The organism is uncultured Veillonella sp. (assembly GCF_963543145.1).
Lineage (GTDB): Bacteria > Bacillota > Negativicutes > Veillonellales > Veillonellaceae > Veillonella.
The window spans coordinates 1-57,671 of the sequence record NZ_CAUTZP010000013.1 but is presented as its reverse complement, the minus strand read 5'-3'; the positions used below and the strand labels follow the sequence as shown (position 1 = coordinate 57,671).

Genomic DNA, 57,671 nt, shown 5'->3' with positions numbered 1-57,671 from the left:
TGTTCGCCCATAAACATTAAAATCATGACAATCGTTACACATATGGCTGCAAACATGGTAGCATAGCGCAACAACTTATCGAGGCGTATGGCACTTACAATGCGCCGATTGACTGCACTCATAATCATTACACCAATAATATTAAGGGAGAATAAATAGCCAAAATACTCTGTAGGCACTCCAAATACATCGATGTATACATAAGGTGAACCAGTTAAAAAAGCATAGATAGCAATATAGAAAGAGCTTACACAAAGCGTGTATTTCATAAATTCTTTATTGCGCAACAATATCCAGTAATTGATATAAGTATGACTCATAGACTTTCGGCTACGCTTTTCTTTGGGGTGTGTTTCAGGTAGCAATAGGACGGCTAATAGCATAAAAACCCCAATCAAAGCTAATAGCCAGAATATGGCATGCCACGTATACCACACTAGCAAATGACCGGCAAACAAAGGACCTGCTATGGGTGCTATAGCCATTACGATAGCCAGTGTAGACAACATCTTTGCCGCCTCAGTCCGTCCATAGAGATCGCGAATGATGGCTCGCGATAACATGGGACCCACACAAGCTCCAAAAGCTTGGAATACACGCCATGCTAATAGTTCGATCATGGACGTACTCAACGCACAGCCTACAGAGCCTATAATAAATAAAATCAACCCTATTATGAGAGGTTTCTTCCGTCCAATCTTATCACTGACGGCACCCCAAAAGAGCTGAGCCAAGGAAAACCCGATTAAGAACCCTGTAATCGTAAGCTCTGCATCACCATTTAGATCGCGCCCCATGGCAGGCATGGCGGGCAAATAAATATCCGTTGACAGCGACGTAAAGGCCATCAAGGCACTTAATATAGAAACAAAAAGCCAACTTTTATTGCTAACCGTATGCATACAGTCACCACTTCCATATTCAACTATATGAACTCTCATATAAACCGAACTTATATAAATATATATTCATTATATCAAAAATATACATAAGGATATATAAATTTCTAATATAATTTCTTTTTCAGCATTCTATAGAAAATCCTTGCGTCATTGTTCTCTATAATTTACTATATATAGAGAAATCTAATTATAAAAAGGAGTCATCATGGCTAATATTAATGAAAACTATTTAAACCTACAAGGTTCTTATTTATTTGCTAACATTGCTAAAAAAGTAGCGGATTATCAAGCAGCTCATCCAGATGCAGATATTATTCGTCTTGGTATTGGCGATGTTACATTACCGCTTGTTCCCGCAATTATCGATGCAATGAGCAAAGCGGTTCAAGAGATGGGTAAAGCAGAAACATTCCGCGGTTACGGCCCTGAACAAGGTTATGACTTCTTGCGCCAAGCTATTGTTGATGGCGATTACAAACCATTAGGTGTAGATATTGCAATCGACGAAGTATTCGTATCTGACGGTGCAAAATCTGACGTTGGCAACATCCAAGAATTATTCAGCGAAGATAATATCATCGCTATTACAGATCCAGTGTATCCAGTATATCTAGATTCCAATGTTATGGGCGGTCGTACTGGCGAAGCTATAGACGGTATCTTCCAAAAAGTTGTATACCTCCCTACTTATGCAGAAAACAACTTCTCTCCAGAATTTCCTTCTGAAAGAGTAGATATCGTATATCTTTGCTCCCCTAACAATCCTACTGGTACTGTTTTGAGCCGTGCTCGTTTAGCAGAATGGATCAAATGGTGTAAAGATAATGATGCGATCTTGATGTTTGACTCTGCTTACGAAGCTTTCATCAGTACAGAAGACACTGTAAAATCCATTTATGAAATTGAAGGCGCTCGTGAAGTAGCAATCGAGTTCCGTTCCTTCTCCAAAACTGCAGGTTTTACTGGTACACGTTGTGCTTATGCAGTTGTACCAAAAGAAGTAACAGGTAAAACTAAATCTGGCGAGCGTCAACCTTTGAACCCTATGTGGAATCGTCGTCAATGCACTAAATTCAACGGTGTACCTTACATCATTCAACGCGGTGCTGAAGCAGTATACACTAAAGAAGGTCGCGAACAAACTCGTGCTAACATTGCATACTACAAAGAAAATGCCCGCATCATCAAAGAAGGTCTTGAGTCTATCGGCCTTACTGTATACGGCGGTGTTGACGCACCATACATTTGGCTTAAAACACCAGGCAACATGACTAGCTGGGAATTATTCGATATCTTACTTGAAAAGGTACAAATCGTATCTACACCAGGTTCTGGCTTTGGCCCTCACGGCGAAGGTTACCTTCGTTTAACAGCTTTTGGTAGCCGCGAAAATACAATTCGTGCCGTTGACAGAATCAAAACATTAAAATTCTAAAAGAGTATTTTTATCTAAAACAAGTTTGATATAAATATCTATTAAGACAAAAGACCGATTACACTCCTTTATTGGGACGGTAATCGGTCTTTTCTATGCCTTAATATATATGATTATTTAGGTTTTTCTTGTAACAATCCGAGATGTATCGATAGGGTCAAAGGCAAACTTATTTTCAAATGTATGGTCATATTGATAGATATATTACTTTTACAATCTAGATCGGTAAGCTCTATAGAAAAATATAAAAAGACATGATTTTGTGCTATAATAAAAGTGTTGATTATTAAATTTATCGATTTACATAGGAGGCTAATATGAGCAACATTCGTATTGGTATCGTAGGCTATGGCAACTTAGGCCGTGGTGTAGAAGCATCTGTTAAATTGCAACCAGATATGGAACTCGTTGGCGTATTTTCTCGTCGTAAAGGTTTAGAAACGGTTTCCGGTGTTGCTACATACACTATGGAGGATTTACCAAACTTCAAAGGTAAAATCGATGTTATGGTTCTTTGCGGCGGTTCTGCAACAGACCTTATCGAACAAACTCCAATGGTAACAAAATACTTTAACTGTATCGATTCCTTCGATACACATGCACGTATCCCTGAACATTTCGCAAACGTAGACAAAGTAGCTAAAGAAGCTAAAACTGCTACATTGATTTCCTGCGGTTGGGACCCAGGCATGTTCTCTTTACAACGTGTATATGCCGAAAGCATCTTGCCTCAAGGCAAATCTTATACATTCTGGGGTCGTGGCGTTTCTCAAGGTCACTCCGATGCTATCCGTCGTATTGATGGCGTTCTTGACGCTCGTCAATACACTGTTCCAAAAGAACAATACCTTGAAGCAATCCGTAATGGTGAAACTCCGGACGTTGACGGCTACAAAGGTCATCTTCGTGAGTGCTATGTAGTAGCTGCTCCTGATGCAGACAAAGCTAAAATTGAAAACGAAATCAAAACTATGGAAAACTACTTCGTAGGTTATGAAACTGTAGTAAACTTTATTTCCCAAGAAGAACTTGATCGTAACCACAAAGGCATTCCGCATGGTGGCTTCGTGCTTCGTTCTGGTGAAAGCACAGACGGCACTCGTCATGTTGTTGAATACTCCTTGAAACTTGATTCTAACCCTGAATTCACAGGCTCTGCACTAGTTGCTTACGCTCGTGGTATCTACCGTCTTGCTAAACACGGTGGTACTGGTTGCTACACAGTATTCGATATTCCACCAGCTTGGATTTCCACACATTCTGCTGAAGAATTGCGGGCTCACTCTCTATAATTCAAAAAATACTAAAGAGGATAACTCCGGTTATCCTCTTTTTACATTAACAATATCGTATGACGACACACAAAAAGGACCGTCTTATAAACTGCACCTAAAAATTGTATCCAATTTTTGGGTACAGTCCATTAAGACGGTCCTTTTTGTATTAAAATCTATCTATTAATACCAACGTGTCAATGGCAACTCATTGTTAACACCTTTTGTCATAAGGATTTGGTGTAAATCCATATTGCCAATATAGAAACCTGCTGCACAACCACAGAGGTATAAGTCCCACATGCGAACGAATTCAGTACCGCGAGCTTTTTCTACTTGGTCACGTACACCTTGGAAGTTATTGTACCAATGCATCAATGTTTTATAGTAGTGCAAGCGCAAGCTTTCAACATCGATAACATTAAAATCATAGTCATAGGCAATGGAAACCATTTCACGAAGAGATGGTAAGCATCCACCTGGGAAGATATATTTACGAATCCATGCGCTAGTTTCTTTTTCTGATGGATCACTAATGTAATGGAGTAAGAATAGACCACCATCATTTAACATAGTGGATGCAGCTTCCATATACAATGGGAAATTAGGACGACCTACATGTTCCAACATACCAACGCTGACGATACGGTCAAATGTACGACCAGATGCAGCTACATCACGATAGTCAATAAGTTCGATTTCGACTTGACCTTCAAGACCGAATTCTTTAATCCGTTCTTGGCCTTTCTTCCATTGTTCTTCAGACAATGTACAACCATAGCCTTTAACGCCGTACTTACGGGCTGCTTCGATTAAAAGGAATCCCCAACCACAACCGATATCGAGTAATGTCATACCTTCTTTTAAATATAGCTTATCAAGAATATGATGAACCTTTTGGTATTGTGCATCTTCTAAGCTATCATCTTCATGTTTAAAGTATGCACAAGAATAGCTCATTGTCTTATCAAGCCACAAGCTATAAAAATCATTACCAAGGTCGTAATGAGAAGATACTTGTTGTTTTTGATCTTTCTTTTTAAGACCTACATTAAAGAGAGAGCTAAGTACCTTTTTATTGATAGAATCCTTATTGACATGACCTAGTACAACACAAAGTGCTTTGAATAAATCGCCCTCTATTTCAATATCCTTACGCATATACGCTTCGCCAAGAGCAAGTTCGGCCGATACCAATACATCTGTCTTAGGTATATCCCTATTTACAATAATCGTAAATTCAGGATTACCTTCACCAATCGTATACTCGTTATCACCAACTTTTACAATAAAGCAATGATCATTGAATCGTTCCAAATAGTGTACTAAAAAACTATCAAATAACTTAGAAAACATACTTAACTTCCTTTCCTAGCAGCGTCACATGACGATTACGTTCAATCAAAATGACACGTCCGTCTGTACACTGACATAGTTATATCTACTCATCAAAATTTTCTATAAAGCAAACAATAAAGTTATAATTTTATTATAATCACATCTACTAATCATTATTTTTTATATGAAACTTCAACTTTCTATCTAATATTATAGCACTTCTTGATAAACAATCTAGACCAATTCTATAGAAATGTATATATCTGTTAGAATGTGATATAATATGTGTTTGATAAGGCTTTTATAAGAAACAATATTTCTAGTGAAAGCTTTCACAATGAACGAAATGACTGAATTAATAAAAGGTGGTACCATGAGCACAAATTTAGAAGTAGGCATTGTAGGCCTTCCAAATGTTGGTAAAAGTACATTATTCAACGCTATCACAAAGGCTGGCGCTGAGGCTGCCAACTATCCATTCTGTACAATTGAGCCAAACGTAGGTGTTGTTGATGTTCCAGACAATCGTCTAGCTGTATTAGCGGAAATGTTCGGTTCTAAACGCATCCTCCCTGCTGCTATGCGATTTGTAGATATTGCGGGCCTCGTAGAAGGCGCATCTAAAGGCGAAGGTTTAGGTAACAAATTCCTTAGCCATATTCGTCAAGTAGATGCGATTGCCCAAGTTATTCGTTGTTTCGATGATCCTAATATCACTCACGTAGCAGGTTCTATTGATCCAATCCGAGACATCGAAATCATCAACACTGAACTCTGCCTTGCTGACCTTGAATCCGTAGAAAAGCGGAAACAACGCATCGAAAAGATTGCAAAATCCGGCGATAAAGATGCTCGTGCTGAGTTGCCTTTGCTAGAACGCATTATCGAAGGTTTAGGGGAAGCTAAACCAGTTCGAGCACAAGGTTTAGACGAAGAAGAGTTAGAAATGATCAAAGAGTTGACATTACTTACAGCAAAACCTTCTCTTTATGTTGCTAACATTTCTGAAGATGAAGTATCTGATTACTCTGCTAACGAACACGTAAAACGCGTAGAAGAATATGCAAAAAATGAAGGTGCTGGTATCGTTGTTGTTTCTGCCCGCATCGAATCTGAAATCGCTGAGTTATCTGATGAAGAATCCGCTGCATTCCTTGAAGACCTCGGTCTTGAAGAATCTGGCTTAACTAAACTTATCAAGGCAAGTTATGCACTTCTAGGTCTTATTAACTACTTCACAGCTGGTGAAATGGAAGCTCGTGCATGGACAATCGTAAACGGTACAAAAGCTCCTCAGGCAGCTGGTAAAATCCACTCTGATATCGAAAAAGGCTTTATTCGTGCTGAAATCGTATCCTTCGATGACTTACAGACTTGCGGTAGCCAAAATGCGGCTAAAGAAAAAGGCCTTGTACGCCTAGAAGGTAAAGACTACGTTATGAAAGACGGCGATGTAACACACTTCCGCTTCAACGTATAAACAAATTTATATAACTTATATAACAAAAACCAGTAAATCCTAAGATTTACTGGTTTTTATTGCTAATGATAGCCTGTTATTTAAAATTATTTATCGTCTTTATGGAAAACATTTTTGACGCCACTAATCGCACCATCTACAGCATCTTTAACATCTTCAGCTGTTTTTTTGAGATCTTCAGCAACATCATGTGCAACGTCTTTAACTTTTGCAGCTGTATTTTCTACAACACCTTCTACTTCCAATTTTTTGTCACCAGTTAATTTACCTACATTTTCTTTTACTGCACCTTTAACTTGGTTTAATTTATCTTCTAATGCCATTATAATAGCTCCTTTCATGTAAAATCTTTTTAGCTATTTAGCTATATTTACAAATAAATTGCTATCATTTCTTTCCGAAGAAAAACGAAACAACAGCAACAACAATTACTGCACCTAATACAGATGGAATTAAGGACATCCCTGCTAAGCTAGGACCCCATGTACCAAATAGAGACTGACCTACGGACGAGCCAATTAAACCAGCCACAACTTTAGCGATAACGCCCATTGCACTGCCTTTGTTAGTGATGGCACCTGCTAGGAACCCGATAAAACCACCAACGATAATTGACCATAACATACAATCACTCCTTCCTATTCAATCAAAATATTCATAACCCCATCAAATAACACAGAATTTATAAATATTTTAGAATTTTTGTATATTTATAATATAGCATTCAATTCTAAAGATTGAATGAAGAATTTCGATTTAGATCTACATATAACGATTTACTCAACTACTGTTACAATTTCATCTAAGGTACGACGTGTTTTGTTACGATGCGGTTCTTCATCTCGGTAGCCGAAAGCAGCCATTACAGCAATGCCAAAGTGTTTAGTATCGAACAGTCCAAGTTCATCACCTAAGAGTGCTGTCATGTCATCTTGATTGAATCCTTCTAATGGACAAGAATCTAAGCCTTCATAAGCAGCCATTGTCATCATGTTCGCCATAACGATATACGCTTGTTTTGAAGCCCAGTCAAAGGCAGCCCGATCAGATTCAAAAGTTTTATAGTCACTTGTAGTGAATTGAGCATATTTTTCGCGATATGCTGCATCTACTTCTGCAGGTAATTGCTTAACGGTCTCTTGAATGTAACGTACATAAGAGGAGTCAAAATCTAAGTCCACTTTTTTACGTGCTAAGAATGCCACAAAATGACTTGCTTCAAGGCCCGCATGAATGCCCCAGCCATGAGCTTTCATTTTTTCTCGGATTTCTGGGTTTTGGATAACTAGCAATTCAAAAGGCTCAAAACCAAGGGATGTAGGAGACAAACGTGCCGCCTGCAAGATAGCATTCCAGTCTTCATCACTAATCTTTTTAGTGCTATCAAATTTCTTACATGCATAACGATATGTCATAGCATATTCTAAATCTTTACGATCTAATTTAGGGGCTGTTAATTTTACATTTTCTATTTCATACTTGCTCATATATACCTCCATAATGATAAAAAATATCATATATCTATAATACCATAGTCGGCCTGTAAATTATATAATAATCAAAACCTTAATAAAAAAGGAATAAGAAAAAGCCTAGACGTTTGTTGTGCCCCCAAAAAGTTAGACTTTTGGGGACACAACAAACTAAACCGACCTCCTTAATGTTAAGATTTTTGGTCTAACATTAAGGGGTCGGTTCAGTTGTCTAGGCTTTATATGGTACAGCTAGCTCACCTTTTTCATACCAAAAAAGGCCAGATATACTAATCTTATGTTCTTTTAAAATAGTCTGAACCTGCTCTACAATACTTGGATTTATTTGCACAGATAACCCACACATATCATAAAGCTCAGGAGGTGTAGCCATCAATTGATGAGGCACCTCTAATTCTGTTAATACCTTGTCTGCTTTATCGCCAAAATAATAGGACGTAAAGACGACTAGCAATTTTTTATTTTCCAATGCCTCACCTCCTACCATGATATCTGATATTGCATCACTGTAACGTTGACTATCCGTCTAGTCTAAAACAGTAAATCAAAAATAGAATACTAAAAATTATAACTTAACTATATTGTCCCCAAGAATAGCATCTGTAATAGCGTACATATTTGTAATACTACCTACGCCAAGCTCTTCTTTTACCCCATAGTAATCGAGACAAATGCCGCACGCTGCAATTTCAACACCAAGATCAGCTAGTTTTTTAATATTTTCTAAATGAACAGAACCATTGACAACCATCTTAACGCTGCTGTTGATGAAATAGATTTTAGATGGTTTTACATCGGCTTCAAGCATACATACCCAGAACGTTTTCATTAAATTACGGCCTAACTCTTCACTGCCTTCACCAAGATAGTCCTTTGTCATCAAAATGACACGGTTGCCATAGCTCATGGGTTCACAACCACCGTCTGGTACTGGATTTGCATTAGGGGTCATAGTGAGGTAAAAATCCTTACCATCTTGTCGGATGTCCACCCCATAACCGCGAGATTTACCAAACTTTTCTACATTATCGCGGCTTACTTCATTATCTACGATAGTTATAATAACAGCATCTGGATTCGTGTCACTTACCTTTTTGGTTTCGATCACAGGTTTTGGGCACAAACTACCACGTACATCTACAGTTAATTCCTTTGTATTACTCATTATACACCTCTATTAATATACATTATATGTTTTGTAAAAGTATCAGCTATCAGCTATCAGCTATCAGCTATCAGCTAATGATATTTAATGTAACACCTTAAGCGCTATATTATATTGTTCCTAATGTCATTCTGTTACGCGTACAGCCAATCCAGAGAAACTTTCAACAGTACCTACTATAGCCGCACAGTCTATACCAGCCTTATGTAAGGCCTCTACGAGTTGTTCACTTTCATTAGCAGGAACAGAGAATAACAACCCACCCGAGGTTTGCGGATCAAAGAGGATATCAGTCCACACAGTGTCCAACGCCTCATCTACTTGTACATCGATTATAGCCTTGCGGTTACCATAAGACGCAGCTGGTACTAATCCCATTTGAGCCGCTTCGATAACATCATCAAAGAGAGGAATGTCGTAAGCCTTAATGTGTATTGTCACATCAGAGGCACTAGCCATTTCTACAGAGTGCCCCATAAGGCTAAAACCAGTCACATCAGTACAAGCATGGACAGTAAAGTTGTGAGCTACCTCTGCACCTACTCGATTTAAAGTACTCATACTAGTGATAGCTTGCTCTGTACCTACAGGGAACAAATCTGCTTTCAGCGCATTATTCATGATACCTGTTCCAATACGTTTTGTTAGCACCAATATATCCCCTACCTGGGCCCCTTTGTTTTTCCAAATACAATGGGGATTCACTTGTCCAGTCACAGACATACCAAAGATAGGTTCTTTATTTTCTATGCTATGGCCTCCTACGATAGCCGCACCAGATTCAGCTACCATTGAGCCTGCGCCATTTAACACGTCTGTTAAGACTCCTTGCTCCACAAGAGGTACCGGGAAACCTACGATGTTCATGGCAGTCAACGGAGTTCCACCCATAGCATACACATCACTTAATGCATTGGCAGCAGCAATCTTACCAAACAAAATAGGATCATTAACCATAGGTGTAAAAAAGTCTAAGGTTTGAACCAATGCCAATGTATCAGAAATTTTATATACACCAGCATCATCAGAACCAGTCATATCTGCTAAGACCTGGTCATTTGTAACTGGTGTCACGGCTTTCAAAACATGATTTAATATATGAGGACCAATCTTACACGCACATCCCCCATTTGTCACATAGTCCGTAAGTCGTACCATAGGACCTCCTTACCCATTCTCTGGCAATCGAGATACTATTTTCTTAACTGCCTTTTCAAATTTAGGGCGCGGCATCAGCAGTTGATGACCACAGCCGTTACATACGATGAGAAAATCCGTGCCAATACGCTTTACTTCCCACTCGTCACTACCGCAAGGATGTGATTTTTTCATCTTCACCACATCGCCTACATAATATCTAACAAATGCCATAGCGCCTCCTTTATCGTCAGTCAGTATTTATATACTTATTATACATAAAATGGTGTGTTCTATAAATATATCTTAAATCTATAGTTGTAAGTATGCATTTTACGAGGAATTATTAGTACATCTAAAGAAAATACTCTCAACAACTAATCAATAATGATTTTTCATATAGTTATCATTCTCAATATCAAAATCAGCTAATTTTATAAACCCTATACTATTCAGTCTTTAAGAAACCGCATTTTTACTACATTGATAATATTTATCATTTAGAAAATTTTCGAAATAAATTTTATAAAAACACTTGCATTTCTCATTTAGTATGTTACAATATAGTCAACAATGATTATTCGTTAAGTATACGGATAGCACATTGTATATAAAACTGTTAAGACGGCAAGTGCCGAAAAGCACAAATAAGTAAGTACTATTTTAAAAATTTAGACAAGTGTCTATTTGATCTAAGAATAAGTTTTCTTACTAAGGCGAAGTCGCCCACGAAATTGCAGAATAAGTATTCTATTATTTGAATTCACAACCAAGTGGTTATGAATATATAAGTTAAGTAACAAATTTTGAAATTATCGTAAGTACAAAGGAGTATTAAAATGGCAGAATTAAAAGGTTCTAACACAGAAAAAAATCTACAAGCAGCATTTGCTGGCGAATCCCAAGCATTCCAAAAATATACATTCTACGCAGCAGCAGCTCGTAAAGCTGGCATGAACGAAATCGCTGATTACTTCGAAGAAACAGCTCACAACGAATCTGCACATGCTAAAATGTGGTTCAAAGCTCTTCATGGTGGCGATGTATCTTCCGATATCGAAGCTAACCTTCGTGATGCAGCTGCTGGTGAAAACTACGAACACACTATAATGTACAAAGAATTCGCTGAAGAAGCTGAAAAAGAAGGCTTTGCTAAAATCGCTTATCACATGCGCGAAGTTGGTAAAATCGAAGCTCGTCATGAAGCTCGTTACCTTGCATTAGCAGCTCAAGTATCCGGTAACAAAGTGTTCCACAACGACGAACCAGTTGCTTGGATCTGCGCTAACTGTGGTTATGTACACGTTGGTGAAGACGCTCCTAAACTTTGCCCAGTATGTGCACACCCACAAGCTTTCTTCCACCGTTTCGTTGAATCCATCTAATCTGTAAGTACTACACTAACTAAACTAACAACCTGTAAGTACAGATTTTAATTAAACTATACCTGTAAGTACAATTAATCTTACAGTAAGTACTAACAACTTCCTTAACTAAAAGACGATGACTCAAGTCATCGTCTTTTTTGTGTTCTATTTACTATGAAAGAGTATATTCTATTATCTAATATACTAACTGTTTAAATTGTTGAGCCGATTCAAAAGGACTATCTGCATGAGCGATAGCAGAAATGACAGCTACACCACAGGCCCCTGCTTGTAGTACAGGTTTCGCATTTTCTAAAGTGATACCACCAATTCCTACACATGGCAATGTTAAGCCTTCTGCTTGAAGTTCAGTAATTCGATTAGGTCCGCATGGTACTTGGGCGTCAGGCTTACTACTTGTGGCGTACATAGGCCCTACACCTATATAATCAGCGTAGATTACATCAGTCTTATGTAGTTCCTCCACAGAGTGAATAGAGATACCAACCACCTTATGGCCCACAAGATTACGCACCTTTTCTAGACGCATATCTTCTTGTCCTACATGTACACCATCAGCATTAACAGCCATCGCTAAGTCTACATCATCGTTGATAACATAGAGTACATTGTATTTTGCACAGATTTGTTTTAGCTGTTGGGCTAGCTCTAATTTCTGTTGCCCAACTAAAGTACCTTCACCCTTTTCTCTAAATTGGAAACAAGTCACACCGCCTCGACAAGCGTCCTCTACGATAGAGAGTAAACGATTTTCATTCAGTTCCACATCTCGGGTACCACTGATGAAATATACTTGTAATTGATCAGGCACAACTACAGGGCGTATATGAATGTCAGCTATAAGCACCGTATCATCGAATATATATAAACTATCCATAAAGGCTACACTAAAGCTACCAGGTTTTACACCACTTACTTGCACTGCACTTTCACCGGCTAAACCATAATAAGCTAGTGTATAGGCAAGGAACTCAGCGATAGACATATTATGCATAAACGAATAATATCCACTAAAGAAGGCTCCTAATACAGCTCCTAATAGACAGCCTGTACCCGTTACAGCCGTCATAATAGGATGTCCGTGTGGCACTGCAAATACTCGAGTTCCATCGGAAACATAATCCTCTTCACCAGTAGCTACAACAGGGCAGTTAATAAGGCGCGCTAGACGATATACGATAACAGCACTATCCTCAATCTGCCCCCCATCTACACCCTTACCGGTAGTAGAAGTATCTGCCTGATTATTAGGACTTAAAGCATCGTAGATAGCTTTAATTTCACTTTGATTACCTCGCAATAATGAGATGGCACCAGTCTTAATCAAGTCTAGCACCACAGATAAACGATACGCCCCTGCATGACACCCCACTGGATCTAACACGATAGGAACCTCATATTTCTTCGCTAGTGCTATGGCATCTTTGTAGTAGCTAACCTTGTCTGGGGTTAGAGTGCCAATATTGATGAGTAGTGCCGATGCATGGACAATGAGGTCTTTCAAATCTTCACTACACTCACTCATCACCGGTGATGCACCAATAGCTAATAAACCATTTGCCGTAAAGGTCCTCACTACATCATTGGTAATACAAATAACGAGAGGGTTTCTCTGACGCAAGATTTCTAATATATTTAGCTCAGACTGAACTTTACCATTCATATATGGATTTTCATAGGTCATATCACTATCTCCTCTCGTCATCTTTCAATAGCTCATCCATCGTTTCAGTTCCATTAGATAACAGGCCATAAGCCATATGATTAACAGGACCACAGCTATTTCCCAGCCCAGGATTATGTTTAATAGCAAGTGCAATATAGTCCTTGGCAATACCAATAGCATCCATTACATCACGTCCCATTGCAAGCTCCGCTGTAATCACTGCGGAGAAGGTACAACCCGTACCATGGGTATGCATCGTATCATATTTAGGGCTTGTCCAAGTACGGACGCTACCATCTTTAGTGAAAGCATAATCCGTTGCATCTTCGCCGATGTGACCGCCTTTAATGATAACAACTTGAGGTCCTAAGTCCTGTAGGATACGATGCGCCGCCATTGTTATGTCACTTTCACACGTAATAGACAGGTCCGCTAATACCTCAGCTTCGCTGCGATTAGGGGTAATAACCGTGGCGGTAGGAATGAGTTTAGATTTTAAGAAATTCACCGCTTCATCTGATACGAGTCGATCACCGCTAGTGGCAATCATAACGGGATCCATTACGTACGGAATAGTTTTACTCACATAAGGATAGATGAGGTCCATCATTTCAGGTAAAGCAATCATGCCCGTCTTAACGGCTTGTGGTTCAATGTCAGAATACACATCGTGTAATTGTTGCTCAATACTCGCAAGCGATAGATGTTCTACATGATGTACGCCCGTCGTATTTTGAGCCACCACGGACGTAACAACGGCCATGCCGTATACGTGACGACTTTGGAAGGATTTCAAATCGGCCATAATACCAGCACCGCCGCTAGGATCAGTACCAGCAATTGTCAATGCAGTATGTAGTTTCATAATACCTCCGAACATATAAAAACAAGACCACTCCAAATGGAATGGTCTCGTAATAGTTTAGTATTATGTTTCACTCCACTTCCCTACGCCAGTATTATCTGGATCAGGTCTAGGGTTTTGAATGGTCAATCTCAGCAAAAGCACCCCTAGTGGCAATATATTTTTATACTCTAGTTATAACATTATTATACAATCTATGCAACAAAGAATTGACGGTTTCCTATTATCCACCTATAATGAAGCCATAACGGGGTGCTCACACGAGTGGGCTGAGAGTAAGCTGAAGCTTTAACCCATAACCTGATTTGGATAATGCCAACGTAGGGAACATAGAGGATTAATAGCCGAGTTCCTTTTTGGACTCGGCTTTTTTATGACTTCCTGGCAAGGAGGACGTATGAAACACACACACATCACACTACCACAGTTTGCCATGATATGGTTCGGTGCCGCTCTGTCTATAGCGGAAATTATGACCGGTACCTATCTGGCCCCCTTAGGGCTCACCCAAGGTCTATATGCTATCATACTGGGGCATATCATCGGCGGTATATTACTCTTTGGAGCTGGCCTCATCGGTGGACAGCTACGGCAAGGCAGTATGAATACAACCGCCTTCAGCTTTGGCCCACTCGGGGCTAAAGGCTTTGCCTTTTTAAATATGCTTCAACTTATCGGCTGGACTAGCATCATGATCTATGATGCTATGCTAGCCTTACAAGAGCTAGCCCCCCTATCCCCTATATTCTGGACGATAGCTATCGGAGCGCTTGTCATCCTGTGGCTCTTCATCGGCCTCCACAATACGGGCTATATTCAAGCTATCGTATCTGTGTTATTGCTAGGTCTCACCCTTTACATGGGCGCTCACATGATAGCACAGTGGTCTAATGAAGGTAGCCTTCTAACTAGCAGAAATATGAGTTTCATCGCAGCTCTTGAATTATCTATTGCCATGCCACTATCTTGGCTACCGCTTATCAGTGATTATACCCGTGAAAGCAAAAATCCTTTTGCCGCATCACTTACAAGTGCTACCGTCTACACAATAACAAGTATCGTTATGTACACCTTAGGCCTTAGTGCCGCTATCTTTGGTGGTGGCGACTCCATCATTACCATCATGATGAATACCGGACTTGGCCTTGCGGGACTCATCGTTATCATCTTCTCTACCGTTACTACAACCTTTATGGACGCTTACTCTGCAGGCGTATCTAGTACGACTATCTATCACGGTGCATCTAGTAAAGGTGTAGCTATCATAGTTACTATCGTGGGCACTATTGCAGCGATTCTATATCCAATGGATGATATTACTGACTTCCTATACCTCATCGGCTCTGTATTTGCACCGATGATTGCCATCTTATTGGCAGACTACTTTATCAATCGTCAACAAGTACAAACACTATCGGCTTATCTCGTACGAGGTCTTATTTGGGCCGTATCTGTTGGTTTATACCACTATATGTTACATAGTGAAAGCACAATAGGTGCCACCTTACCAAGCTTTACAATGGCATTTGTCGTAACAGCTATCGTTGGATTTATAAGTAAAACAGCACACACATCTGCAGAAATTAAACGGTGAGACTTCCCCTTATTTAGGAATTGTAATAATTCCGTTTTCACAGGTCCAGTGTCTATCTCCTACGTTTTCTGCTTCACTTTCATCATGGGTAACCCATACGCAGGGTACATCCCATTCACGGATGATAGATACGAGGTCCTCACGAACTTGTTTTCTCAAGTTCCAGTCTAGAGCAGATAAAGGTTCATCGAGGAGCAAAACAGTCGGTTTAGAGTAGAGAGCACGTCCCAGAGCAACCCGTTGTTGCTCGCCACCAGATAATCTACCCGCCTTAGTGTTGCGGTATTTTTCTAAACCTAACCGTTGTAACAACGTAGTACACATGTCAGGTGTGCCTCGTTTGCTATAGGTAATATTACGTTCTACCGATAAATGGGGAAATACAATATTGCCTTGTGGCATATAACCTACTTGGCGCTCTTGAGCGGGCACCCAAAGCTTTCTATCTCGATCAACCCAGGTCATTTCATCACATTGAATACTGCCAGTAGTCGGTTTTACGAGGCCCGCAATACATTTGATAAAAGTACTTTTACCACTACCGGACTGTCCCGTCAGCACAGTAATGCCTGACGGCAATGCACCATCGGCTTTCACAATCACAGAAGGTCTAGATACAGTAAAAGAAAATGTAATCATAGAACCTCCTAATTATTATCTGTATGGCGGAACAAGGAATCTTTTGTAATAAGGTGAATCCCGCTCAGTAACGCCAATGTAAGAACACAAATATAAATAACTAACTCAAAGGCATCCATGTACTGCCCTGCCTCTACATAGGAGTAGATAGCTAACGGCATAGTACGTGTTACCTTTGGGATATTACCAGCTATTAAGATAGTAGCACCAAACTCGCCCATAGCGCGGCAGAACGCTAAAATACTACCTGTTAAAATACCTTTCCATGCGAGCGGTACAGATATGGTAAAGAAAATGCGTAACTCTGAAGCACCTAATGTTCGTGCTACATCCTCCATATTATGATCTACGGACTGCAATGCAGAGCGTACAGTTTGATAAAACAGTGGAAATGCAATAACAGAAGAAGCTATGACGGCACCGGAAGCAGCAAAGACGACGCTCATGCCATGAGCTTCAAGCCAAGCACCAAAGGCATAGCCCGGTGTAAATACCATAAGCAGCGCAAAACCAACGACTACAGGAGGTAGTACTAAAGGCAATGTAATAAGGGCATCGAGAATGGCAATACCGCCCCATTTACAGCGATTCATCCAGTAACAAGTGGCTAAGCCACTTAGGATAACAATAACGAGGGCAATGCTCGCCACCCACAGCGATAGCCAGAATGGACTCATGCCACTCCCCCTTTCTATATACAACAAGTTAGGCTATGTACAATATCTATATTGTATCATAAGAAAACGCTAGCCATGAGAGCTAGCGTTTTACCCTTATTTAGAAGTGGAGAAACCGTATTTCTCTAATACTTTTTGGCCTTCTGGGCTCATTACGTACTGGTAAAAGTCTCTTGCCAATGCGTTGTCATATTTTTTAATGATACCAATTGGATAGATAATTGGATCATGAGAGTCTGCAGGTGCTACTGCGGAAATTTGAACCGCATCACCTGCTGCAATAGCATCAGTTTTGTAGATGAAGCCTGCATCACCAGCACCTTGGCTAATAGAAGCCGTTACTGCTTTTACATCTTTTGCATATACTACATTAGGCTCTACTTGTTCCCAAACACCTAATTTTGTTAATACTTGTTTAGCATAGTTACCAGCTGGCACTGTTTCAGGATTACCTAATACAAGGCGTTTCACATTAGCAATTTGATTTAATTCAACTTTAGGTTGACCTTTAGGAACTACGAGAACGAGTTCATTTGTAGCGAATGGTTTTACATCACTTACAAGGTCTTTTTCTTGTAACATTTTCATATTTTTTTCGTCAGCAGAGATGAATAAGCTAGCTGGTGCACCTTGTTCAATTTGTTGACGCAATGTGCCAGAACCAGCAAAGTTAATAGCAATTTGATCATCTGCTAAATTATGGCTTTTTTTGTAAGCATCAGCCAGTTCTGTAAGAGCTCCTTTAAGACTAGCCGCAGCTTGTACAGTAATCTTTTCAGATGTACTGGGTTTGCCTGTTTCTGCCGATTTGCTTGCATCGTTACCACAGCCTACCAGAAAAGCAAGCATGAAAACGCTCATTAATACTAATAGAATTCGTTTCATAATTCCTCCTGTGCATCCCTCCGGACGCCACACTGTAAAAGCTATGGTCAAACCTTGAGACACATCGACTAACAAAAAACTAAATATACAATATATTCATAGTATACTATAAATTTATAGCCTACGTCGTATGCAAAAGCTCACATTTTGCATAGATATATTTCTGATGATTATGATTAGTAATCATAATAGATAAATTTTTAAACCTCAAATAATGCATACTATGGTATGATAATACTATAGAGGATGAGAAAGTTCTAAACAGCTTTTGAAATATATCCACTAATCATTTATATAATACTAACTGTATATTTACTCTATACGGTTATACAATAAGTTAACACTATGCCCTATATTAATAAGAAACTCTAGGTGAGATAATGAATTTATTCGTATTAATAGGCCATATCTTTATGAATTCCATGATACCTATTTTAATACTTATAGGGGTTGGATTTATATTAGATAGAAAATTTAAACTCGATCTATATACGTTGAGTAAGCTGAACTTCTACATTTTATTGCCTACTTTTATATTTAGAGCGATGTATGAAGCAAAGCTTAACTCAGGTACGTTAGAAATTGTATTTGTTGCATTCTGTGTACTCATACTAAACTCCATACTAGCCGATGTAGTTGGGCGAATGCAGGGTTATGACGTAGCGAAGATCGCGACCTTAAAAAACTGCGTTATGTTTAACAATGTTGGAAATATGGGCGTCGCCCTCGCCATATTTGTATTTACCAATGTGCCCTACGTCATTGATGGAGCCACACCTTATGCTAACTTGGGTCTTGTGAGCGTTGTATCCATCATGATTATTCAAACCATCAGCAGTAATACGTATGGGTTCTACCAAGCTGGTGCAGGCAGACTAAGCCCTCGAGATGCACTAAAAGTAGTGTTCCATATGCCAATGGTATATGCCATCCCACTGGCTCTATTATGCCAGTTGCTACCCTTCGATTTACACGGTCTCTTCTTCTTTGCACCGCTTAATATCTTCGCCAACGCTTTCGTCGGTGTTGCTATGATTGCCTTAGGTGTACAAATTAATAGAACGCCATTAAACTTCTTCAAGCTTGATGTTATGATTGCTTCAACCTTGCGTCTTGTTGTAAGTCCACTCATAGCCGCGGCTATAACTATACTATTCATCAAGTTCTATGGCCCTATGCATCCAATAGCGGCGCAAACGCTCATTATAACCTATAGCGTACCAACAGCTATCAATATGTCTCTCATTGCCATTGAAATGAAGAACAACCCAGAATATGCTACACAAATCGTTATGGGTACTACAATTCTATCAGCAGTAACTATGCCACTATTCATTACATTCGCCTATTATCTATTTCCATTATATTGATACTAGTATACCTATACAAAAAGGAGCCCTTCAAAAGGCTCCTTTTTTACATTTGAATAATTATCTTATCTTTTTACTTATTGATGAGATACGTGTTCCATACCCATTCTTACGAGACCTTCCACATGATCATCGTTTAGAGAGTAGTATGCAGTTTTTCCTTCCTTTCGATAGGTCACAAGGCGTGCTTGACGTAAAACGCGTAGTTGGTGTGAAATAGCGGATTGACCCATTACCATTGTTTCTGCAATGTGATTTACACACATTTCGTTTTCTAGTAATAGTTCTACTATTTTAAGGCGTGTAGGGTCTCCCAAGATTTTAAACAGCTCTGCTAGCTTTAGCAATGATTCTTGTTTGTCGCTCATATAGTCCCCCTTAATTTCATTCATATCCATGCGTATACTCTGTATTTCTTATGTATAACTGATCGATGTTGCTTAAATTAGATTACTCTTATGTAGAGCATACATATAAATATTATATCATTTTTATTGTATTAAAAAAGAGACTTTGTAAACAAAGTCTCTTTTTGTATCATATCAAAACAGGATATGAATTATTTAATGATTAGTACAGGGCAAGTGGAGTGGCTAGTTACATAGCTACTTACGCTACCCATGAATAAGCCTTTCAAAGGACCAAGGCCACGGCTACCCATTACGATAAGATCAGCATTGTATTTTTTAGCTACTGCAAGTAATGCAGGTCCAGGGGAGCCAACTTCGAATACGCTTTTAACTTTAACACCTGCAGGAATTTCTTTTACTACATCGTTAAGAATTTCCTTGCCAGTTTCTTCCATATCTTCAGCGATTTGCTCAGATACGTAGCCACCAGAAATTGGTGTTTGGTCAAAATTGGAAATAGCAGATACGATATTCGCAACGTGAACAACGATTAATTCAGCTTGGTTGCGGTCTGCTACTGCAAGAGCATGCTCCAACGCACGTTTAGCATTTTCAGAACCATCAGTAGGTACGACAATAGTTTTGTAGGTAACCATAATAACCCCTCCTATTACTAATCCCTCAAAGGGGATATGATCAAAGATCGTTTAGCCTATACTAATATATTCTAGACTACGAAGGAAAACTCCTCTTTTTTCAAAAGGATTTATTACATTATAGCACAAATCATACAAAAATATACAAATAAAAGAATATTATGTGTATATTAGAGAACTTGTGAAGACTGGTTCGTGTTAAGAGTCGTAGTCAACTTAAATCCATCGAGTACATCGATGAGCTCAGGTGTAGCTAAACTAACACCTGCCGGACCAATCATACGCGCTACTGCTACATTGCCTTCATTACCCAGGATAATTGTAGCAGCAAAGGATACTGGAGCCGCCGCAGATGTATCAGATGTATTCGGATTTTTCATATGTCCTGCAAGATAGAACATTACATTTCCATCGATGATATGCGTTTCATAACGAGTAATACTCGCCTTATACATCTCAACGAGTTGTTTAAGGTAATAATCGGCAAGCATTTGCTTAGCCATCATCGTCGGCATCCCTGTACTAACTGCTTGCACAGGGATTGTGAAAGACTCCACATCGAGGCGAATGTTATGTTTAGTGAAAGCAATCTTACCCTTTTCATTAAGACGAGTAAATCCTTTTGGATACGTAAACTTGATTCCTTCTGCTACACTAATGTCATTCGTTCCAGTTAAGAACTTTTTAACACCTTTAATAGCATTAGAACTATTTTTATTGATCAGCTCAAAGGATGGAATCGTATGCTCCATCAAGCCGGCCTCCATGAAGTCTGCATGAATTGGCGCATAGGTGCTAACCAAATTATAGCGATGTGTAGGATCTTTATCCATAATGAATTCCGCTTCAAACACAGACTGTACCGGCTCTGTAGAGGTCATTTCTGCATAAGATTTAGGCGTTGTTTTATCCCACCGAGCAGATGTGGCACCTTTCTTACTAAAGAAACCACCTACAATATCATTGTTTTCAAATGCATTACTATGTTGACGCCAAATGCTTAAATATTCCTCGCTAGACATGCCCTTAATTGGCACACCATACCAAGTTGTATTCCATTCCTTTTGAGATACCCCATCTTGCGGTGTATTATTACGCTTTGTGAAAGACACCGTATAAGCATCATCTTGAGTTGGACCAGCTAAATTGAAGGAATAGCCTTGAATATGCTCGCTTTCACTACGCACATCCATATCTAGCATGACACCGTCAGCTACGCGCCAAGGAATTGTAAAAGTATAACCATTTTTATAGTCCTTAACTACTGTGTTCATTTGCGTAGCATAAGATTTATATTGAGCTGGCAAAATAGAGGCGGAATCCTTTTGAGACTCTACAATCGCCAAAGGTGTTTCAGGCGTACCTTGTAAGCCCTCTGCCATGATAGAGGTCGTCCCCAAAGCCATAACAGCTAATGTCGCTGCAATCAAACGTAACTTCATAGGTCCTCCTATAACATATTATCCAAAAACGCTTTTGTTCTAGCGTTCTGTGGGTTATTAAAAATCTGTTCTGGTGTTCCTTCTTCTTGAATAACACCATCTGCCATGAAGATAACGCGGTCAGATACTTCACGAGCAAAGTGCATTTCATGGGTTACAATAATCATTGTCATATGATCATCTGCCAATTGTTTAATAGTCTTAAGTACTTCACCTGTAAGCTCCGGATCTAGAGCAGAGGTCGGTTCATCAAAGAGCATAATTTCAGGATTCATTGCTAGTGCACGAGCAATAGCTACACGTTGCTGTTGACCACCAGATAAACGTGATGGATACATATCACGTTTTTCCCAGAGTCCTACCTTCTTAAGTAAATGCTCTGCAATCGGTAGAATGTCTTCATCCTTCATGCCTTTTACCATACGCGGTGCAATCATAATATTGTCAAGTACAGTCATATGCGGGAATAAGTTGAAGGATTGAAACACCATGCCCATACGAAGCAATAAATCATGCTGTGTTTGAGGTGAAGCATATTTCACAATACCATCTACGGTACTAGCAAGCACGGTACCATCTACGGTAATAGAACCACCATCAATCGTTTCCAATTGACCTAAGCAGCGCAAAAATGTGGATTTACCTGAACCAGAAGGTCCGATAATAGAAACAATTTCCCCTCTATTCATTTTGAGCGATACATCGCGCAATACAGTTTGATTATTAAAGCGTTTTTCAATACGCTCCATATTTACAAATGTCATAAGTACCTCACATACGACAAATTACCATAGAATTAGATTAATCTTCGTATACAGCAAATCTTCGTTCTAAGTAGTTGAAGATATTCGTCAAAATAAAAGTAAAGATCAAATAGAATATTGCTGCCACGAGGAATGCAGAAATATCAAAGTCACGTTGTACGATAGACTTCGTAATACGCAAGATATCATTCATCGCTAATACATACACGAGAGATGTATCTTTCAACAAGTTAATCGTTTCGTTCGCAAGCGGTGGCAATACGCGTTTAAACATTTGTGGCAAAATGATTTTGCGCATAGTTTGAGAGTACGTAAAACCAAGTACCTTTGCCCCTTCGTATTGCCCACGAGGGATGGATTGAATACCACCGCGGAAAATTTCACATAAATAAGCTGCGTAGTTTAATACGAAAGTAAGAACTGCTGCCGTCGCATCATCCATCTGAATGGAACCATCTGTGATGATTGGTAACGCATAATAGACGAATAAAATTTGTAACATCAACGGTGTGCCACGCATTAAGTACACGAAAGCGTCTACTAGTTTATCTACTAAAGGCAATTTAGATAGGCGCAACATGGCCAATAATATACCGCCTGGAATAGATAGAATCCATACAATACAGAATAAAGATACGGTTACCTTTAAACCCTCAGCGATAGTTGGGATAATCTGCAATAAATAATCTAACATGGAATACTCCTTCAAAACACGACTAGAGAAGAGGCTGCTGGCCTCTTCTCTAGTGTACATTTCGTTCTTTAATTATCAGTTGTACCTACTGACCATAGTACTATTAGTATACCACGAATCGTACTATTTAACATCGCTCTTATCAAGGTCTGCGCCAGAGCCTAACCATTTTTCAGCGATTTTATCAGCAGTGCCGTCTTTTTTCATTTCAGCTAAGATACCATTGATTTTGTCACGTAAAGCAGTGTCTTCTTTACGGAAACCAACAGCAAAGTTATCTACACCGTAATCAGTACCTTCTACGATTTTGTATTTACCAGGTTCTTTTGTCATGAGGTAACGAGCAATAACGCCATCAGCAATAACCGCATCTACACGTCCAATGCCAAGATCCATGAAGGCACTTACGAAATCAGCATAGGATTTAATTTCTTTAACAGTTTTACCGCTTTCATCCTTTTGTAATGCAGCTTCACCAGTACTAGCTTGTTGTACGCCAACTACTTTACCAGCAAGATCAGCCTTACCTTTGATGGACTCATCTTCATTACGAACGATGATGTATTGTTTATCTTGCATATATACATCAGAGAACAAAATATTTTTCTCCCGTTCAGGAGATACGGTCAAACCATTCCACAATGCGTCGATTTTTTTAGATTTCAATTCAGCTTCTTTACTGGACCAGTCGATAGCTTTGAACTCTACATCCATGCCAGCACGTTTAGCTGCTTCTTTTGCCATGTCGATATCAAAGCCTACGATTTCGCCTTTATCATCTTTGAAGCCCATTGGAGGGAAGCTATCATCTAAACCAATGACAATTTTCTTAGGCAATTCTGTATTAGCAGTTTTAGTATCACTACCACATCCCGTTACAAATACCATCATAGACACTGCTGCAAGGCCAACAGCCATCATCTTTTTCCAATTCATAACTATCCTCCACGGCGTTATCGCCTAAGCTCTACAAAGTTTTATGATTTGTACAGTTCGTTTTCTGTACCCGATGATTGTATTATACTTTAGTTCATTAAAGTTGTAAATAGCTAATTTAATGAATTTTTGTATTTTTAGTTTATGAATCTACAGTCTCTAATCGGTGCATCTATATACTTAAAAATACATTTTAAACACAGTCATTTGTGAGTTTTACAATGATTTATTTAATAAATTGCCTGATTGTTATGACTGAGTATGCTTATGGATGGCCTCTATCATAGCCATTTTATCCTTATATGGTACTTGAGTTAAATCAAGAGGTATTACATAAATACCACCATGACCGTTCATAGCCTGTAACTCACGCCACCCTTCAGTAAAACCGATAATATGATCATAATCGACAAAGACAAAATATTCATCCCCATTAAAGAGACTGTGAAAGTATTCTTTCACAGAAAAAGTCCTCCGCTTTAACACGAGGCCCTTTTCACAGATAAAAGCTTGACTTTCACCTAATCTATGAAGGGTCCACAATATGACGAGTAACAAGAGATAATACCATACTCGTTCTGCCCAGTCTGAAGGCATATATTTTATGATTAACGCACATACCACAAGACCGATGATGCGACCGGTCCATTGGATTCCGCGATGTATTTCTAAGCTCTGTTGTACGGCACCTGATGAAAAGCGTTCCATCGCCTCTTGTTTCGTCATGGTTTTCCTCACAAATTGAAAGTCTACTATATGTTTTTATTTACGGCACAAGCCCATAGCTTGTTCTACCTTGCGGTACATTACACTCGCTTTAGCTTGTGCCTTAGCAGCACCTTCATCGAGAATAATATCGAGTTCAGGACTTGTAATCAATTCATTATAGCGTTGTTGAATTGGTTCAAGGGTTGCTACTAAAAGGTCAGCAATGTCGGATTTGAACACGCCATAACCTTTACCTGCGTACATTTCTTCAATGGCTTCGTAGCTGTCTTTTGTGATAGCACGATAAATACCCATCAAGTTAGAAATGCCAGGTTTATTTTCTTTATCGTAACGCACTGCATTATCAGAGTCAGTTTGAGCGCGTTTCAATTTTTTCACAATCAAATCTGGTGCATCCAAAAGGCGAATCGTTGCATTTTGGTTATCGTCAGATTTACTCATTTTCTTAGTTGGCTCTTGCAAGCTCATAACACGAGCACCACCTTCACCTACCTTGATATCAGGTACTACAAAAGTTTCACCAAATCTACGGTTAAAACGCTCTGCCAAATTACGAGTCAACTCAAGATGTTGTTTTTGATCCTCACCTACAGGAACATAGTTCGTACCATATAGCAAAATATCGGCCGCCATCAATGGTGGATACGTAAGCAATGCTGTAGGAATAGAGTCACCTTGCTTTTGAGACTTATCCTTATACTGTGTCATACGCTCTAATTCACCTACGTAGCTAATAGATTGCATAACCCAACCAAGTTTAACATGCTCAGGCACTTCGGATTGCACGAACAATGTTACCTTTTTAGGGTCGAGACCAACTGCAAGGTATAACGCAGCCAAATTACGAGTATTTTGGAATAACTCTTTTGGATTTTGCGGTACAGTAATCGCATGTTGGTTAACGATGCAATAATAACATTCATCAGTATCTTGATAGTCTAAGAAATTACGTAAAGCCCCCAAATAGTTACCAAGTGTTAACTCCCCACTTGGTTGGATGCCGGAAAATATAACTGCCATAATAGTCTCCCTATATTGAAATAAACCAACAGTGCCGAAGCACTGTTGGTTATATATATTATTCTACGGTTACAGATTTAGCCAAGTTACGTGGTTTATCTACATCTGCGCCGCGAGTAATCGCTGCGTAGTACGCTAATAATTGTAACGGTACAACAGCAAGAATTGGAGCGATAAATTTATTCGCACGAGGCACATAGATTGTATGGTCTACGTGTTTAGATAATTCTTCGTCACCTTTCATACCGATACCGATTACAACAGCTTCACGCGCTTTTACTTCACGGATGTTGCTGATCATCTTATCGTACACATCCTCTTGTGTAGCCAATGCAATAACAGGCACGCCTTCTTCAATAAGCGCTAACGTACCATGTTTCAACTCACCACCAGCGTATGCTTCAGCGTGGATGTAAGAAATTTCTTTCAATTTCAAAGCTCCTTCCATCGCTACTGCATAGTCGATAGCACGACCCAAGAAGAACGCATCAGATTTGAAGCCATAATGTTTAGCAAAAGCTTTCATATCTTCATCTACTTCAAAGATTTCATGAATCAATGTAGGCAAGTTACGAACACCACTAAGGATTTCTTCACCTACAGCTGGATCCATTTTACCGTTCAATTGGCCAAGGTATACAGCGAACAACAAGCCTGCTACTAATTGAGTAGTGTACGCTTTTGTAGACGCTACAGAGATTTCAGGGCCAGCCCATGTGTAAACTGTGTTATCTGCTTCACGGGAAATACTGGAGCCTACTACGTTTGTGATGGCTAAAGATTTAGCGCCAAGGCGTTTAGCCTCTTTCAACGCTGCCAATGTATCGGATGTTTCACCGGATTGGCTGATAACGATACATAATGTTTTGTCATCAGTCAATGGATTGCTGTAACGGTACTCGGATGCGATTTCCACACTTACAGGAATACGCGCCAAGTTTTCAATATATTGTTTAGTGACAAGACCTGCATGATATGCAGTACCACAGGCAACGATGAGGATTTTATTGAAAGCTGCTACATCGTCAGCAGTCCAATTCAACTCATCAAAGATTGCTGTTTTTCCATCTTCAGAGATATGTGTACCAAATGTATCGCGAACGGCTTTAGGTTGGTCATGAATTTCTTTTAACATGAAGTGTTCATAACCGCCTTTTTCAGCAGCCTCTGCATTCCAACTTACGTGGAATACTTCTTTATCAACAGGGTTACCTGCACGGTCAAATACGGATACATTATCGCGAGTCACAATAGCCAATTCGCCATCGCTCAAGATGTAAGTATCGCGCGTGTAGTTAATGATAGCTGGGATATCGGAGGCAACAAAGTTTTCACCTTTGCCAAGACCGATAACCAATGGGTTTTCTTTTTTAGTACAAATAATTTTGTCTGGCTCATCAGCACAGATGATTTCAAGTGCATACGCACCGTCAACACGATCGAGCATGCGACGTACAGTACCTACGAAATCTCCATCATACATATCTTCTAACAAGTGAGCTACTACTTCTGTATCCGTTTCAGATTTGAAATGGTACCCTTTTTCGATAAGCTCCTCTTTTAAAGGCATGTAGTTTTCGATAATACCGTTGTGAACAACAGCAAATTTACCATCTTCAGATGCATGAGGATGGGCGTTCATATCGGATGGACGCCCATGTGTAGCCCAACGAGTATGACCAATACCTATAGTTCCTTCATTAGGATCTGCTTTTACAATCGCCTCAAGATTAGCAAGACGGCCAACCTTCTTTTGAATTTTGATTACATTTTCAGCACCAATAACTGCGATGCCTGCAGAGTCATAACCACGGTATTCTAACTTTGCCATACCGTCCAATAAAAAATCAGATGCTTGATTAAAGCCAATGTATCCTACGATACCACACATAAATATATCCTCCTATAACTGGGGGCATTCTAGCCCCAGCCAATAACTAAGGCTAACAAATTAATCTTCTAAATTAACGTTCTAATTATGTATTAATTATTTAATACAATTCATTCAGATATACTTTGTCCCCATCGTTACCGATGGGATTTTTAATATCTGTTACGACATGAATGTGCCGGAAGAGCATCCGCTGATGATTCGATCACTCTTCACCTCGTCTACCCTAACGACTGCCTTCGCGGGTACTTGCGCTATTCGCCTTTACGAATTCGGATTTCCTTTCTATGATATACGGCAGAATTAGTACAAATATGAATTATGTACTGAGCTATATTATACTAAAAAAATCGATAAGATGTAAACCTCCGAACCTAATTCAGAAACAACCAAAAAAGATTTCTTCTGTACTTCACGATATTTTCATTGTAAGAAATTATACTGCTATCAATCTAAATTTTACGCAATTAGATTTTGTTATATTCTCAAAATATATTTATAGAATTTGGAGATGATTATTATGAATAAAACAACTATAAAAAAGAAACATTCAACACATAAAAATAATATACAATACAGAAAATTACGTCGTTGGGTTCTACCCGCAGTTTTAGGAGCGGCACTCTCTACATTAGCCATCATTCCCACATTGGCGGCAGACACTCAAACTACAATTAACGCAACTACTGTAACGACAACAGAACAAGTGCCAACACCACCTGCACAAATCGGTACACCGCCCAACGGAGCTCCACATGGTAACCCACCTGCAGGGCAACCGCCAACAGCGCCTCCAAATGGACATCAAAACGGAGCCCCTCCTGCAGATATGCAAAATGGAGCACCTGCTGGCATGGCACCACAAGCTGAAGTAGATCCTAGTACTTTCACAGGTACGTCTGTAGTAACAGAAGATAAATCTATGGCCCATGAATTGATTACCAACACAACTCCTGATCAAAATGCTTTTATTGCTAAAAATAAGGCAGTCGTAAACATCGAAAATAGCGTATTTGATAAAACGGGGAATACAACAAGCGATGACAATAGTAATTTTCGAGGTCAAAATGCCGTAGTATTGGGTATTGATGGTAGCCAAATCAATATTAAAGGTAGCAATATTACATCTAACTCTAATGGTTCCAATGCGGTCTTTGCTACCGGTGAAGGCTCTGTTATCAATGTAGAGAATACTAATATTCACACTAAAAGCGATTCCTCTCGTGGTCTAGATGCTACGTACAAAGGCACCGTAAATGGCAAAAATCTAACGATTACTACTGAAGGTGCCCACTCTGCGACCCTTGCTACTGATCGTGGCGAAGGTACGATTACTGCAGAAGCTGCTAAACTGACAACCTCTGGTGCAGGCAGTCCTGTTATCTATTCCACTGGTAATATTACAGCTAACAATGTGAATGGCGTAGCTAATAACAGTGAAATTGGCGTTGTAGAAGGCAAAAACTCCATTACCCTTACGAACTCAAACGTAACTGGCCACAAAGATAATGGTTTCATGCTCTACCAAAGCTTCTCCGGTGATGCTGAAAGCGGTATTGCACGCCTTAAAGCAGAAAATAATACACTCACAACACACTCCACAGGTGCATTCATCTATGTAAATAACACTACGGCTGAAGTAGACCTTACTGGTAATACAATCTTAATGCCAAATACTACGACTCTAGTAAAAGCAGCGGCAGACTCCCGCTGGGGCAATACTGGTGAAAACGGCGGTCACCTCACACTCCGCGCCTCTAACCAAGAACTAAGCGGTAACATCGTAGCTGACTCCATCAGTACTATCGCACTAGATATGACAAATGGCTCTAGTCTCGTAGGAGCTATCAACACAGACAACACAGCTAAAGAAGTTACAGTAAAACTCAGCAAAGACTCTAGCTGGACACTCACTGGCGACAGCTATGTAAAATCCTTAACGAACGAAGACACAACAGGCAGTAACATTCACTTGAATGGATACAAACTCGTTGTAGCTGATAAATAACGACTCACTAGTGACGAATCCATTCGGTAGCCACCTAAAATACATATAAAGAAAATGCCCGCCAATATATGTTCCTGCAGCGACTTCAGGTAGTACGGAGCAAAGGGACATATATTGGTGGGCATACCTTTAATATAAAAGTTGTAGAATGGATTCACAATTATTAAAATCCATAGGATTAATCTCAGTAAAGATGGTTCCTCGCTGTGGATTTTGCGTTGAAAAATCTTACGCTCGGAACAAAGTGATGTGTGGGCTTCATCGTCGCAAGCTCCTCTGCCGCCTCACACCCTACTTTTCAGCCAACCCTTGTTCTCTACCGATAATATCAGCAATTTCTTGACATAAGGATTGTAGTTCTTCTTGATCAGGGCCTTCAGCCATAACGCGAATGAGTGGTTCTGTACCAGATGCACGTACAAGTACACGACCTTCATCACCAAGTTCACCTTCTGCTGTTACAATAGCAGCTTTAATAATATCGTTATCTTCCCAACCTGTTTTTGTAGCAACACGAACATTCACAAGAACTTGTGGGTATTTTGTCATAATGCCAGCCAATTCAGAAAGTGGTTGGCCTTTTTCTTTTACAAGAGCCGCTACTTGAACAGCAGTCAACATGCCATCACCAGTTGTATTATGGTCTAAGAAGATGACGTGACCAGATTGTTCGCCCCCAATGGAAAGATTGTGTTCACGCATGTATTCCAATACATAGCGGTCACCAACAGCAGTGGAAACGGTTTTCATACCGAGTTCTTCAGCTGCTTTGTGGAAGCCAATATTACTCATAACGGTACCAACAACAGTATCGTCTTTAAGTTTGCCTTCTTCTTTTAACTTAAGAGCACATAACAACATGATTTGGTCACCATCGAGGACTTGGCCTTTTTCGTCAACCAATAAACAACGGTCAGCATCGCCATCATTAGCAATACCAAGGTCTGCATTATGTTGTTGTACAGCCACTTGCAAGCCTTCAATGTGCGTAGAACCACAGTGATGGTTGATATTTAAACCATCTGGATTAACATTGATATTGATAACCTTTGCTCCAAGACCAGACAAGATTTCTGGACCTACGCTAGAAGCGGCACCATTGGCACCATCATACACGATAGTCAACCCATCAAGGGATGTATCAATAGTGTGACGCACAAAATGAGCGTATAAATGAGCCAAATTACTATTGTACTCAATTTTACCAATGCCGTCCCCTGTAGGACGAGCCAACTCATTATCTGCACTTTGGCGCACATAGTTTTCTAACTCATCTTCCACTTCATCTGGCAATTTATAGCCATTACCATCAAAGAATTTAATGCCATTATCTGGATATGGATTGTGGGATGCAGAAATAACAGCACCTGCATCAAATCCTTGTTCACGTACAAGGTATGCTACTGCTGGAGTAGGCACTACACCTGCAATTACTACATTGCCACCTACAGAGCAAATGCCCGATGCTAATGCACTTTCAAGCATAGAACCAGAAATACGCGTATCGCGACCAATCAAGAATGTAGGATGTTCTTTTTCCTTACCAAAATATGTAGCCGCAGCACGGCCTAAATGATAGGCTAATTCAGGTGTTAAAAATTCATTAACAACACCACGTACACCATCTGTACCAAATAAACGAGCCATAATTATCCTCCTCTAGGGATTTGTGAATGTGTCACAAGTCTATATATTAACCGTTGATTATTATTTTTAATAGTTACTGTTGTGTATTATATCACAATATAGAAAGCATATATACCTACTATAGAGTTACAACTATATTACATAAACAGTATGAATCTATACTGTAGTTCCCTTCACAGTATATTACCAACTAGTTTGGTTTTGCGTATTTCGCCATACATAAAATGGCTGTTTCTGCCCCATCGAGGGCTGCGCTCATGATGCCACCAGCGTAGCCAGCACCCTCGCCCATAGGATAGAATCCACCTACAGTTGGAGAAACACGCTCTTCGTTGCGCCCCATCCGTAGTGGTGCAGAGGTACGAGTTTCAACGCCTGTCATGCATACGGCAGGATCATCGAATCCATGAATGCGACGGCCCCAATATGGTAACGCCCGTTCTAATACAGATGTAACGAATGGCGGTAAACAATCATGTAAATCGCAGTTCACTACGCCTGGTTCATAGCTATACGTGCTATCTTGTACGCTAGGTGATGGTGAAAGCCCCAAAAATTGACCTACTGTTTGCGCTGGCGCATGGAAGTTAGAGCCGCCCAACTCATAAGCTTTACGTTCCCATTCACGTTGGAAGGCAACGCCATTGAGTGGATGTGTACCAAAGTCATCAGGACCTACATTAACTACGATAGCACTATTCGCAACACCGCTATCACGAGCATACAAACTCATGCCATTTACAACAACGCCACCATTTTCAGAGGCAGACGCTACCACTTGACCACCTGGGCACATACAGAAGCTATACGCTGTACGGCCTGTTTCTTTATCGTGGTATACGAGAGAATATTCTGCCGCACCAAGGCCCAAGCTGGATGGTTCTACACCATATTGGGACTCATCAATTACAGCTTGATCGTGCTCAATACGAACGCCAATAGCAAATGGTTTTGCCGTCATTTCTACATTTCGTTTATGTAGCATTTCATACGTATCGCGTGCACTATGACCTACTCCAGAAAGTACAACTATGGTATCGATACGCTCATTACCATTAACTTCAACACCTACGATATGGTCATTTTCAATAAACAAATCAGTTACTTTTGCACCAAATCGAACTTCACCGCCCCATTCGATAATACGTTCACGCATAGATTTTACCATGGTGCGCAACTTATCTGTTCCTACGTGCGGTTTATGTTTATATAATATTTCCTCAGGAGCACCGAACTCTACAAAATATTTGGAGATTTCGTGCAATCTAGGATGGGTAACGCGAGTTGTCAATTTACCATCCGAGAAAGTACCGGCACCGCCCTCGCCAAATTGTACATTCGATTCAGGCTTAAACACACCGTCTTTCCAAAATGTTTCTACATCTTTGCTACGAGTATCGACATCTTGACCTCGTTCAAGAACGATAGGACGGTAGCCTTCACGGGCAAGGTAAAATGCGGCTAACATACCTGCCGGACCAAAGCCCATAACTACGGGACGATGTGCTAATGGCACATTTCCATAAACGATAGGCTCTGGATCTTCTGCTGTAAATACAGATACATCCTTTTGTTTGCCTAATTTTTTCATAATTTGAGCTTCGTTATGAACTTCAACAAACAAAGTATATACAAAGACAATATTTGGTTTTTTGCGAGCGTCTACAGCACGTCGTACAACGTGAATCGTTTCAATAGCGCCTCTTAATTGGGGATATTTCTTTTCTACAATATCCTTTATATCCGACTTGACCGTAACAGCCACGCGGAGGTTTATTATTCTAATCATATCTATCCTATTTCGGCGACCCTTCATGGGTAGCTTATATCTTTATTATTTGACCTAAATTCCTAACAACTGACCTACAAGAAAATGGTCATACATCTTTATTATACAACACTACTATAAAAGCTAGTATAGAATTAATAAAAAGGTCCTAACAGAGTATGTAAATGATACTCCATTAGGACCTTCTTTTAAATCTCACATTAAGTAGCTTTCTTTTGAATTTCTATCTTAACTTGTACCGTAGAAGAATTACTATTGATACCACTAGGTAATACTAAATTGTAAGACCCTTGAATACTTTGAGTAGCCCCAGACACATCAATTGATTCCGTTTGAATTTCAGACACAGCGTCTATCATTTCTTCTCGGCCCGTAATAGTTACTTGTGCAGGTGTAGTGGAAGTAGATTTGATTTCATAACCATCCGCTACTGTCCCCACTGTAGGAACCGTAATAGAAACAGCTTTGTCCTTACGTAACAAATTAAGCTCATATTGTGCTTGACCTTGATTTGGAATGATATGTACATCCAATACATTGCCAGCTGAATCCCAAGCCTCTAACGTACTTACAGCACTGAAGTTCTTAGTTTGTCCCGCCACATTGACTTTCATAACAACCTTGATCACTGCATTAACTTGTTGCTTGCGCCCAGACACAGTTACCTCTTTTGGTACAATCGTTACTGATTTCAAAGCGATGTCATCAGAGAATTTGCCGATTGGAACAATTTCAACAGGAACCTTTCTTTCAGCATACTCGTCAACATTAATAGTAATACTATCTGGTTTTACTTCCACAAGGCTCATGCCTGCAGGAGGCGTAAAGTTAATAGTCACATTATTTTGACCTGGTTTCACACCAGACGCATCAATATAAGCGCGAAGATTATCTGACTTCATCGAAATAATCGTATCTCGAGGGCCAAACAAGACAACACGTACCATATCTGGTGCATCCTCTATTATGTAGTCAGAGTTGAGGTTTTGAACCTGTACAGGCACAGTATAGGTCACCTCCATCACAGGGTTCTGATCCTGTATGATAAAGAACCACATGACGATAGCCGCTAGCAAGGATAATAACTTAGCAGGCCAATTTCGTTTTAGATGAATCATCATTTGTTTGCCCTCCATTTCCACACACTAGTAATGGTTTGACGAGGGCGTTCCATAAAGGTGCGTAAAGCCTCCTTAATTTGATCCTCTGGTAAATGGCGATAAATATGACCACCATAAGTATAAGAAATCGTACCTGTTTCCTCACTGACAACGACAACTACCGCATCAGTTTGTTCAGACAAACCGATAGCTGCACGATGACGTGTACCTAGTTCAGTACTCAACGTACGATCTTCAGTAAGCGGTAATAAGCAACCAGCTGCACGAATGCGACCATCGCGAATGATAAGAGCCCCATCATGAAGCGGTGTGCTCGGTACGAAAATATTTTTAATTAATTCACGGCTCAATACAGCATCCATTAAGATACCTGTATCTACAAAGTCATTAAGACCTACTTCGCGTTCAAACACGATAAGTGCGCCCGTATGTTCACGGGACATAACGCGTGCCGCCGCCATCACTTCATTGATAGCCATATCCATTTCCTCTTCTGTTACATTTTGAGCCTTGCTGAAGATACGGCCGCGACCGAGTTGCTCAAGAGCACGGCGTAATTCAGGTTGGAACACGACTGGTAAGGCAAAGAGAAGTACAGTCATACTTTGTTGCAATATCCAGTTAATAACATATAGATTGAACAGATGACTAATCAAATTTATTATTGCTAAGAACACGATGCCTTTTAAAAGGGCAACAGCCCGTGTATCTTTAAGCATTTTATATAAATAATAAATACCAATAGCAACAACAAGAATATCAAGGATGTCAAGTAGCCTAAAGGTACGTATAAGTGCGTCAATATGCATAAAAATAACTCCTTATACAAAATAATAAGGTGCAGTCAATTCTATGACTGTACCTTATATTTTAACTCATTTTGAAAGTACTGTAAATTTAGAAACAGTTCCTCCATGAGATTTTTGCCATATAAATATATTAATCTATAAAACAGATATTATATATATGCATTTTAAAGCAATCCCTTTGAGCGCTTAAATGTTTTGTGTTTCAATCCACACATCCATTTGACCGCCGCAAACCATACCTTCTTTGACAGCTACATCATCATCGAGTAATACGTCAATTCGACGGTGCGCTTCTTTTTTATTCAAAGAATCAACTGCACTGAGGCGAATTTCATTTTCTGCTCGGCCACCACCGATAGTGCCAAAGATGGAACCATCTGGGAATACAACCATAGATGTACCAGCTTTACGAGGTGTAGATCCACGGGTATACAAAATAGTAGCAACAGCTAATGTTTCATTTTTACGCTCACTAAGATATTCAATAAACTCACGATTCATGGCTCACTCTACCTTTCCGCAATGAGCCGCCTTGTTTACCACGCACCACTGCCAAATATTCACTAACAATAGATAATGCAATCTCTTCTGGTGTTTGTGCACCAAGATCTAGACCGATTGGTGCATATACCATATCTAACTCCTCTTGCGTCCAACCTTGCTCACGCAACACCTCAAATGCATAATGAATGCGCTTTTGACTGCCCATAACACCCATATAGGTTGGCAAATAATCGCGCAGTTGTTCTAAGCATACATTATCGTACTCATGAGCACGCGTTACAATGATAAAACCATTATATTCATCAAGAGGTAAATCGTTCTTGAAGTTTTCTAAAGGCAAGCATTTACGTGTAACACGTTCATCAAAGAATTCAGGGACTACATATTCTGGACGGTCATCTACAACAGTGACACGACATCCAATGAATAACAGTAAATCTGTAATCGCTCGGCTCACATGACCAGCACCCAATACGAGAACAGACGGATCATTTTCTACAGGTTGTACGAAACATTCTATTTCGCCTACCATACATAGAGAATTAAGTTTTGCCTTATCTACTGTAAAGCCTTCAATAGCCGTACCATATAGCACGCTACCATCTTCGGCATACACAGTCTTATCCCCTTGACGAGGACCAGATAAAACAGTAACCATCAAGGTAGTTTCAGTAACCTGTAGACGGTCTTTCATCACATCATAAATTGTTTCCATCTAGATTCCTTTCATAATCCCATGCAGTAACAGCCTCTAATACACCACCACCAACAGCAAGGGATTTATCTGAAATACTATAACAATGAGACTCTTCACAACGAGCATCTACATCGGCCAATTTAAAATGGTCCGATACAATGAGCCCACTCTTTAGAATGCCTCTAAGAATACCTGTAATTTTTGCCCGTACCGGCTCTTCATCGACATAACCAATGACCTCATTGGCTTGTACAGAATCACCAATATGACGCTTTGCCGTAAATAGACCAGCCTTTGGTGAGTGTATTACACGTTCATGAGTATAGCCACCTACATTACCAGGAATGCCTGTATTCGGTTGAGCAGGACCATCATAGATACAGCGCCCCAAAGAATGACCACGCATCGTTTCGATGACTACATCTACATCATCCCCTGCGGTAAATCCAGGCCCAACACCTATAACAAGCTCTGCATCATCACGTTTTGTACCTAGATTCTTCTTACTTAAAATACCATCTACTACAATAGCTGGTTTCAGTGTATCTAATAACTCTTCGTATGAACTAGTCACAACGGGAATTATCCCTTGTGCCAAAGTATCTTTCACTTCACTAAGGGTAACATGACGGGCTACAAAACGTTCCAAAACCATTTCACCACGATGAACAGCATTGCCGTAACATACTTCGCGGCGAATCATAGTAGGAATCGCAATTTCACTAATAACCACGGGATAGCCCGCCCGTTTCAATCTATATACAGCGCCGGAAGCGATATCACCGCCTCCACGCATGAGCACTAATGGTTTCATAATGCCTCACTTTCACGATATTTTAAACGCTCAAAATCATCAGGTGTATCGATATCATCACCAATATCGTCACGAATCCATAATTTCAAGACATAATCTTTGCCATCACCACGAATAATGGTCTTGCCACCTTGATCCCCTTGAATCTGTTGTAAAAATTCAAACCAATGAGAACCAAAGAGAACGGGATTTCCCGATTGATAGTTCGCCCCATAATGTGGGACAACGATAGTTTTCGAATGAAAGTTTTCACTAAATGCACTAATGACCTCATGTACGACAGCACTCGTCAGAAGAGGTTGATCCCCTACTGAGCAGAGAATGCCATCAAGCGGTATGGGCGATGTTTCTACTAAATGACGAACCCCCATCGCTATGGACACACCTTGTCCTAGCTCAGGGTGCTCATTTCTAATCGCTTCAAAACCATAGGATGTAACTATAGGTTCTAGTTTTTCATAATCATCACCAGTAACCGCCACAAAAGGTAGTTTACATGACATCCCAGATACTACCGGACCGCCCCATCCACATTGAAGAGCCCCACAGACCGCATCTAGAACAGTCTTGCCTCGCCAAGGCAAGAGCTGCTTATTACATCCCATGCGCTTGGATTGTCCTCCCACGAGGAGGACAATGCCAATATGCAAAGAACGACGGTCTCTGGGGTCTCTCATTGTACTGAAAGCGGTATTACAATTTGCTTTCACATTAGTCATGAGTACCTACCGACATTGAATAATGCGACGGATTTCGCAACTTGCTTTGTATCCATCAGCTAAAATGATAGCACCGATATCGCTATCCACAATATGATCAATAAAATCATCGATGATGCGATGTTGCACTGTTTCATAACCTGTACAGAATAGGATTTTTTTACCTTTGCTGTATTGGAATAAACCTTGCTTGTGCAATACAAGATCAGCCAACATACGCGGTGTTACAATAGCCCCCACATCGCGTTTTACGATATCTTGAACGAGCTCAATATTATGTACGTGCTCATCATCAAGAGGAGCCCCTAGCATTTGTAAGTTAACAAGACCAATCGTAGTCTTTGTAAGGGATGGAATAACAGGTTCACTCGTCTTGGGCGCCTTGAGCCATTTTTCCTTTGCACCGTCTGCTTCTACTACAATTTGCCAGTTAGGATGTAACTTGGATAAACTATCGATACGATCACAATCTAAGGAGTCCACTTTTGTTCCTGTAATCCCAGAGAACCACGCACCACAATAACCATGTAACACACGATCAGTACAATACTCATCTGCTTCATTAATATTTTTGGTATAAATCGGTTTATAATGAGCAACCTGAGATTCATAGAGTCGAGTCGTAGTCGTAACTACGATGGGCTGACCTTTCAGCCGTCCATATTCTACTAGTTTGGAAAGCACCGTCGTCTTACCGCCAGCCCCTACGAGGGCTACGATACCCGGCTGAATCAATCGATTCCAATAGGATGTTTGTGATGTCATAGAACCAGGCCTCCTTAGAAAGTAAAAAGCAAATTAAAATCTCTATACTTTATATTTCTCGTCCATCGCCATAAATACCTTCTCAGGTGTCATAGGTAATGTACGAACATCTGCGCCAACTGCATTTTTAATAGCATGTTGAATAGCAGGACTAGCCGTATTAATAACCACTTCGCCAATAGATTTAGCACCAAATCCGCCAGTTGGTTCATAAGACTCTACAAAGTCTACATGTAATTCACCGATATCTTGACGGGTTGGAATTTTATAAGTCATAAGGTTATTAGTTTCTAAACGACCACTATTTGTATAGCGTACATCTTCATATAAAGCCATGCCAATAGCTTGTACTACACCACCTTCAACTTGAACGCGAGCCAATTTAGGGTTGATAACAGTACCGCAGTCAATACAAGAGTATGTATGAAGAGGAATAACCTTACCAGTTTGTTTGTCTACTTTTACTTCTGCAATAGTTGCCATAAATGGAGGTGGGGATGTATGACTACCCCATGTAGCGAAACCAGACAATTGTTCCGCCTTAACGCCCACTAATAGTTTTGGAGCTAATTGATGAATATCCATAGTTTTGGAGCCATCTTTTGTTGTAGCTACAACGCCATCAAAATCAACGTTTTCAACGTCTGTTTCAAAGAACTCTGCAAATTTAGCAATGATCTTAGCGCGCAACTCTTCTGCAGCCTTCTTAGCCGCTGTACCAGTTACATAGGTCGTACTAGATGCATAGGAACCTGGGTCAAACGGTACAATATCTGTATCGGATTCAACAACCGTCATATATTCCATAGGACAACCGATTACTTCGCAGGCCATTTGAGTCAATACAGTATTAGAGCCCATGCCCATATCGGAAGAACCAGTGTACAATGTGTAGTTACCATCATCGCCAAGGCGAATTTCTACAGATGCTACGTCGATATTAGCAACGCCAGAACCTTGTAACGCCAATGCCATGCCAAGGCCGCCGCGATAGCGTTCATCGATATCCCAAGAATGAGGGCGTTCATCCCAACGAGCCATTTCTTTTACGCGATTTACTGTTTCTTGGAACAGACCAGAATCAAGGTATTCATCTGGAGCGTATACTAAGCTTTGTTCCCCTTGAGCAATCAAGTTCTTTTGACGTAATTCAGCAGGGTCTACCCCCATCTTGTCCGCCAAGTTATTAACAGCACACTCTAATGGCCACAATGCTTCGGTAGCACCATAACCACGGAACGCACCGCCTGGAGTATGGTTCATGTAAACGCCTTCTGTGCCGTAATGAATAGCTGTCGCTTTATTATATAAAGGAATAGACTTATGTTCCCCAGCTGTTGTGGTAGTGAAACAGTGCGTTGCATGAGCACCTGCATCAGTAATAGAGTCCATATCAATAACCTTGATGATACCATCTTTTGTGGCACCTACGCGAATTTGCCATTCACGAGCATGACGTGTAGTAGAGCAAGTTTGCGCTTCAGTACGATCATATAAAAGATAACAAGGCTTCTTCAATGTCCAGGCTACAAAAGCTGTCATAATTTCTGTACAAGCCGTTTGTTTAGAACCGAAACCACCGCCGATACGAGGCTTGATTACGCGAATTTTTGTAGCAGGAATGCCAAGAGCACGTGCAATATGACGACGCACATGGAATACGATTTGCGTAGAAGATACGATAACTACGCGGCCCAATGCATCAATATAACCAAAACTTTGGAATGGCTCCATGGCAGTTTGGCGTGTAGCTTGGTCAAAGTATGTCCCATCTACTACATAATCACATTTAGCGAGTTCCGCTTCAATATCGCCTACGCGCTTATGGTAGGATACACAAATATTACGTTTGTAATCTTGACCTACAGGAATATTGTTATGAATATCATCCTCAGGATGAACTACAGTTTCATGGTCGATAGCAGTATGCATATCAAGTACAGGTTTTTGTACTTCGTACTCAACCTTGATAAGAGGCATAGCTTTTAGAGCTGTAGCCTCATCTTTAGCTACTACAAGAGCTACCTCATCACCAACATACCGAACTACAGGATCCAAGATAAGCGCATCATACGCAGATGGCTCTGGATAGGTTTGACCAGCCAATGTGAAACGAGTATTAGGCACATCTTCATGGGTAAAGATTGCTTCTACGCCTGGAATCAATTTAGCTTTAGATGTATCAATCGATTTAATGCGCGCCTGTGCGTGTGGGCTACGAAGAACCTTAATAACGAGCGCATCTTTTGGAACAAAATCGCCTGTATAAGACGGCTTACCCGTCAAGATACCTTTAAAGTCAACTTTGTCATAGGATTTACCAATGTGCTTATTCATTATTATAGGCCTCCTTCTAAGAATTTACGAACCCCTCGAAGTTGTGATTCATAGCCAGTACAACGGCACAAGTTACCGATGAGATACTCGCGGATTTCATCATCACTAGCCTTTGGATTTTTGCGTTTCAAATTGATAGCACTCATCATCATACCAGTAGTACAGAAACCACATTGGTCCCCACCTTCACTTGCGATGCAAGCTGCTAGTAATTCAGCTTCTTCTTGTAAACCTTCTAATGTAGTAATCTTATGACCTGGTGCACGGAATGTAGGATATGCACAAGATAAAATAATTTCGTCGTCTACCCATACAGTACAAAGACCGCAGTTTGTAGTATCACAGCCACAACGTACGCTGTAATAACCAAGATTACGCAATGTATCCAACAACATTTCGTCAGTTGGCACATTAACTGTTACATTTTTATTATTAATATTTAGTACTAATTCCATTATTGTGCCACCTCCTTAGCTAAGCGTTGAACCATTGCTTTCACCATTTCCATACGGTATTCTTTGGACGCATGAGAGTTAGATTGGTAAACTAATTCTTCAGATGCTAATTGACCTGCTTCTTTTGCTGCAGACAATCCTTTTTCTGAAAGTAAAGCACTTGCTTTAGCTGCTAATTGAGGTACGCCAGGTCTTGTACCGATATACAATTCAACACCCTTGTCATCATGGCGAAGAGCACCTGTCAACATTGGGAAGTCACCACGAGAGATGCGAAGTGCTTCAATAGCTACAGGCACATCTACTTTAGGGATGCGAATTTCCATGAGGATATCACGTTCTCTATATGTCATATAGTCTTGCATGGACATGCGACCACCTTTAAAGGTAACGATGTCTGCATGCACTGCCAATAATGCAGGAATAATATCGGAGAAGCCGAATTTACTAGCTACAGATCCGCCCATAGTAGCTGTATTACGGAATTGAACGCCAAGGATTTCCTTAACGCCTTTAACTACGGCACCACCGCAGAATTGTTGTAATGGCTCAAAGCGTTCCACATCTCCTTGCGTCGCCATAGCGCCAATTACAAATTCGTTCTCCTCTTCACGAACATAACGCAAATCGAGACTTGCCATATCGATTACTGATGGCCATGTGCGTCGACCTAAACGCAACCAGCATCCGCCAGCTAGCATCGGAGCAGTTTTGTTCTTTGTGGCTAATTCATAAGCCTCTTCCACCGTCTTCGGTTGTAATACTTTCATAAATGCTAACATAATCTGTCCTCTCAATGGTATACTAATACTAAAAGAACTTTGATGATAACTATAAAAATACAGATATCATCGGACTACAAACCTATTAGGAATCTATAGAATTCCCCACGTTTCTTATACTTTTATTTTACCAATTATTCGCCACTAAATCTACGATGAAATATATAAATTTACAAGAAATCTGCAAAGAACTGAATATTTATGAGTTTGGCGTTGCATCTTGGCCACTACCTGAGAACGCAAAATCCATTTTATACGAAAGTAATCCATGTCCCTTTACGGCTGCCAATGTAGAGGAAAGACTATTAGGAACAACCCTTTTCAGACCTAAAAGTGCCATAGTTTGTCTTTTCCCATACCATGTAGACTATCAAGGTCCTTCCAATCTATCTCGTTATACGTGGGCTACAGATTATCACCTGGTCATTAATGAATATTTAGAACGACTAATTGAAAGATTACAAACAACAGATGAATCAGCTCTATTCTCTATTCATTGTGATACATCTCCCTTAGCAGATCGATACATGGCATACCTAGCAGGCCTCGGGTTTTACGGCAAAAACAATTGCTTCATCAGCCCTAAATGGGGTTCTTATGTGGTTATAGGAACGATTTTGACAACCTTAGAGCTTGAGCCTAATACACCTCTAGACCAGTCCTGTATGGGCTGTAATCGCTGTATCACTGCATGTCTCGGCAAATGTTTAGGCCACGATGCGTTTAAATACGACACATGTAAAAGCTATTTAACGCAGAAAAAAGGAGAATTAACTACCGAAGAAGAACGAATCATCGCTAAGACGCCTCTTGTATTCGGCTGTGATGTATGCCAAGACGTATGTCCTCACAACCAAAACATTCCTACAACACCAATTCCAGAATTCCAAGCCATCGAACCCTTTATTGATATAGGAGAACTCGATACCCTAACCAACAAAGAATTCAAAGCTAAATACGGACACCGCGCCTTCTCCTGGCGTGGCAAAAAAATATTAATGAGGAACCACAAGATTATTAAATCTAAAAAAGTATAATAACCATCCTCATACATAGGAGATTTGATAGTTTTGCAGAACAAAAAGAGACGACACCTGTCCGTCTCTTTTTTGTTCGTTATGTAGTTAATCATTATTTTATTTCATAATAGTTTAGCTCATCTAAGCTCTTGCCGAGGGCCGGCATATAGGTTTCAAGGAACATATCTACCTCAGGCATGTTGAGTGCTTTTAATTTAACCAAGATAGAGTCATGGGCTTCTTTGAACTCATCATTTCCTGCCTTAAGTTCGTTCACACATTTCATATACGCTGAAATCGTATCTGCTGCCTTTACGATAGGCCATTCTTCACTTTCTTCAGCATCTACAATGATAGGCTTATAAATAGCTTGTAGCCGTTCTGGTAAAGTAGACAACATTTTCTCTTGTGCCAAGGATTCAACTTCACCATACAGTTCACGGAGTTTTGGATCAAAGTATTTAATAGGTGTTGGCATGTCCCCTGTGAAGATTTCACTCACCTCATGGTACATCGCAATAACAGCCACTTTATTAATATCTACATTGCCACCGAAATATTCATTCTTTAAAGCTGCTAAGTTATGAGCTACCATAGCGACTTCAAGGCTATGCTCTTGAATATTTTCTGTTTCTGTATTCCGCATAAGACTCCATCGATTGATAAAGCGCATGCGTTTTAAAAATGCAAAAAATGAACTCATATCTCCCTCTGAACTAAATTACACCGCGAAGTTTAAAACCATAATCAAGGAATTGCACTGCTTCTTCCCAACGATTATCATCGTTAAGCATAACAACAATCATAGTGTGACCATTACGCGTAGCAGATGCGATTAAACATTCCCCTGCAGCATTCGTATAGCCTGTTTTCAAGCCATTGGCACCAGGATATTTGTTACGAATGAAGTGATTTGTTGTACGAATTGTTACAGGTGCACGATTTTGGTATGGCACCTTATAGTAATCATTAGCAACCTTATCGCGGAACATTTGGTATTTCATACCATATGCAGCAATCATCGCTAAGTCACGCGCCGTAGAGTGATGACCCATTTGCGTTAAGCCATGAGGGTTTAAGAAAACACTATTTTTAGCCCCTGCTTTTGCAGCAATGCGATTCATATCCTTCGCAAAGTTTGCCACAGAGCCACTCACATTTTCTGCTACTACAACAGCCGCATCATTGCCACTGGCAACCATCATACCTTCAAGAACACCTTCTAAGGTAATTTGATCGCCTACACGAACACCTAGATTAGATTCTTCCATGCTCGTTGCATAACTACTAATCGTAGCTAATTCATCAAGTTGAGTACCTTTAAGCTCTAGTGCCGTTAACAAGGTAACCATTTTTGTAGTACTCGCTGGGTGCATCCATTTATCAGGATTTTTAGCAAATAAAATCTCCTTTGTATCTGCATCGATGAGGACTACCGCTTCACCAACTGTAGATGGCGGTGCAATATATGCGGCATAGGAAATACTAGAGCCTAGTAATACAGCCCCTATAAAGGTTATCAGGAAAATAATTCGTTTCCACATCATAAACAAATTAGTTGTTAAAGATACCATATATCTCACTTTCTACATTACATTTAACTTCTAAATTACACTTAACTTTTTGGACTATCATCAATAGTAACATTCGTTTCTGTTGCTTTTTTCTTAATGCCTTTGATTTCACCAGTAGAGTTATCTACATTTTGAATATGCACCACACGTTGAGGATATGGAATATCAATACCATATTTATCAAACGCATCCTTTACATCAGACATAATGCTATATTTCACATCTACGAAATCCCTCGACTTAACGCGTGCATAGGCGGCAATGCGTACAGAGTTATCTCCAAATTCAGAAATACCAATTTCCATAGTTTTGGGATTAAGAACGCGTTTATCATTAGCAAAAATCTTCTTTAAAATTTTAATTGCCTCATGATGGTCGTTATTATACCCGATATCAAAAACAAAGGGGATAAGTCGCTCCGTTGTATACGCAATATTCGTTACGGCTTCAGATGTAAGGATAGAATTTGGTATATACACATTTCTTTGATCTCTAGTAGTGATAATAGTGTACATAAATTGAATTGACTTAACACTACCTATAGTATCTCTAACTTGAATAATGTGACCTGCTCTAAATGGCTTAAATATAAGAATTAATAAGCCTGATGCTAAGTTAGATAAGTTGTTCTGTAAGGCTAAACCAATACCTAAACCAAAGGCACCAAAGGCAGCTATAAAGGATGTGGTAGGAACACCAAGTACATTTAGGCAAATCAATATTAACCCTACAAGTAAGGCATAATTAATAATCTGAGTGATAAAGCTCATGGCTGCTGAGTCGTAAGAGGCCTTAGTCATAATACGTACAGCAAAGTTTTTCACCCATTTAATAGCATAACGACCTACCCAAAATGTAATAAGAGCTAATAATATATTGCCCGCTTGTGAAAAGAACCAATCTCGAATATTAATTAATACATTAGCATCTTTAAACAATATTTCTGAAGCAGAATAAAAAATATTGTCCATGTAAAACCTCCAATAATAAAACTATATATGCTTGAGCACATCTATAAATATAGTCATCATAAACATATATGCTATAATTTAATAAATATATTTTACAACGATACGGTAAAGTTATTATAACGTTATATTACATACATAACAATCTAAATCTAGGGAGACTTACATGATCAACAATCCATATGAAGCACCTCAAGAGCTTGCTACTAGAGGGTATGTAACAAAAGAATTAAACTCCGTTACAGTGCACTTTGATGACATCCATTATTCCTTATCTAGTGGACAACTCAATGGTGGCTATCACCATACACTGGCCGTGCGCAACCAACAATTAACATACCAAATCGAAACAGAACGCGATTTACCAGGTGGCTCGGTAGCCAACTATTTAGCCCAAGAGTTCGAACAAATCGATACGCCCGTCCATTTTAGTACAGCACTTCTAACATCTGCTACCATGACACTCCACGCCTACGCCAAAGTCGAGGAGAAAGATACGATCGTAGAGACTATCGTTACAGCAGGGTACGAAAAAACAGCCCATCGTGCAGGCACAGGCTATTGCTATGAAGAGCGGGACGGGGAGTTTATAACGCCTGGCACAATCAACATCCTCGTCTTTACGAATAAAGCCTTAACTGACAGCGCCATGGTGAAAGCAATCATGACTATTACAGAGGCTAAAACTGCAGCCCTCCAAGATTGGGGCGCTGAAAGTGTAAAACTCTATCCATTTATCAACGAAGATATTCCTGACGCACTCACAAAAGAACGTCAAACCTCTGCTACAGGTACATCTACAGATGGCGTCATTCTCACCATCGATACAAATGGTGACATCTTAACCGATGCAGGATCTTTCTCCCTCTTTGGAGATACTTTAGCCAAAACAGTCTATGTAGGCGTACAAAGAGCATTAGAAAATGCTATCGGAGCTGAATAAATATATCCCTCGCTCTACAAACGATATATTATTGTATGCATCGCTCGCTTAATATATCGTTTAATTTACTGCTTATAAGAAAAAAGATAAGAATCAAATGAAAACCGCACATCCTAGGCGATCGGGATGTGCGGTTCATTGCATATAAAACTGTTACACACAGTATAATACTTGAAAATGAATATCAAATTAAGATTTGAGATTATTTCTCAAATCTTTTTATTTTCTTTCAAAGGAAATACTAAGATTATTCTTAGTCAATAAGAGCTATATAATCAGGAAACAAAATAATTAATATTTATAGAAGAAATGTTGTAACTTTTTAAGATTTTTAGTTTTTGTAAGGCCTAACATTAGTAGGATACGAGCCTTTTGAGGACTCAATGTATCACTCACAAGATAACCTGCTAATGCATCTTGTGGCACTGCAGATACCATACCACTGCCCGTACGAGAGGCCCGTACCGTCGGGAACTTCGTATTCTGAGTAATTTGGCGTACATTTTGTGGAATTGTACCATGGCCGAGACCCGTTAGGATCAAGCCATCTGGATTGGTAGCTACTACACTCATGGGTACCATATCATCCATACCACCATAGCAAGTTAAGATTACTACGCGTGGCAATTCTTTTAGGTCGCTCACATCGAATTCAGAATCTTTAGTATGGCAACGAGTAGAGGCTTTATAGTAATGAGCTACGCCATCTTGTACGATGCCAAGATGCCCCACTAATGGACTATCAAAGGTCGCTACATTCGTCGTATTACATTTGGATACATCACGAGCACCATCAATATAACCGTTGAGTACTACAAGAACACCTTTTCCTACAGATGTAGGAGTTCTTGCCACTTGGATGGCTTGCAATAAATTAATGGGCCCATCCGCACTAATTGCACCAGCAGGTCTCATTGAGCCAGTAACGACAATTGGCTTATCAGTATGTACAGTAAGATTAAGGAAATATGCTGTTTCCTCCATACTATCTGTGCCGTGAGTAATAACAACACCACTAATATCCTCTTGATTTACTAATTTTTGTACTAATTGAGATAATTCTAACCAGTGTTTTACGGTAATATCGGAGCTTTCAATATTACTAAACTGGGTATATGTATAAGGACCATATGGCTCTGTACCTGGTACAGAGGCTAAGATTTCATCGAGCCCTAGTACACCAGCTGTATAACCTGTCAAATCTGTATCAGAAGCACCTTGGCCTGCAATCGTTCCACCAGTACCAATCAAAGCGATTTTTGTCTCCATATTACCTCCACGATCACTCTATAAGTAAATAATTTATTTTAACTCTCCTGTCGCGTAACTGTCGCTTAACGTTTCGGATCAAAAGATGGCATCAACTCCAGCTTATGCTTATTGATACGGTTCAGATAATCAATTCGTTCCTTCGTAGCTAAATCTTCAATTTCGCCAGTTCTGATATAGCGGTCCAACACAGCATAGGTAAATCCTAATTTATCCTCATCCGATTGACCACTGAGACCATCACTAGGCACTTTATCGACTAAGTAGGACGGAATATCAAGAAGTCTGCCAATTTGACGGACCTCTTCTACAACGAGTTGTGCAAGAGGACTAAAGTCCCCTGCACTATCACCAAATTTGGTGGAGTATCCCACATAATCTTCAGAACCATTACAAGTATTTGCTACACGAGCACCATTTGGCAAATTTTGCCCTACTGCATAAAGGGTTGCCATCCGAAGGCGAGGCGGCGTATTAATAGCCGCATCTCGAGACAAATCCTTTCTACCCGTTACAACGTCATAGCTTTCACCTTGCACAATAGCTTGTGTTAAAGCTTCGTAAGCTCCACCAATATTAACCGTCATATGAGGAATACCTAAATGCTCTACTACCGCCTTGGCATCGTCGATATCGGATTGAACGCCGTTGGGCATGAGAACACCTACAACTCGATCTGCCCCTAAGGCTTCCTTACAAAGAGCGGCAACAATAGTTGAATCCTTACCACCTGAGATACCAACAACAGCACTACAAGTGGGTCCATTTTGATTAAAGTAATCTCGAATCCATTGAACGAGAGCATCCTTTGTAGCTTGTGGATTTTCTAACATAAGCCCTCCTATTTTTTCCGATAAATACGGTTCAATAAATCAAGTTTCAATTGATAATAACTTGGACTCATATCAAGATAATGACGATGAGGATTTTCAAAACGTTGTTCTTCAGGCCAGATTTCATTAGTCAATTGGTCTTTAACATATTGACGAATTTCCTCAAGGGTTGGTAACGCTTTTATCAATTTACCATCCTTGATAATGAGCTCTTTCATTTCTTTGAAAGTACAGTTTTCAAAATATAATTCACGCCAAGGTTGCTCAGGGTTAATATAACGATATGGCTCCGCTGTGTCAGGTACTTCCCGTAATAATGTTAATAGATCGGCAATGGCACGCCCTTTTTCATTATAAACGCGATACACCTTTTTCAAGCCTGGATTTGTAATCTTTTCTACGGCCTCAGAAATCTTGATACGAGGTTCCCACTTACCATCTTTTTCAACGCTTGCAATCTTGTATACAGCACCAAATACAGGATCACTCTTAGAGGTGATGAGTCTTTCACCTACCCCAAAGATATCGATAGGGCCACCTTGAAGGAGGAGAGATTTTATCGTATATTCATCAAGGCTATTAGAAGCCATGATTTTACAATCCTCCAACCCTGCATCGTCTAGCATGCGACGCGCTTTCTTTGCCAAATATGCAAGGTCGCCAGAGTCAAGGCGAATGCCTTTCAACCGTTTACCCATAGGCACTAACACATCTTTGGCAACCTGAATTGCATTCGGTACACCAGATTTTAATACATCATACGTATCTACAAGGAATACAGCATTATCTGGATACACCTCAGCATATGCCTTGAAAGCATCGTATTCAGATCCGTGATACATAACCCAACTGTGGGCCATAGTACCGCTCACCGGAATACCAAACTGTTGCCCTGCTAATACTGTTGCAGTGGATGCTACACCACCAATATAGGCAGCGCGCGCACCATATACGGCAGCATCCACATTATGAGCTCGACGAGCTCCAAAATCGGCTACCACTCGTCCATCTGCGGCACGAACAATACGATTGGCTTTTGTAGCAATTAAGGATTGATGGTTCATCATAGTAAGCACTGCAGTTTCTACGATTTGTGCATCTATAAGAGGTGCGACGATAGTAATAACCGGTTCATTAGGATAAATAATAGAGCCTTCAGGGAATGCGTACACATCGCCTGTGAAGGAGAAATCTTTCAAATAGTCTAAAAATTCATCGCTAAAAATGCCTTGGTCGCGCAAATAAGCAATGTCACTTTCATCAAAATGTAAATTCAAAATGTACTCAACGATTTGCTCGAGACCACCAAAAATGGCGAAGCCACCCTTGTCTGGATTGCGTCTAAAGAAAACGTCAAATGCGACGCGATCCGTATTTTCATGTTTTGTAAAGTAGCCGTGTGCCATGGTCATCTCATAAAAATCCATAAGCATACTGATATTGCGACTTTCGTGTTGCATCGGTTCACCAACCTTCTAAAATCTAATGGATTTGTAAAATCGTTAATCGTATACCCTCATTATACAATATAATTCCTATATAGCTAGTATCTGCATTAGCTATGCTAATAATCATTCTTGTGATATAACTATATATATACACTAATTATTTATATATTTCCTATGTATGTCTGTGAAAGTCGCTACTATAAGAGGCTAAAACAAGCAATCTAAGCGAACTAATCATTTGCCTAAGCCCTTGTTGTATACCGCTAGTTATAATGGCTTTTACCAGATAATACATATATGATTTACAAGAGAATGAAAGGTACCATTATGGAAACAATCGTTCAAGCAAAACGGGTATTAGAAATTTTTAAAGAAATGAGCCAAATCCCTCGTGAATCTGGCAACGAAAAAGGCATTAGCGATTACATCGTAAACTTTGCTAAAAACTTAGGTCTTGAAGTTCACCAAGATGAAATCTTTAATGTGGTTATTAAAAAGGCTGCCTCTCCAGGCTATGAAAATCGTCCAAGTATCATTCTGCAAGGTCATATCGACATGGTATGTGTAAAAGGCCATGATTCTAACCATGACTTCACTAAAGATCCAATTGCGAATATCATCGAAGGCGAATGGATGCATGCAGACCACACTACTTTAGGTGCTGACAACGGCATGGGTGCTGCTATGATGCTCGCTATTCTCGAAGATGAAAGCCAACAACATGGCCCTATGCAATTACTGTTCACTACTAACGAAGAAACAGGCATGGACGGTGCTTTTGCTATTAAAGAAGGTCAAGTAACTGGCGATTATCTCCTCAACCTTGATACAGAGGTTGAACACGACTTTACTGTTAGCTGCGCTGGCGGTTGCCACGTACATGTAAACATTCCATTGTTACGCGAGAACAACCAACCAGGCTATGATGCGGGCTTGTCCGTTACAGTAACTGGCCTTAAAGGCGGTCATTCTGGTATCGAAATCAATGAGCAACGAGCCAACTCCAACCAAGTATTAACTCGCATACTCTATGATATTCAACAACAATATCCGGTATGCTTGGCATCCTTCGAAGGTGGCGTTAAGCATAATGCTATTCCATCCAAATCTGTAGCTGTATTATCTGTACGCTCCGAAGATGTAGCAGCCATTAAAACATTGTTTGCATACCAAGAAAAACAATACCAACATGAATATGAAGTGGCAGACCCAGGTCTCAAATTCGTAATAGAAGATGTAGCGACTCCAGAAGTAGTATACGCAGATGACACAACAGAAGCACTCATCACGTATATCTATCTTGCACAAGATGGGGTTCATTCTGTAAGTAAATCCATTCCAAATCTTGTAGAAACATCCAACAATATCGCCATCGTTCGTGAAAATGCACACACTCTAGAGGTGCTTATCTCCATCCGTAGTTCCAACAGCAATAGCCTTGAATTCTTGGCTAAGAAAATGATGCTTCTTGCAAAAACTCTTGGCGTGTCTGCAGAGCGCACTGGCGGTTACCCTGCATGGGAATACGATAAAGGCTCTAAATTAGAAGAGCAAGCAATCGCCTTACATAACGAAATGTTTGAGACACCAGCCAACGTAAATGCTATTCACGCTGGTCTTGAATGTGGTTTATTGAAAGGCGTATTACCAAACACACAAATGATCAGCTTTGGTCCTACCATCGTAAGCCCACATACACCAACAGAACGCGTCCACTTACCATCTGTAGAGAATGTGTATGTATACCTCAAAGCATTGTTAGCTAAACTACAATAATATAGTCTCTCTCCATCCCTCCTATAAGGTATTCTGTTGAGCTCCCCTCACAGAACCATCTATTAGGAGGGATTTTTTATAAATTTATCAAAATTTGTAAATAAATATTTATCCAAATAAGAGTATGTTTTCATATAAACTACATACGGTCTACACCTTTTATTTACAAATAATTATGAATATCAACTACACTTGCCAGTATACTCATATAAAGTATATATCCCATATATTTTAAAAGAATCAGTTAATTCCTAATATATCCGTGATTTCCTATATACCCTAGGGAGTATTTTCTGTGTTATCCTATGGGTGTATACTGTGTTTACATTACTCAGGAGGTGTATATGATTCCAATAGTTATCATATCCGGATTTCTTGGATCTGGAAAAACAACATTCCTACAACATATACTAAAAGAACATAAAGCTACAGATAAAATTCTCATCATAGAAAATGATTTTGGCGAAACCAGCCTCGATGCGGCTAACCTCTCCAAATCAGGTGCTACCGTTCGCGAAGTTACATCTGGCTGCATTTGTTGTAGCTTACAAGGTAATTTTCAGCAAGCATTGCTTGATATTCTCCGAAATCATGATATCGACATTATTTACATCGAACCATCTGGTGTTAGTAAGTTAAGCGAAATCATCCATACATGTAACGATGAAGACATTGCAAAATCCGCCTACGTTCACGCTTCAGTTACGACCGTTGATGCTATGCAAGCGCCCATGTTTATCAAAAACTTTGGGCTCTTCTTTAAAGATCAAATTACCCATAGCGATGCCATATTCTTGAGCCATACAGAGGATATTCAACAAACCAGTATTACAAAACGTATGATTCGTGACCTTGCTCCTAATACGCCAATTCACGAAGAAGCATGGAACACCCTATCATTACGGGACTACATCAAACGACTTTATCATTGTCACGACGATAACTGCTTGCATGATGAGCATCTATTTATGAGTCATACCTTCAAGGACTTGCGCACCCTCAGCCTCGTACAATGGAAAACTATATTGGAAGGCATGCCAGATACAGTACTTCGTGCAAAAGGTATTGTACCGACTACAGAAGGACCTCATGAACTTCAGTATGGCACACATTACTGCTCCCTTACACCGACAGAGTCTACCGATTATAGCTTAGTCGTTATCGGCACAGATTTTAATGTACCAATGGTGCATAACGAAGTGTGTCAATCATGATACCAGTTTATATCGTTACAGGCTTCATTGGCTCTGGTAAAAGCACATTTATTAACGAACAGCTACAACACCGCAAAAAACTAGGCGGTACAGCACTTATCAGTGCCGAAGAAGGCAGTGTGGAGCTTATAAAAAAGCCGTTACAGCTCGATGCAGATACATTGAGTGCTATCAGCCCTACGAATCCATCTACTTACAACACTATAGCTAGTGAAATGGCAAACTATATAGAGCGTGTTAACCCCAAAGAAATTTGGATTGAGTGGAACGGCATGCTCGGCTTTCATCAATTAGAAGCCTTATTATATAGCGAGAAATTGAGTCATCTATTACAAATAGAAAAGGTATTATATATTTGTACAGATCAATTCGTATCAACCATATTACCGGGTCTAGGTAATGACGTAACTAGTCAATTGTATAGTGCCGACTGTATTATCACAGAAACGCCTACACATCACTCTTTATTACGCACCTACAACGGTGAAGCAAAGATTGTTACAAAGCCTAGCCCTGAAAAGGTAGAGCAATTATGTCGAAATTCAACATGGGGCCTAATCCCTAATCTATTAGTTATAGGCATTACCACTTATATACTATTAGTTACTGCCTTTCGACACGATATTCCTTACTCCATACACCAATGCTTTGCCATTATTACGGGCCTCATCATCGAAGCAATTCCGTTCCTCCTACTAGGAACCGTAGGCTCAACGATTATTCGCTACTTTATACCTCAAAAGGTGTTATTGAAACTCTTAGGTGATCATTCTTGGAAAAGCTACGGTGCCGCTATGATTAGTGGTTTTGCATTACCCATCTGTGACTGTGCCATCATTCCCCTATTTAAGGCACTCGTAGATAGGGGTATCCCTCTATCGGTAGCGCTCCTGTTTATGCTTGCTAGTCCCATCATCAATCCCGTTACCATACTCTCTACGTGGTATGCATTTCCCGATAATCCTATGCTATCCCTATGGCGTATCATTTTAGGCCTAGGTGTGGCCTTATTAGTTGCTCTATCCTTCCGATTCTGGCCTCTATCTACACCTACGTTGAAAGTAAAAACGCCTCAGAACCTTAGCTACGAAGAAATCGTCTTAGAAGCAGCTAAATCTAAGCATATTGATAAGAAACGATTGTTAATCCATATGGAAAAAGAGTTTTCCCAACTCCTATTCTATTTTTCCATGGCAGCTGGCGTATTATCTGTAGTCCAAGTATATGGTAAGCCATGGCTACTCAAGGCGGGCTTTACATTACCAGACTTTGCTGCTATTCCGCTCTTGTTAGCATTAGCCTTCTTCTTCTCTATTTGTTCTACATCGGATGCTATCATCGGTAAATCTTTAAGCACCCTATTCCCTATGAGCTCAGTTATGGGCTTCCTGATCTTAGGACCCATGTTAGATATCAAAAATGTGTATCTATTAAAACAATATATGCCTACCGCATTTATTGTGCGACTAAGTATAACCATTGCCGTTATGTCCTATCTAGCGGCTCTAATATATCAATTTCTTTTAAGCTAATGATTACAAAAGGAGATGATTTCATGACATTAGGACTAAAAGATCGCTTTTCCATTGTGAAAGGCTTACTGTATCTCACATTGGGTATTTGTTGTGTGTATCTCATTGTGACAGGTCGTTATTTAAACTACATTGCACCTCGTTACGAGCTTTTATTAGGCATTAGTAGTGTGGCCCTCATTTTAGGTGGTCTAGCGACGATTATTTGGGCTCCATCAAGATACTATAAACATAACTGGAAATCTATCGTACCAATTATTATTCCCATCGTATTACTTATCGTTCCACCAGTACTCGTTCCATCTACAGGTGTTCACGGTGCGGTTCGCGTAAATGACGATACCAATAACTTTGACTTTACAAATGATGCTATCGGCGAGGTTATCACAGTTAATAGTGAAAGCAAAGAACCGGGTATTTCCAACGATAAAAAAGAAATTGTTTTAAACTCCGATAACTTCTATCAAACCATTGTAAAAGTTGGTTCCAATGCAGAGCAATATAAAGATTACACTGTATATATGACAGGCTATGTAAATCGTGAGGATAATACATTAAAGCCTAACGAATTCACTATTTCTCGTATGGCTATGGCTTGTTGTATCGCTGACGTTGCCCCTATCGGTATGACAGCTTACAAAACAGACGGAGATAGCTTGCAAAATGAGCAATGGGTATCTATCGAAGGTAAGGTTTCTACACGAGACTTCCACGGTCGTCAACAACCGTATGTTGAAATCACAAAAATCAAATCAGCAGATCCTATTTTAGGTTATGTATATCCATAAAACAAATTAAACAAATAAAAACGAGGCATTATGCCTCGTTTTTATTAAGACTGATTAAGTTATATATATCTTACATTCTATACGTAGTCATACATATATCTTGAATTCTATATGTTTAAGTAAATATAGAGCTACAAGCTGTATGCTAATAATCATATCTATTCAATTAGAATGTCTGTACAATTAAGATATCAACATAAACGAATTGTATTAATGGTGTAGTTCTTTGATGATTCGTTTACCCAAAGATGCTGCTACAGCACATAGGAAAATATCTGGACCTACTGGAATTAAGAAACAAGTAATAATAACAGCTTCAACGCCAATTGGTTTACCTAAATACAAGTTCATAATGAAATATAGGTAAACCATACCAATGCCATATACAATTAATAGATTTAATATAGAACCCGCTAATAATCGTTTAAAGGATAGGGTATCCATCGATTCAGCAATTCGCCCCACAACGTAAGCCCCAACCATAAAACCAATCAAATAGCCAAAAGTAGGTTGTAAAATATAACCAGGACCGCCTCCAGAGGTGAAGATAGGTACGCCGATAAGGCCCAGTACAATATAAATGCCTACGCTAGCAGCGCCTAAACGACTACCTAATACAATGCCCGCCAATGTGGTAAATAAGATCTGCAATGTAAACGGACAGTTAGGTAATGGCACCCGTATGAAAGCACCTACGGCAATCAAAGCCACAAATAGTGCAGTCATTGTTAGCTGACGAGTGGTAATGCGAGTTTGTTTCGATACGGTAGAACTCATGGTATACCTCCATTAATAAGACAATAACAAACTACTACTTACCTAAATTAAAACACTTGTATTTTTAATTGTCAACTACAGCGATTGACTGTTAGTTAACTATGTAGTCTAATACTATATATAACTATAAATACTATATTTTTAAGACTTTTTATCTTTTCGACTATATCTTATAGTTATTGTCACTCGTTCATAATAACAAAAAGATATACTCATCTTCATGCAAAAAGAGTATTGATTTCATCTTGTGTTCATATAACAATATTAAATTATGCATAAGTAGATTGAGCAAAATCTACTTTCACAAAATGGTATTTAAAAGTACCGTATATTAGGAGGCATTCATCATGAAAAATGTTAAGAAAGTATCCAAAGTTTTATGCGCACTTGGCGTTAGTACAGTATTATTAGCAGGTGTAGTTGGCGCAGCTAGCAACCATGCTTACAACAATCATAGCAACTGGAACGGTGTTGGTAGTGTAACTCCATCCGCTCAAGCTAACTATTCTGTTGATTACATGGGCGCTGTTACAGTATTCCAACAACAATTCCCTGGTGCTACTGTAAAATCTATTTCCTACGATGCTAAACACAACCCTTACTATGAAGTAGAAGGTTACTACAACAACCGTGAAGTAGAAATTAGAGTAGACGAAGCAACTGGTCAAATCGTTAACAAAGAAGTAAAAGGCTATGCTAAAGCTAACAAAACTATTAACGTCCAAAACATCATCATTCCTGAAGTAGCTGAAACAAAAGCTATCGAAAAAGTTGGTTCTGACTTCCAAACTATGGAATGGTCTGTTGAACGTGAAAACGGTAAAGTTGTATACGAATTCGATATGACAACTGGTGGCGACAAAAAAGCTGAAGTAAAAGTTGACGCTACATCCGGTAAAGTTTTGAGCTCTAGAGTAAAAACTACAAAATACTAAGAAGCTCCTTTCATCTAGTGAACCCCTATCCTAACCCACTAAGATGACACACTACACATATAACACACATACTATACACACAGTATCCACTGGATACACTCTCTAACACAAACTAACACACAAACTTAAAGAGCCCGTAGGACTCACCACGGGCTCCATAACCCCTATCTCACACAATAGAAAATGGTCTGTGTTCACACACCACAGACCGAACGTTACACACACTATACTCCCTATAAAAGACCTTGGATCGTTGAATCCAAGGTCTTTTTTCGTGCACTACTGTATTACTCCACAACAAAAATAGGCTTATAGGACAAAAAGTGTGTGTAAAAACCCTTATAACACTAGATATTTA

Annotated in this window: 56 protein-coding genes and 2 riboswitches (1 of these 58 running past the window's edge); of the genes, 14 read left to right on the top strand and 42 right to left on the bottom strand. The window is 39.7% G+C overall.

All coding sequences use genetic code 11. From position 1 onward, the window contains the following. A protein-coding gene (locus tag RWZ05_RS06910; protein WP_314643140.1) for a multidrug effflux MFS transporter crosses the window boundary here: on the bottom strand, positions 1-902 show its 5' portion. The gene continues 280 nt to the left of window position 1, outside the view; the window shows 902 of its 1,182 coding nt (coding positions 1-902); its start codon is at positions 900-902; the stop codon falls past the left edge of the window. A gap of 205 nt (positions 903-1,107) precedes the next feature. Between RWZ05_RS06910 and RWZ05_RS06905 the strand changes: the two genes are divergently transcribed. After that, positions 1,108-2,337, top strand: coding sequence for an LL-diaminopimelate aminotransferase (locus tag RWZ05_RS06905; RefSeq protein ID WP_314643138.1), 1,230 nt, complete (start codon positions 1,108-1,110; stop codon positions 2,335-2,337). 317 nt (positions 2,338-2,654) lie between these two features. Further along, positions 2,655-3,629 (top strand): diaminopimelate dehydrogenase, encoded by a 975-nt coding sequence (locus RWZ05_RS06900; protein ID WP_314643137.1) that lies wholly within the window; start codon positions 2,655-2,657, stop codon positions 3,627-3,629. Between the two features lie 165 nt (positions 3,630-3,794). On the opposite strand, the gene RWZ05_RS06895 is transcribed toward RWZ05_RS06900, so the two are convergent. Next, a complete protein-coding gene (locus tag RWZ05_RS06895) occupies positions 3,795-4,967 on the bottom strand; it encodes a cyclopropane-fatty-acyl-phospholipid synthase family protein (RefSeq protein WP_314643136.1) in 1,173 nt (390 codons plus the stop codon). 355 nt (positions 4,968-5,322) lie between these two features. On the opposite strand from RWZ05_RS06895, the gene ychF reads away from it, so the two are divergent. After that, positions 5,323-6,429 carry a redox-regulated ATPase YchF gene (gene ychF / locus RWZ05_RS06890; protein WP_314643135.1) on the top strand — a complete coding sequence of 369 codons (1,107 nt, stop codon included), beginning with the start codon at positions 5,323-5,325 and terminating at the stop codon, positions 6,427-6,429. Between the two features lie 86 nt (positions 6,430-6,515). On the opposite strand, the gene RWZ05_RS06885 is transcribed toward ychF, so the two are convergent. From RWZ05_RS06885 to RWZ05_RS06855, 7 genes are all read right to left on the bottom strand, one after another. Continuing rightward, the gene (locus tag RWZ05_RS06885) at positions 6,516-6,752 is read right to left on the bottom strand and encodes a CsbD family protein (RefSeq protein WP_314643134.1); all 237 of its coding nucleotides are present in this window, start codon (positions 6,750-6,752) and stop codon (positions 6,516-6,518) included. A gap of 64 nt (positions 6,753-6,816) precedes the next feature. Continuing rightward, entirely contained in the window at positions 6,817-7,053 is a 237-nt protein-coding gene (locus tag RWZ05_RS06880) for a GlsB/YeaQ/YmgE family stress response membrane protein (protein ID WP_314643133.1), read from the bottom strand. A gap of 152 nt (positions 7,054-7,205) precedes the next feature. Then, the gene (locus RWZ05_RS06875) at positions 7,206-7,916 is read right to left on the bottom strand and encodes an NAD(P)H-dependent oxidoreductase (protein WP_314643131.1); all 711 of its coding nucleotides are present in this window, start codon (positions 7,914-7,916) and stop codon (positions 7,206-7,208) included. Positions 7,917-8,133: 217 nt separating this feature from the next. After that, positions 8,134-8,391 carry a DUF3343 domain-containing protein gene (locus tag RWZ05_RS06870; RefSeq protein ID WP_314643130.1) on the bottom strand — a complete coding sequence of 86 codons (258 nt, stop codon included), beginning with the start codon at positions 8,389-8,391 and terminating at the stop codon, positions 8,134-8,136. Positions 8,392-8,487: 96 nt separating this feature from the next. Continuing rightward, the gene (gene yedF, locus RWZ05_RS06865; RefSeq protein ID WP_314643129.1) at positions 8,488-9,087 is read right to left on the bottom strand and encodes a sulfurtransferase-like selenium metabolism protein YedF; all 600 of its coding nucleotides are present in this window, start codon (positions 9,085-9,087) and stop codon (positions 8,488-8,490) included. A 126-nt stretch (positions 9,088-9,213) separates the two neighbouring features. After that, complete coding sequence (gene selD, locus RWZ05_RS06860) at positions 9,214-10,245, bottom strand: selenide, water dikinase SelD (protein WP_314643128.1); 1,032 nt, start codon at positions 10,243-10,245, stop codon at positions 9,214-9,216. A gap of 9 nt (positions 10,246-10,254) precedes the next feature. Beyond that, a complete protein-coding gene (locus RWZ05_RS06855) occupies positions 10,255-10,458 on the bottom strand; it encodes a DUF951 domain-containing protein (protein WP_314643127.1) in 204 nt (67 codons plus the stop codon). A gap of 605 nt (positions 10,459-11,063) precedes the next feature. On the opposite strand from RWZ05_RS06855, the gene rbr reads away from it, so the two are divergent. After that, positions 11,064-11,609 (top strand): rubrerythrin, encoded by a 546-nt coding sequence (gene rbr / locus RWZ05_RS06850; protein WP_314643125.1) that lies wholly within the window; start codon positions 11,064-11,066, stop codon positions 11,607-11,609. A 178-nt stretch (positions 11,610-11,787) separates the two neighbouring features. Here the strand turns inward: rbr and thiM are convergent, their stop codons facing one another. Together thiM and thiD are read right to left on the bottom strand one after the other, a co-directional pair. Beyond that, positions 11,788-13,296 carry a hydroxyethylthiazole kinase gene (gene thiM / locus RWZ05_RS06845; RefSeq protein ID WP_314643124.1) on the bottom strand — a complete coding sequence of 503 codons (1,509 nt, stop codon included), beginning with the start codon at positions 13,294-13,296 and terminating at the stop codon, positions 11,788-11,790. Positions 13,297-13,300: 4 nt separating this feature from the next. After that, entirely contained in the window at positions 13,301-14,143 is an 843-nt protein-coding gene (gene thiD / locus RWZ05_RS06840) for a bifunctional hydroxymethylpyrimidine kinase/phosphomethylpyrimidine kinase (protein WP_314643123.1), read from the bottom strand. Positions 14,144-14,206: 63 nt separating this feature from the next. Continuing rightward, positions 14,207-14,301, bottom strand: a riboswitch (TPP riboswitch). Positions 14,302-14,381: 80 nt separating this feature from the next. Beyond that, a riboswitch (TPP riboswitch) is annotated at positions 14,382-14,487 on the top strand. Between the two features lie 53 nt (positions 14,488-14,540). Here thiD and cytX point away from each other — a divergent pair. Further along, the gene (cytX, locus tag RWZ05_RS06835) at positions 14,541-15,737 is read left to right on the top strand and encodes a putative hydroxymethylpyrimidine transporter CytX (RefSeq protein WP_314643122.1); all 1,197 of its coding nucleotides are present in this window, start codon (positions 14,541-14,543) and stop codon (positions 15,735-15,737) included. 9 nt (positions 15,738-15,746) lie between these two features. Here the strand turns inward: cytX and RWZ05_RS06830 are convergent, their stop codons facing one another. The 3 genes from RWZ05_RS06830 to modA all read right to left on the bottom strand — a co-directional run bounded on the left by RWZ05_RS06830 (position 15,747) and on the right by modA (position 17,938). After that, positions 15,747-16,376: an ATP-binding cassette domain-containing protein gene (locus RWZ05_RS06830; RefSeq protein ID WP_314643120.1), complete on the bottom strand. Its 630-nt coding sequence runs from the start codon at positions 16,374-16,376 to the stop codon at positions 15,747-15,749. A gap of 8 nt (positions 16,377-16,384) precedes the next feature. Then, complete coding sequence (modB, locus tag RWZ05_RS06825) at positions 16,385-17,053, bottom strand: molybdate ABC transporter permease subunit (RefSeq protein ID WP_314643118.1); 669 nt, start codon at positions 17,051-17,053, stop codon at positions 16,385-16,387. Positions 17,054-17,149: 96 nt separating this feature from the next. Then, on the bottom strand, positions 17,150-17,938 hold the full coding sequence (gene modA / locus RWZ05_RS06820) for a molybdate ABC transporter substrate-binding protein (protein WP_314643116.1): 789 nt from the start codon (positions 17,936-17,938) through the stop codon (positions 17,150-17,152). 380 nt (positions 17,939-18,318) lie between these two features. Between modA and RWZ05_RS06815 the strand changes: the two genes are divergently transcribed. Beyond that, positions 18,319-19,308 (top strand): AEC family transporter, encoded by a 990-nt coding sequence (locus tag RWZ05_RS06815; RefSeq protein ID WP_314643114.1) that lies wholly within the window; start codon positions 18,319-18,321, stop codon positions 19,306-19,308. A gap of 77 nt (positions 19,309-19,385) precedes the next feature. Here the strand turns inward: RWZ05_RS06815 and RWZ05_RS06810 are convergent, their stop codons facing one another. The 9 genes from RWZ05_RS06810 to glmS form a co-directional block, all read right to left on the bottom strand. After that, complete coding sequence (locus tag RWZ05_RS06810; RefSeq protein WP_314643113.1) at positions 19,386-19,676, bottom strand: metalloregulator ArsR/SmtB family transcription factor; 291 nt, start codon at positions 19,674-19,676, stop codon at positions 19,386-19,388. 191 nt (positions 19,677-19,867) lie between these two features. Then, positions 19,868-20,314: a universal stress protein gene (locus tag RWZ05_RS06805; protein ID WP_004693853.1), complete on the bottom strand. Its 447-nt coding sequence runs from the start codon at positions 20,312-20,314 to the stop codon at positions 19,868-19,870. Positions 20,315-20,484: 170 nt separating this feature from the next. Further along, a complete protein-coding gene (locus RWZ05_RS06800; RefSeq protein WP_314643111.1) occupies positions 20,485-21,756 on the bottom strand; it encodes a hypothetical protein in 1,272 nt (423 codons plus the stop codon). Between the two features lie 8 nt (positions 21,757-21,764). Next, positions 21,765-22,520, bottom strand: a complete 756-nt coding sequence (locus RWZ05_RS06795) for an amino acid ABC transporter ATP-binding protein (protein ID WP_314643109.1) — start codon at positions 22,518-22,520, stop codon at positions 21,765-21,767. 37 nt (positions 22,521-22,557) lie between these two features. Further along, positions 22,558-23,214 (bottom strand): amino acid ABC transporter permease, encoded by a 657-nt coding sequence (locus RWZ05_RS06790; RefSeq protein ID WP_314643107.1) that lies wholly within the window; start codon positions 23,212-23,214, stop codon positions 22,558-22,560. Between the two features lie 123 nt (positions 23,215-23,337). Then, positions 23,338-24,150, bottom strand: coding sequence for an amino acid ABC transporter substrate-binding protein (locus RWZ05_RS06785; RefSeq protein ID WP_314643105.1), 813 nt, complete (start codon positions 24,148-24,150; stop codon positions 23,338-23,340). 249 nt (positions 24,151-24,399) lie between these two features. Beyond that, on the bottom strand, positions 24,400-24,876 hold the full coding sequence (locus RWZ05_RS06780) for a hypothetical protein (protein ID WP_314643104.1): 477 nt from the start codon (positions 24,874-24,876) through the stop codon (positions 24,400-24,402). Positions 24,877-24,912: 36 nt separating this feature from the next. Continuing rightward, the gene (gene trpS, locus RWZ05_RS06775; protein ID WP_314643102.1) at positions 24,913-25,899 is read right to left on the bottom strand and encodes a tryptophan--tRNA ligase; all 987 of its coding nucleotides are present in this window, start codon (positions 25,897-25,899) and stop codon (positions 24,913-24,915) included. A gap of 58 nt (positions 25,900-25,957) precedes the next feature. Further along, positions 25,958-27,790: a glutamine--fructose-6-phosphate transaminase (isomerizing) gene (gene glmS, locus RWZ05_RS06770; RefSeq protein WP_314643101.1), complete on the bottom strand. Its 1,833-nt coding sequence runs from the start codon at positions 27,788-27,790 to the stop codon at positions 25,958-25,960. 520 nt (positions 27,791-28,310) lie between these two features. Here glmS and RWZ05_RS06765 point away from each other — a divergent pair. Next, a complete protein-coding gene (locus RWZ05_RS06765; protein ID WP_314643100.1) occupies positions 28,311-29,798 on the top strand; it encodes a hypothetical protein in 1,488 nt (495 codons plus the stop codon). Positions 29,799-30,089: 291 nt separating this feature from the next. Here RWZ05_RS06765 and glmM read toward each other — a convergent pair whose 3' ends face one another. From glmM to RWZ05_RS06705, 12 genes are all read right to left on the bottom strand, one after another. Next, entirely contained in the window at positions 30,090-31,445 is a 1,356-nt protein-coding gene (gene glmM / locus RWZ05_RS06760; protein ID WP_314643098.1) for a phosphoglucosamine mutase, read from the bottom strand. Between the two features lie 190 nt (positions 31,446-31,635). Continuing rightward, entirely contained in the window at positions 31,636-33,234 is a 1,599-nt protein-coding gene (locus RWZ05_RS06755) for an FAD-dependent protein (protein ID WP_314643097.1), read from the bottom strand. A 200-nt stretch (positions 33,235-33,434) separates the two neighbouring features. Further along, positions 33,435-34,355 carry a CdaR family protein gene (locus tag RWZ05_RS06750; RefSeq protein ID WP_314643096.1) on the bottom strand — a complete coding sequence of 307 codons (921 nt, stop codon included), beginning with the start codon at positions 34,353-34,355 and terminating at the stop codon, positions 33,435-33,437. Continuing rightward, positions 34,352-35,164, bottom strand: coding sequence for a diadenylate cyclase CdaA (cdaA, locus tag RWZ05_RS06745; protein WP_314643095.1), 813 nt, complete (start codon positions 35,162-35,164; stop codon positions 34,352-34,354). The genes RWZ05_RS06750 and cdaA overlap by 4 nt, the downstream gene beginning before the upstream one ends. Positions 35,165-35,350: 186 nt before the next feature. Further along, positions 35,351-35,665: an XdhC family protein gene (locus tag RWZ05_RS06740; protein WP_012863865.1), complete on the bottom strand. Its 315-nt coding sequence runs from the start codon at positions 35,663-35,665 to the stop codon at positions 35,351-35,353. Further along, complete coding sequence (locus RWZ05_RS06735; RefSeq protein ID WP_298708214.1) at positions 35,655-36,383, bottom strand: XdhC family protein; 729 nt, start codon at positions 36,381-36,383, stop codon at positions 35,655-35,657. The genes RWZ05_RS06740 and RWZ05_RS06735 overlap by 11 nt, the downstream gene beginning before the upstream one ends. Further along, on the bottom strand, positions 36,367-37,179 hold the full coding sequence (gene yqeB, locus RWZ05_RS06730; protein ID WP_314643094.1) for a selenium-dependent molybdenum cofactor biosynthesis protein YqeB: 813 nt from the start codon (positions 37,177-37,179) through the stop codon (positions 36,367-36,369). The genes RWZ05_RS06735 and yqeB overlap by 17 nt, the downstream gene beginning before the upstream one ends. Continuing rightward, positions 37,176-37,898: a nucleotidyltransferase family protein gene (locus RWZ05_RS06725; RefSeq protein ID WP_314643093.1), complete on the bottom strand. Its 723-nt coding sequence runs from the start codon at positions 37,896-37,898 to the stop codon at positions 37,176-37,178. Before RWZ05_RS06725 ends, yqeB begins: the two co-directional genes overlap by 4 nt. 6 nt (positions 37,899-37,904) lie before the next feature. After that, positions 37,905-38,663, bottom strand: coding sequence for a selenium cofactor biosynthesis protein YqeC (gene yqeC / locus RWZ05_RS06720; protein ID WP_314643091.1), 759 nt, complete (start codon positions 38,661-38,663; stop codon positions 37,905-37,907). 42 nt (positions 38,664-38,705) lie between these two features. Further along, positions 38,706-41,000, bottom strand: a complete 2,295-nt coding sequence (locus tag RWZ05_RS06715; protein ID WP_314643089.1) for a molybdopterin cofactor-binding domain-containing protein — start codon at positions 40,998-41,000, stop codon at positions 38,706-38,708. 2 nt (positions 41,001-41,002) lie between these two features. Continuing rightward, positions 41,003-41,455, bottom strand: coding sequence for a 2Fe-2S iron-sulfur cluster-binding protein (locus RWZ05_RS06710; protein WP_314643088.1), 453 nt, complete (start codon positions 41,453-41,455; stop codon positions 41,003-41,005). Continuing rightward, positions 41,455-42,237, bottom strand: a complete 783-nt coding sequence (locus RWZ05_RS06705; RefSeq protein WP_314643087.1) for an FAD binding domain-containing protein — start codon at positions 42,235-42,237, stop codon at positions 41,455-41,457. Before RWZ05_RS06705 ends, RWZ05_RS06710 begins: the two co-directional genes overlap by 1 nt. Before the next feature lie 155 nt (positions 42,238-42,392). Between RWZ05_RS06705 and RWZ05_RS06700 the strand changes: the two genes are divergently transcribed. After that, positions 42,393-43,274: a QueG-associated DUF1730 domain-containing protein gene (locus RWZ05_RS06700; RefSeq protein WP_314643086.1), complete on the top strand. Its 882-nt coding sequence runs from the start codon at positions 42,393-42,395 to the stop codon at positions 43,272-43,274. Positions 43,275-43,368: 94 nt separating this feature from the next. Here RWZ05_RS06700 and yfbR read toward each other — a convergent pair whose 3' ends face one another. Genes yfbR through RWZ05_RS06685 form a run of 3 tightly spaced genes read right to left on the bottom strand, consistent with a single transcriptional unit; the run spans position 43,369 to position 45,801 of the window. Beyond that, positions 43,369-43,959 carry a 5'-deoxynucleotidase gene (gene yfbR, locus RWZ05_RS06695; RefSeq protein ID WP_314643084.1) on the bottom strand — a complete coding sequence of 197 codons (591 nt, stop codon included), beginning with the start codon at positions 43,957-43,959 and terminating at the stop codon, positions 43,369-43,371. Between the two features lie 13 nt (positions 43,960-43,972). Beyond that, positions 43,973-44,830, bottom strand: a complete 858-nt coding sequence (locus RWZ05_RS06690) for a D-alanyl-D-alanine carboxypeptidase family protein (protein WP_314643083.1) — start codon at positions 44,828-44,830, stop codon at positions 43,973-43,975. 41 nt (positions 44,831-44,871) lie between these two features. Next, positions 44,872-45,801, bottom strand: a complete 930-nt coding sequence (locus tag RWZ05_RS06685; protein WP_314643082.1) for a mechanosensitive ion channel family protein — start codon at positions 45,799-45,801, stop codon at positions 44,872-44,874. Between the two features lie 163 nt (positions 45,802-45,964). Between RWZ05_RS06685 and RWZ05_RS06680 the strand changes: the two genes are divergently transcribed. Beyond that, on the top strand, positions 45,965-46,741 hold the full coding sequence (locus RWZ05_RS06680) for an adenosylcobinamide amidohydrolase (RefSeq protein ID WP_314643081.1): 777 nt from the start codon (positions 45,965-45,967) through the stop codon (positions 46,739-46,741). 291 nt (positions 46,742-47,032) lie between these two features. Here the strand turns inward: RWZ05_RS06680 and RWZ05_RS06675 are convergent, their stop codons facing one another. From RWZ05_RS06675 to RWZ05_RS06665, 3 genes are all read right to left on the bottom strand, one after another. Further along, entirely contained in the window at positions 47,033-48,010 is a 978-nt protein-coding gene (locus RWZ05_RS06675; protein WP_314643079.1) for an asparaginase, read from the bottom strand. 65 nt (positions 48,011-48,075) lie between these two features. Further along, complete coding sequence (gene nadE / locus RWZ05_RS06670; RefSeq protein ID WP_314643077.1) at positions 48,076-48,843, bottom strand: NAD(+) synthase; 768 nt, start codon at positions 48,841-48,843, stop codon at positions 48,076-48,078. Between the two features lie 8 nt (positions 48,844-48,851). Beyond that, positions 48,852-50,303, bottom strand: coding sequence for a nicotinate phosphoribosyltransferase (locus tag RWZ05_RS06665; protein ID WP_314643076.1), 1,452 nt, complete (start codon positions 50,301-50,303; stop codon positions 48,852-48,854). 315 nt (positions 50,304-50,618) lie between these two features. Here RWZ05_RS06665 and RWZ05_RS06660 point away from each other — a divergent pair, with 315 nt between their 5' ends. The 4 genes from RWZ05_RS06660 (at position 50,619) to RWZ05_RS06645 (ending at position 55,601) form a co-directional block, all read left to right on the top strand. Then, positions 50,619-52,067: an aminoacyl-histidine dipeptidase gene (locus RWZ05_RS06660; protein ID WP_314643075.1), complete on the top strand. Its 1,449-nt coding sequence runs from the start codon at positions 50,619-50,621 to the stop codon at positions 52,065-52,067. Between the two features lie 344 nt (positions 52,068-52,411). Then, positions 52,412-53,281 carry a GTP-binding protein gene (locus RWZ05_RS06655; protein WP_314643074.1) on the top strand — a complete coding sequence of 290 codons (870 nt, stop codon included), beginning with the start codon at positions 52,412-52,414 and terminating at the stop codon, positions 53,279-53,281. Continuing rightward, complete coding sequence (locus RWZ05_RS06650) at positions 53,278-54,813, top strand: permease (RefSeq protein ID WP_314643073.1); 1,536 nt, start codon at positions 53,278-53,280, stop codon at positions 54,811-54,813. Before RWZ05_RS06655 ends, RWZ05_RS06650 begins: the two co-directional genes overlap by 4 nt. Positions 54,814-54,836: 23 nt before the next feature. Next, positions 54,837-55,601: a TIGR03943 family putative permease subunit gene (locus RWZ05_RS06645; protein ID WP_314643072.1), complete on the top strand. Its 765-nt coding sequence runs from the start codon at positions 54,837-54,839 to the stop codon at positions 55,599-55,601. A gap of 210 nt (positions 55,602-55,811) precedes the next feature. Here RWZ05_RS06645 and RWZ05_RS06640 read toward each other — a convergent pair whose 3' ends face one another. Next, the gene (locus RWZ05_RS06640) at positions 55,812-56,378 is read right to left on the bottom strand and encodes a biotin transporter BioY (RefSeq protein WP_314643070.1); all 567 of its coding nucleotides are present in this window, start codon (positions 56,376-56,378) and stop codon (positions 55,812-55,814) included. A 347-nt stretch (positions 56,379-56,725) separates the two neighbouring features. On the opposite strand from RWZ05_RS06640, the gene RWZ05_RS06635 reads away from it, so the two are divergent. Beyond that, positions 56,726-57,313, top strand: coding sequence for a PepSY domain-containing protein (locus tag RWZ05_RS06635; protein ID WP_314643069.1), 588 nt, complete (start codon positions 56,726-56,728; stop codon positions 57,311-57,313). Positions 57,314-57,671 lie beyond the last annotated feature (358 nt).

What these genes read in the sequence shown, in the direction of transcription:
- RWZ05_RS06665 (WP_314643076.1), bottom strand. Translation starts at nt 50,303, where the DNA reads ATGCAACACGAAAGTCGCAATATCAGTATGCTTATGGATTTTTATGAG.
- selD (WP_314643128.1), bottom strand. Translation starts at nt 10,245, where the DNA reads ATGGTACGACTTACGGACTATGTGACAAATGGGGGATGTGCGTGTAAG.
- RWZ05_RS06660 (WP_314643075.1), top strand. Translation starts at nt 50,619, where the DNA reads ATGGAAACAATCGTTCAAGCAAAACGGGTATTAGAAATTTTTAAAGAA.
- RWZ05_RS06790 (WP_314643107.1), bottom strand. Translation starts at nt 23,214, where the DNA reads ATGTTAGATTATTTATTGCAGATTATCCCAACTATCGCTGAGGGTTTA.
- RWZ05_RS06885 (WP_314643134.1), bottom strand. Translation starts at nt 6,752, where the DNA reads ATGGCATTAGAAGATAAATTAAACCAAGTTAAAGGTGCAGTAAAAGAA.
- RWZ05_RS06700 (WP_314643086.1), top strand. Translation starts at nt 42,393, where the DNA reads ATGAAATATATAAATTTACAAGAAATCTGCAAAGAACTGAATATTTAT.
- RWZ05_RS06900 (WP_314643137.1), top strand. Translation starts at nt 2,655, where the DNA reads ATGAGCAACATTCGTATTGGTATCGTAGGCTATGGCAACTTAGGCCGT.
- RWZ05_RS06815 (WP_314643114.1), top strand. Translation starts at nt 18,319, where the DNA reads ATGAATTTATTCGTATTAATAGGCCATATCTTTATGAATTCCATGATA.
- ychF (WP_314643135.1), top strand. Translation starts at nt 5,323, where the DNA reads ATGAGCACAAATTTAGAAGTAGGCATTGTAGGCCTTCCAAATGTTGGT.
- RWZ05_RS06640 (WP_314643070.1), bottom strand. Translation starts at nt 56,378, where the DNA reads ATGAGTTCTACCGTATCGAAACAAACTCGCATTACCACTCGTCAGCTA.
- cytX (WP_314643122.1), top strand. Translation starts at nt 14,541, where the DNA reads ATGAAACACACACACATCACACTACCACAGTTTGCCATGATATGGTTC.
- RWZ05_RS06755 (WP_314643097.1), bottom strand. Translation starts at nt 33,234, where the DNA reads ATGATTAGAATAATAAACCTCCGCGTGGCTGTTACGGTCAAGTCGGAT.
- RWZ05_RS06830 (WP_314643120.1), bottom strand. Translation starts at nt 16,376, where the DNA reads ATGATTACATTTTCTTTTACTGTATCTAGACCTTCTGTGATTGTGAAA.
- modA (WP_314643116.1), bottom strand. Translation starts at nt 17,938, where the DNA reads ATGAAACGAATTCTATTAGTATTAATGAGCGTTTTCATGCTTGCTTTT.
- RWZ05_RS06655 (WP_314643074.1), top strand. Translation starts at nt 52,412, where the DNA reads ATGATTCCAATAGTTATCATATCCGGATTTCTTGGATCTGGAAAAACA.
- RWZ05_RS06635 (WP_314643069.1), top strand. Translation starts at nt 56,726, where the DNA reads ATGAAAAATGTTAAGAAAGTATCCAAAGTTTTATGCGCACTTGGCGTT.
- thiD (WP_314643123.1), bottom strand. Translation starts at nt 14,143, where the DNA reads ATGAAACTACATACTGCATTGACAATTGCTGGTACTGATCCTAGCGGC.
- RWZ05_RS06680 (WP_314643081.1), top strand. Translation starts at nt 45,965, where the DNA reads ATGATCAACAATCCATATGAAGCACCTCAAGAGCTTGCTACTAGAGGG.
- RWZ05_RS06785 (WP_314643105.1), bottom strand. Translation starts at nt 24,150, where the DNA reads ATGAATTGGAAAAAGATGATGGCTGTTGGCCTTGCAGCAGTGTCTATG.
- RWZ05_RS06690 (WP_314643083.1), bottom strand. Translation starts at nt 44,830, where the DNA reads ATGGTATCTTTAACAACTAATTTGTTTATGATGTGGAAACGAATTATT.
- RWZ05_RS06780 (WP_314643104.1), bottom strand. Translation starts at nt 24,876, where the DNA reads ATGACGAAACAAGAGGCGATGGAACGCTTTTCATCAGGTGCCGTACAA.
- RWZ05_RS06715 (WP_314643089.1), bottom strand. Translation starts at nt 41,000, where the DNA reads ATGAATAAGCACATTGGTAAATCCTATGACAAAGTTGACTTTAAAGGT.
- RWZ05_RS06905 (WP_314643138.1), top strand. Translation starts at nt 1,108, where the DNA reads ATGGCTAATATTAATGAAAACTATTTAAACCTACAAGGTTCTTATTTA.
- RWZ05_RS06725 (WP_314643093.1), bottom strand. Translation starts at nt 37,898, where the DNA reads ATGACTAATGTGAAAGCAAATTGTAATACCGCTTTCAGTACAATGAGA.
- RWZ05_RS06795 (WP_314643109.1), bottom strand. Translation starts at nt 22,520, where the DNA reads ATGACATTTGTAAATATGGAGCGTATTGAAAAACGCTTTAATAATCAA.
- RWZ05_RS06685 (WP_314643082.1), bottom strand. Translation starts at nt 45,801, where the DNA reads ATGGACAATATTTTTTATTCTGCTTCAGAAATATTGTTTAAAGATGCT.
- RWZ05_RS06705 (WP_314643087.1), bottom strand. Translation starts at nt 42,237, where the DNA reads ATGTTAGCATTTATGAAAGTATTACAACCGAAGACGGTGGAAGAGGCT.
- RWZ05_RS06650 (WP_314643073.1), top strand. Translation starts at nt 53,278, where the DNA reads ATGATACCAGTTTATATCGTTACAGGCTTCATTGGCTCTGGTAAAAGC.
- thiM (WP_314643124.1), bottom strand. Translation starts at nt 13,296, where the DNA reads ATGACCTATGAAAATCCATATATGAATGGTAAAGTTCAGTCTGAGCTA.
- RWZ05_RS06880 (WP_314643133.1), bottom strand. Translation starts at nt 7,053, where the DNA reads ATGTTATGGTCAATTATCGTTGGTGGTTTTATCGGGTTCCTAGCAGGT.
- RWZ05_RS06895 (WP_314643136.1), bottom strand. Translation starts at nt 4,967, where the DNA reads ATGTTTTCTAAGTTATTTGATAGTTTTTTAGTACACTATTTGGAACGA.
- RWZ05_RS06710 (WP_314643088.1), bottom strand. Translation starts at nt 41,455, where the DNA reads ATGGAATTAGTACTAAATATTAATAATAAAAATGTAACAGTTAATGTG.
- glmS (WP_314643101.1), bottom strand. Translation starts at nt 27,790, where the DNA reads ATGTGTGGTATCGTAGGATACATTGGCTTTAATCAAGCATCTGATTTT.
- RWZ05_RS06800 (WP_314643111.1), bottom strand. Translation starts at nt 21,756, where the DNA reads ATGAAGTTACGTTTGATTGCAGCGACATTAGCTGTTATGGCTTTGGGG.
- yqeC (WP_314643091.1), bottom strand. Translation starts at nt 38,663, where the DNA reads ATGACATCACAAACATCCTATTGGAATCGATTGATTCAGCCGGGTATC.
- modB (WP_314643118.1), bottom strand. Translation starts at nt 17,053, where the DNA reads ATGAGTCCATTCTGGCTATCGCTGTGGGTGGCGAGCATTGCCCTCGTT.
- cdaA (WP_314643095.1), bottom strand. Translation starts at nt 35,164, where the DNA reads ATGCATATTGACGCACTTATACGTACCTTTAGGCTACTTGACATCCTT.
- rbr (WP_314643125.1), top strand. Translation starts at nt 11,064, where the DNA reads ATGGCAGAATTAAAAGGTTCTAACACAGAAAAAAATCTACAAGCAGCA.
- RWZ05_RS06675 (WP_314643079.1), bottom strand. Translation starts at nt 48,010, where the DNA reads ATGGAGACAAAAATCGCTTTGATTGGTACTGGTGGAACGATTGCAGGC.
- RWZ05_RS06875 (WP_314643131.1), bottom strand. Translation starts at nt 7,916, where the DNA reads ATGAGCAAGTATGAAATAGAAAATGTAAAATTAACAGCCCCTAAATTA.
- RWZ05_RS06805 (WP_004693853.1), bottom strand. Translation starts at nt 20,314, where the DNA reads ATGGTTACCTACAAAACTATTGTCGTACCTACTGATGGTTCTGAAAAT.
- RWZ05_RS06855 (WP_314643127.1), bottom strand. Translation starts at nt 10,458, where the DNA reads ATGGCATTTGTTAGATATTATGTAGGCGATGTGGTGAAGATGAAAAAA.
- glmM (WP_314643098.1), bottom strand. Translation starts at nt 31,445, where the DNA reads ATGGCTCGTTTATTTGGTACAGATGGTGTACGTGGTGTTGTTAATGAA.
- nadE (WP_314643077.1), bottom strand. Translation starts at nt 48,843, where the DNA reads ATGTTAGAAAATCCACAAGCTACAAAGGATGCTCTCGTTCAATGGATT.
- RWZ05_RS06765 (WP_314643100.1), top strand. Translation starts at nt 28,311, where the DNA reads ATGAATAAAACAACTATAAAAAAGAAACATTCAACACATAAAAATAAT.
- trpS (WP_314643102.1), bottom strand. Translation starts at nt 25,899, where the DNA reads ATGGCAGTTATATTTTCCGGCATCCAACCAAGTGGGGAGTTAACACTT.
- yedF (WP_314643129.1), bottom strand. Translation starts at nt 9,087, where the DNA reads ATGAGTAATACAAAGGAATTAACTGTAGATGTACGTGGTAGTTTGTGC.
- RWZ05_RS06810 (WP_314643113.1), bottom strand. Translation starts at nt 19,676, where the DNA reads ATGAGCGACAAACAAGAATCATTGCTAAAGCTAGCAGAGCTGTTTAAA.
- RWZ05_RS06750 (WP_314643096.1), bottom strand. Translation starts at nt 34,355, where the DNA reads ATGATGATTCATCTAAAACGAAATTGGCCTGCTAAGTTATTATCCTTG.
- RWZ05_RS06645 (WP_314643072.1), top strand. Translation starts at nt 54,837, where the DNA reads ATGACATTAGGACTAAAAGATCGCTTTTCCATTGTGAAAGGCTTACTG.
- RWZ05_RS06735 (WP_298708214.1), bottom strand. Translation starts at nt 36,383, where the DNA reads ATGGAAACAATTTATGATGTGATGAAAGACCGTCTACAGGTTACTGAA.
- yfbR (WP_314643084.1), bottom strand. Translation starts at nt 43,959, where the DNA reads ATGAGTTCATTTTTTGCATTTTTAAAACGCATGCGCTTTATCAATCGA.
- RWZ05_RS06740 (WP_012863865.1), bottom strand. Translation starts at nt 35,665, where the DNA reads ATGAATCGTGAGTTTATTGAATATCTTAGTGAGCGTAAAAATGAAACA.
- yqeB (WP_314643094.1), bottom strand. Translation starts at nt 37,179, where the DNA reads ATGAAACCATTAGTGCTCATGCGTGGAGGCGGTGATATCGCTTCCGGC.